The organism is Paraburkholderia bengalensis (assembly GCF_037126505.1).
GTDB lineage: Bacteria > Pseudomonadota > Gammaproteobacteria > Burkholderiales > Burkholderiaceae > Paraburkholderia > Paraburkholderia bengalensis.
Genome location: NZ_JACFYJ010000008.1, coordinates 1 through 56,127, shown reverse-complemented (window position 1 = coordinate 56,127; position 56,127 = coordinate 1). Strand labels below are relative to the sequence as shown.

Here is a 56,127-nt window from a genome sequence, read left to right as displayed (position 1 = left end):
CGTGTAGATGGCTATCTGCGTCGCGCGTTCGAGCGGCGTACCGCTTGCCGTCAGCGCGATCGAAACGATGATGAGGCACGCGCTCAGCAGCGCGACGGGGTGCCGGGTCAAGAGTTTCACATTCATTCGAAGCGCTCCCAGCGTTCGCCGAACAGCCCGCGCGGACGCACGAGCAACACGATCGCCATCAGGACATACATCGCCACCGACGACCCCTCAGGAAAGAACTGTACGGCGAGCGACGTCACCACGCCGACCAGCAGGCCCGCGACGACGGCACCCGCAAACGATCCCAGACCGCCGATCGTCACAATCACGAAGGCGGGCATCACGGCGGCCGTCGCCATGCTGGGCGTAACGGTCAGAAGCGGTGCGGCGAGCACGCCCGCTGCACCCGCGAGCAGTGCGCCGAGGCCGAATGCACCCGTCAGCACGCGTGGCAGATCGATGCCGAGCAGACCCACCATCTCGGGATCGCGACTGCCGGCGCGCAAGATGCGTCCGTAAGGCGTGAACTTCATGAACCACCACAACGCGAGCAGAATCGCGACCGTCGCGGCAAGAACGAACAGCCGGTACTTCGTGATCAACAGCGGCCCATAGACGAGGAAACCACTGAGGGCAGCGGGTGGGCTGAACGGCAAACCGCCCGCGCCCCACACGAGGCGAATCAGCGCGGTGAGCAGTAGCGACAACGCGAACGTCACGATCAACCCGAGCAAGGGTTCCTTGCCGTACAGCCTCCGGATGAAAATCACTTCGATCAGCATGCCCGCAAGCGCCACGAGAATCGGCGCGACGATCACGGCAGCCCAGCCGAACTGCATCGACAGCGCAATGGCGAAGTACGCGCCAAGCGCGAACAACGCACCGTGCGCGAAGTTGACGATGCCAAGCAGTCCGCAGATGATCGACAGACCGATCGCGAGCAACACGTAGAGGAACCCCAGCACCAACCCGTTGGCGATCTGGGACAACACCATTTCTGCCATGCCTGTACTCCAGGTGAATGCAGATAAACGCAGGACACGTCGGGAGCGAATGGTCGTTGCGTGCAGTTCACAAACCCGACCATTCGATCCGCGTTATCGCGCGGCCATTGTGCAGCCGATCTCCTGCTTCGAGCCATACAGCGCGTCGAGTTCGGCGGGGTTTTGCGGAACAGCCGATACCTGGTTCAGCCAGTCCCATTTGTCGGTGATGTGGTCTTTCACCTTGAAGACCGTCCAGCGGCGCAGCATCTGGTGATCCCACGGGCGGAAATACGCGGGTCCGCTGCTGTCGCCGAATTGCACCGTCTCCAGGCTCTGCACGATGTCCGGTCCCGATGTGCTCTTCGCCTGGTTGACGCCGGCGAGCAGTGCGCGCGTCGTGAACCAGCCGATCCACGCCTTGTCGGCGGGCGGCTTGCCGTACTTCGCCGTGTATTTTTTGATGAACGCGAGTTCTTCCGGCGAGTGGCCCGGCGAGCTGTAGTGCCACGGCTTGCCGTAGTAGCCGGTGGCTGCATCGACGTTGATCGACCACAAATCCGAGTCGCCGATGATGGGGCACGCCACTGGAATCTTGTCCTTCATTCCCATTTCGGCGTACTGCTTCAGGAAGGTCGACAGATCGCCGCCCGGCAGGCCGAGCATCACCACATCGGGCTTCGACTGGCGGATCTTCAGGATGAACGAGCTGAAGTCGGTGGTGTTGAGCGGCGTGACATCGGCGCCCGTGATCGTGCCGCCCGATTGCTTCAGCAGGTCGGACATCGAGCGCTGGATGTCCTGCCCATACGCGTAGTTCGCCACGAGGAAGTGCCACTTCTTGCCGATCGCGAGCAGCGACGGCGCCAGCGCGCGGCACGTGACGGGCGTGGGGCTCAGCACGCGGAACGTGTAGGGGTTGCAACTGCTACCCGTCAGTTCACGCGCTGCGGCGTTCGGCGCGATATACGGCGTCTTCGTGCGATTCGCGACGGACGACATTGCCAGCGACGTGCCGCTATTCGTGCCGCCAATCACGGCAATGACCTTGTCCTGCTCGATCAGCTTCTGCATGTTCTGCTGTGCAGACTGCGGATTCGGCTCGTCGTACCAGACGAGATCCACGCGGCGGCCGCGCGCCTGATTGTTCGCATCGTCGAGCGCCATCTTCACGCCGTTCGCGATCACTTCGCCCTGTTCGGTCCACACGCCTTGCTTGGCCATCAAAAGGCCCAGCTTCAGCGGCTGTTCGCCTTGCGCGCGCACGATCGCGGGTGCGGCCAGCACGGCCGCGCCGCTCGCGAGCGTCTTGCCCGCCGTGGCGAGCCACGTGCGCCGCGTCATGCCCATGCCTTGCGCTTGCTGAGTGATGGATTGTTTGTGTTCGTCCTTCATGTCTCTCTCCGCTCCTTGTCCGTATCCGTTCGCAAACTGTCGACGACAAAAACTTTTTGGTGAACTGTAGTTCGAACTGGAATAGTATTCAATAATCAAAGTGTATTTCATAAAATCCGGGTATTCACCTGGAAGACTTCAAACGCGGTCAACCCGAGGAGATAAAGGACATGGCACGGAGACGTTTGGCGGTGATCGGCGCGGGCGCGATCGGGCGCATGCATGTGGAGCGGGCGCGGCTGCACCCGCACGCGGAGGTGGTCGCGATTGCGGACCCGTCGCCGGCCGCGCGCGAATTCGCGCAACAGGAAGGGCTTCGCTGGTTTTCCGACTACACGCCGATGCTCGATGAAGCGCGCCCCGAAGGCGCGATCGTCGCGACACCGAATGCGACGCACGTCGAGGTGGGACTTGCGTGTATCGCGCGCGGGATTCCCGCGCTGATCGAAAAGCCCGTTGCCGACGATGTGGATGCTGCGCAGCAGCTGAGCCGCGCAGCCGATGAGGCGAGGGTGCCGCTACTGGTTGGGCACCATCGTCGGCACAATCCGATCCTGCGGCGCGCCAGGGAAATCATCGCGTCCGGGCGGCTGGGCAAGCCTGTCACTGCGAATGCGCTCGCGACTTTCTACAAACCGGACGCCTACTTCCATGTGGAGTGGCGGCGCCGCGCGGGCGGCGGGCCCGTGCTGATCAACCTGATCCACGACATCGACATCATGCGGTTCCTGCTTGGCGAGATCGTCGAGGTACAGGCGTTGACGTCTAATGCGGTGCGCGGCTTCGAAGTGGAGGATACGGCTGCCGTGTTGCTGCGCTTCGAGAGCGGTGCGCTTGGCACGCTCGCCGTGTCGGACTGCGCATCTGCGCCCTGGAACTGGGATCTGGCCGCGGGTGAAGCGGCGCACTATCCGCGCCAGCAAGTGAACACGCATTTTCTGATCGGCACCAATGCGTCGCTCGCGCTGCCGCAACTCGATGTGTGGGAGTACCGGTCGCGCAAAGGCTGGCACGAGCCGTTGACCGTCGAGCGCAGCACGCCGCACAGCGCCGATCCGTATCACGAGCAGTTGCGCCACTTCGCTGGCGTCATCGCAGGTGAAGAAGCGCCGTTGTGTTCGGCTGACGACGCCGCGCGCACGCTCGCCGCGACGCTTGCTGTGCATCGGGCTGTGGCGTCGTGTGCGGCGGTTGCACCGGCGCGCTGAGGTCGCGATCTCGTCAGTGGTGCGTCGCGAATGCGTGACGGTAGAACGCTACAGTCTGCCGCAAGCCTGCTTCGAGTGAGGTCTGCGGCAGGTTCGGCAACAGACGCTCCAAAGCGGGATCGCGCGGAAATGCAGTCGCGATGGGCAGCGCCGCGCCCGCTGCAACGATGCGCGCGTCCGGCACGATCGTGCCGATCGTGTCGATCACCGTCCGCACGGAAGCGATTTCGCCTGCGAGCGTGAACGCGTGTGCACCTTCCACGTCGCGTAACAACGCGGCTTCGTATGCGGCCGCGACATCGTCGGCGTAGATGAAACCTGTCGAACCTGTGAATGGCATCGTGTAGTGCTCGCCAAGCGCGGCGGCGCGGCACGCGAGGCTCGGGCCGGCGCTCGATCCTGTCTCGCGTCCCGCGCCATAGACGACCAGCGGCCGGAAGCCGACGCTCGCAATGCCGTGGTCGTTCCAGTACGCGCGCGCCGAGCCTTCGCACGCAAGTTTGAACGCGCCGTAGTGCGTTTCCGGATGCGGCGTTGCGCCATCGTCGGGACCGAACACGCCGGCGCTGCTGGCGTACAGCACGCGTTGCAAACCCGCGGCGCGCGCTGCGTCGAAGACATTCAGCGTGCCGATCAGGTTGATCTGCGCGCCGCGCACCGGGTTGGCGGCGCAATCGGGCGTCAGGATGCCCGCCAGATGAATGACGGCGTCGCAACCGTCCAGTGCGTATGCGACATCGGCGGCTTGCGCGATATCGCCTGTACGCCATTGGACCCTATCCGCCTGATCAGGCGCGAGCGCGTGCAGCAATTGCGGTCTCGCCTGCAGATCGAACGCAACGCATTCGATGCCATGTGCAAGCAGCCGCCGCATGATCCACGCCCCCAAAAAACCGCTGCCGCCTGTCACCAGTACTCGCATGTCGCTCCTCCTTGTCGTCACAAAAAACTTTGCAAGATCGCATTTACTGGAATAGTATTCCACAAAGAAAGCTAGTTCCATATTGTTCGGCAGGCAGAAGCGAAAATGAAACGTGAACCGATACTCGAATGCGATGTGCTGGTGCTGGGTTCCGGCGCCGGCGGTCTGTCGGCGGCCGTGACGGGGGCGGCGAAGGGCTTGCGCGTGATGGTCGCGGAAAAGGAAGGCGTGTTTGGCGGCACGACCGCGTGGTCGGGCGGCTGGATGTGGATTCCGCGCAATCCGCTGGCAACGCGCGCGGGCATCCGCGAAGACATCGAGGTGCCGCGCACGTATCTGAAGAGCGAACTCGGCGCGCAGTTCGATGCGGACAAGGCGAATGCCTTGCTGGAGCGCGGGCCCGAAATGATCGAATTCTTCGAGCGAAACACGGCGATGCGTTTCATCGACGGCAATCGCATTCCCGATTTTCACACCACGCCAGGCGCGGCGACGGGCGGTCGTTCGGTATGTGCGATGCCGTTCGACGGCAAGGAACTCGGTCCGCTGATCCACAAGCTGCGCGAGCCGCTGTCGGTGATGACGATCAAGGGCATGGCGCTGGCCTCGGGTCAGGATCTCGCGCACTTCTATCGCGCGACGCGCTCCGTGACGTCCGCGCTTTACGTGACGCGGCGGCTCGCTGCATTCGCGTGGCAAAAGCTGCGCCATGGGCGCTCGATGCATCTCATCAATGGCAATGCGCTGGTTGCGCGGCTGTTGAAATCCGCAGCGGATCGCAACGTCGACTTGCGTACGCGGGCGAAGGCAATCTGCCTGCTGCGCGACGATGCGCGCGTGACGGGTGCCCGTGTCGAGATCGAGGGCGTGGTGCACGAAGTGCGTGCGTCGCGTGGCGTGGTGCTGGCATGCGGCGGCTTTCCGCACGATGTCGCGCGGCGCGCCAGCACGTTTGCCTACACGCCTTCGGGGAAGGAACATTGGTCGGCTGCGCCACCCTCGAATACGGGCGACGGCATTCGGCTCGGAGAATCGATCGGCGGGCATTTCAATAACTCACTCGATGCCCCCGCCGCGTGGGCGCCCGTGTCGCTCGTGCCGGGACGCGGCGGCGACGTGGCGTTTGCGCATCTGATCGAGCGCGCGAAGCCCGGTGTGATCGCCGTCACGCGCGCCGGACAGCGCTTCGTCAATGAGGCGTCGTCGTATCACGACTTCATTTCCGCCTTGCTCGGCACGACGCCGCGCGGCCAAGAGGTGTGCGCGTGGCTGATCTGCGATCATCGTTTTCAGCGCCGCTATGGGCTCGGCTTTTCGAAGCCTTTTCCGTTTCCTGTTTCGAGCTATGTGAATTCAGGTTATCTGAAACGTGGCGCAACGCTCGCCGAACTCGCCAGCGTGTGCGGCATCGACGCACAGGGACTCGAGAATACGATCAGCGCGTACAACACCTATGCGAAAGACGGCTTCGATCCGCAGTTCCACAAAGGCTCGACGCCATACAACCGCGTGCAGGGCGACGAAACGCACGGGCCAAATCCCTGTCTCGCGCCAATCGAAAGCGGACCGTTCTACGCGGTCAAGCTGTTGCCGGGCAGCCTGGGCACCTTCGCGGGCCTTGCCACCGATGCCAACGCCCGCGTGCTCGACCGCAACGATCACGCGATTCCCGGCCTCTACGCAGTCGGCAACGACAGCGCGAGCATGATGGGCGGCTGCTATCCGAGCGGCGGCATCACGCTCGGCCCGGCGATGACCTTCGGCTATCTCGCGGGACTTTCTCTCGCCCGTACGGCGCATCTTCCGATGCGCACCGGTTCTTCCAGTTCACATCAAGGATCCATGCAATGACCCTGTATGACACAGTCACACTCACGGTGAAAATCGGCACAAACGCGCAGGTTTTCGAAAGCATCAAGGCGACTGCGAACCAGCCGGGCTCGACGCTGCTCGGCTGCTGGTATTCGGATATCGGCGCGCTCGGCAAGGTAATGGTGCTGCGCGGCTTCGAATCGGAGGCGGCGCTCGTGAATGAGCGCAAGCGTCTGCTGCTCGAAGGCAATCCGTTTGGTTGCGGCGAGTTCGTCGTGGACGTGAAGGTGGAGAGCTACGCGCTCTTCCCGTTTCTGCCGCCTATCGAGCCGGCTGTGCACGGTGGCATCTACGAGATGCGTGTCTATGGCACGAAGCTCGCAAGTTTGCAACACACCATCGACGCCTGGGAAAATGCCGTGCCCGAGCGCACGCAGCGCTCGCCGCTGATCGGCGCGATGTATTCGCTCGATGGCACAGTGCCGCGTTTTCTGAACATCTGGCCGTATGCCAGCGTCGATGAGCGCTCGCGTATTCGGGCAGAAGCGGTGAAAGACGGCATCTGGCCGCCGAAGGGCGGACCCGCGCACCTGACGACGATGGAATCGACGATCTACGTGCCCGCGCCGTTTTCGCCGTTGCGCTGAACGGCGCGAGTAAGACAGGTTACGAACTGGATAAAGGAGACATGATGACTCAGGCTCATGCGCGCGCGCTGTCGCTGTCGGCGCTGACCGTGCTGGAACTGACGCCGCCGCGGATGGTGCAATGCGCGGCCGATGCAGGCTATGACTTCGTCGGCTTGCGCCTGCTGCCCGCGACCGATCACGAAGTGCGGCATGAAATCGTCGGCGATACGGCGCTCAAGCGCGAGACGCTCGCGGTGTTGAAGGGCACGGGCTTGCGCGTGCTCGATGTCGAGATCATGCGGCTCAAGCCGGATACCGACGTGACGTCGTACAAGCCGATGCTCGAAACAGCCGCAGAACTCGGCGCGCGCTTTGCGCTCGTAGCAGGCAACGATCCGGACGAAGCGCGCACGGCGGATCGTCTTGCGCAGTTGTGCGATATCGCCGCGCCGCTCGGCATCACGCCTTCGCTCGAGCCGATGCCGTGGACAGAGGTAAAGAACATCGCGCAGGGCGCGCGTATTGTCGCAGCGAGTGGCAAGCGCGACACGGGTCTCATCATCGATCCGATTCACTTCGATCGTGCAGCTGATTCGCTCGATGCATTGCGCGCGTTGCCGCGCGATTACTTCGGCTATGTGCAGTTCTGCGACGCACCCACCGAACGTCCGACCGATCTCGATACGCTGCTGTATCAGGCGCGTTGCGAACGGATGATTCCGGGCGAGGGCGGTCTCGATCTGGCTGGCCTTCTGCGCGCGTTGCCGGACCACTTGCCCGTGAGCGTCGAAGTGCCGACGCAGCGTTGGGCTGAGACCACGCGTGCCGTCGATCGCGCGAGACGTTTGCTCGACGCAACGCGCGCCGTGCTCGAACAGGCCTACGCGACAGCGACCTGATCGGCAGCACGCCAATGTGACGTCTGGCCTTTTACCGTCGCCGTGCAAAGAGCGGCGGCGCGCGGCCGGCATCTTTCTGAACAAACACATAACAAGAACAAATCATCTGGAGACACTCGATGACCATCTCGCAGGCGGCCAAACGGTCCGCTCAAGGAACGGCGGCGCGCGGCGAAGGCGTGCTCGACGTTCAACAATTCCTCGACGATCAGCCAATCGGACGCTTCCAGGTTCTCGTGCTGCTGATGTGCATGCTGATCGTGATGCTCGACGGGCTCGATACGGTGATGATCGGCTTCATCGCGCCGTCGCTTTCCACTGCATGGGCGATACCGCGCGATGCACTCGGTCCCGTGATGAGCGGCGGCCTGCTCGGCCTCGCGTTCGGCGCGCTCGGCGCCGGGCCGATGTCGGATCGCTTCGGCCGCAAGACCGTGATGACGACCGCCGTGCTTTTCTTTGGGGTATGGAGTCTCGCATCGGCGTTCGCGACGGATGTCGCGTCGTTGACGGTGCTGCGTTTTCTGACGGGTATCGGCCTAGGCGCATCAATGCCGAATGCCGCGACGCTGATGGCCGAATATGCGCCGCCGCATCGCCGTTCGTTGATGGTGACGATCGTGTTTTGCGGCTTCACGTTCGGCGCGGCGGGCGGCGGCTTTGTCAGCGCATGGCTGATAACCGCGTACGGCTGGCATTCGGTGCTGCTGCTCGGCGGCGTGCTTCCCGTTCTGTATGTGCCCGTGCTGATCAAATGGCTGCCGGAATCGGCGCGCTATCTGGCATTGAAAGAGAATCGCCGCATGCGTCTAGTCGGCGTGCTCAATCGTCTGGAGCCCGGTGCCGCCGACGGCGCCACGCGCTTCATCTCGCACGAACCGGAGCGCGCGGAACGCAGCCCCGTGCGCGCGATTCTTTCGCGCGACCATGCGTTCGGCACAGTGATGCTGTGGATCTGCTATTTCGCCGGTTTGCTCACCGTGTATCTGCTCGGCAACTGGTTGCCGACGCTGATTCGCGGAATCGGCTTCACGCTCGCCGAGGCGGCCGTGGTCGGCGCGCTGTTCCAGGCGGGCGGCACGGTCGGCTCGGTGCTGATCGGCTGGCAGATGGACCGCTTCAATCCGCATCGGGCGCTGGGGTTGACCGTGTTCGCCGGTGGCGTGCTGGCCTGGTACATGGGGTCGTCCGCGCACACGTTCAGCTCGATCTGCGTGCTCGCGTTCGGCATGGGTTATTGCATGAACGGTTCGAATACGGGTTTTTGCGCGCTCGCGGCGGGCTCGTATCCGACGTCCATGCGCGCGACGGGCACGAGCTGGATGCTGGGCGTCGGCCGATTTGGCGGGATTGCGGGCGCGATGCTCGGCGCGTCGATGCTGCACGCGAACTGGCGTTTCGGCGAAGTGTTCATGGCGTTGGCGGTGCCTGCCGCGGTCGGCGCAGCAGGCGTATTGCTGAAGGGCGCGCGACACAAAGGGCCAATTGCGCAGGTCAGTGTGAGCGCGGGGCACTGACGAGGAGCGGTCCCACGGCCGGGGAGATACGAAACTGCTTGAATTCCACTATGGAATCGTGTTCTCATTGCCCAGTGCAATGTGGATGAGAGTGAAATATGGCAGGCAATCTGGAGCGGGCGCTGGCGGTGCTCGAACTGTTGGCGAAGAACGGCGGCCGCATGACGCTTGCGACCATCGCCGACACGCTGAACATTCCGCGCAGCGGCACGCACCGTCTGCTGTCGATGCTGATCGACGAAGGTTTCGTGCGCCAGGACCAGGATCACGGCGAATACACGCTTGCGCTGAAGCTGGTGTCGCTGGGGTTGATCTATCTGTCCACGAGCGGCGTGGCCGATATCTCGCAGCCGGTGCTCGACCGGCTTGCGGAAAGCTCGGGTGAGCTGGCACGCCTTGGCGTGGTCGAGGAGGATCACATCACGTTTGTCGGCAAGGCGCAGGGCGCAAAGTCGGGCTTGCGATACGACCCGGACATGGGCAGCCAGCCACCGCTGCATTGCACGGCGAGCGGACAGGCGTGGCTGTCGACGCTCTCAGACGAACGCGCTATCGAACTGGTGTCGAAGCAGGGCGGACTCGGTCCGAAATCGGCCAACGCGCCGCGTGCGCCGAAGACCATCCAGCAGTTCCTGAAGGACCTGAACGTTGCACGGCAACGCGGCTACGGGGTGGCGATCGAAACGTACGAGGCGGGGATGACGTCGATTGCCGCGCCTGTGCGCAATCCGGTGACCAATGAGGTCGTAGGTGTAGTGAGTCTAGCGGGGCCGACGAGCCGGCTGCCGGAGTCGCGTCTGAAAGAACTCGCGCCGTCGCTGTTGAGTGCTGCGGCCGATATGGGCGCAGCGACGCTCAGTTCACCGCTTTTCAAGCCAGCAGGAACGGTTGGCGGGACGCCGGAGGCGAAGAGGCCGAGGCGGGCGAAGGCTAACGCTTAAGTCGCGCGCAGATAGTCACAGCTTGATAGCGAATACGTCGTTTCAGTATCCGCTGGGGACCAACGGCACGGTCCACGACTGGTCAGTGACGCCGACACGCTATGGAACGCGTTAGAGACGGCGCATCATAAGGCCAGTCTGCCAGGCCAGCTTGTAATCCCGATGGAATCCTTCGCACGCGCGGTCGAGACCGTGCTGAAGAACAGCGACCTGAGAGACGCGCGAGGCTATTGTCCGGATCAGGTGCTGTGGGAACATGCGGTGAGGCATTGCGGTTGCGGTTACGTCCAGTCACGTCATGCAACCGGACGCGTCCTCGTCGCCGCTGGGTAACTGCGGTCGCCGGCGCAACCAGCGTTCCCCATTCTCACCCTTGACGAGAGCCGGCTGACACCGGCGCTGGGCTACGTCTTCAGGCGCAGCTGGCTATACCCGCACGAATCACTGATGTCCATCCTGTGGAAGTTCGAGATGGGCAACGCCTCGACGGGCGTCGTCGCCGCCCGGACCATGGGGCTTGACGTCGATCCCTATGACGGCATCGCGCCGCGGCAAGGACTTGTGGATGTGGTCCGCCTACGGGCGAGCCTTGGGTTGCCTGCCGAATTGCTGCGAGCCGCCCTGATAGATCCGGTCGGACGGCGTCGCTATAGCGAAACGTTCCGCTACTGTCGACGCTGCCTCGCCCGTCGCTACCATAGTGTTGTGCATCAGCTTGAGAAGCTGGACCTGTGGTGGCTCTCACTTCACCTGATCGCGCCAGTAGTACTTTTGCTTCCAGCCGAGCAGGCGCTTGAGCTTCTCGTTGCTCAGCAGTGTCTCGAACTCGCCGAGCTGCTTCTTCACCGGCACTTCTGGATAGAACCGCTTCAGCAGTTCCGCGGTCGGCAGATCGGAAGATACGTCGTCGGCGGCGATATTCATCACCTCGAAGCCGAGGCCGTCTTTCTCTATACCCAGACGCGCCGCTTCGGCGAGATCGCGGCCATCGATGTAACTCCAGGCAATGCGCTTGCGCAGCGACGGGTCCTTGTTCCACTGCGTAAACTTCGCATAGTCTTCCGGGTCCAGCACGTTGCCGATCCGGAAGCAGTACAGGTCCGCGCCGGTGCGCGCGTGAAACGCCTTCGCGGTCACTTCGTTGATGACCTTCGACGTCGCATAACTATCCATCGGGTCGACGGGATACTGCTCGTCGAGCGGGAAGTACTGCGGATTGCGGTGCCGGTGCGCAAACACTACGCCATAGGTGGTTTCGCTCGATGCAACGATCACCTTGCGGATGCCAAGCTTCGACGCGGCGTCCAGAATGTTGTAGGTCCCCATCACGTTGATGCGGAACACCTCGTTGTCGGTGGTGACCATGATGCGCGGGATCGCCGCGAAATGGACGATCGCGTCGATCGGCTTCGGCTCGAGGTCGGGCACGAATTCGGTTGGCGCGGTGCTCGACGCGAGCGCGTTGAACACCTGGCCTGCATCGGTGATATCGGTGATCAGCGTGCGCGCGGTGCGCTTGGGCATCGGCACGCGGTCGAGGTTCAGCACTTCGTAGCCGTGCTCGACAAGGTTTTCGACTACCCATTTACCGGCGAGTCCGCTGCCGCCGGTCACAATCACTCGCTTTGTCATACGGTTTGCTCCTGGAAGAATGTCAAAAGGGGCCGGATGCGTGGCGTGTGCCTGGCCGGCGGACCTTGCCAAGAGCTTAATGAATCTGTGCGGCACATTTCTGTGACGGACGTCATAGTCGGCATCTCTGTGCCGGTTCAATGCGTGATTTGCGGGTGCCGTGCCATTGTTGGACAGTTCTTTTCGCCCGTTCTTGTCTGGCGCGGCATGGCACTCACACATCAATCGCACTGCAGCAATCGCTTATTCCGGGACAACCCCAATAGGTTTGTATGACGCGCGTCACAGTTTTGCGGCGCGCTCTCAACCTATGATCGTCCACGATGTCGAGCCCTCGCATCGTAGGGGGCCCGCTGTGCTGTCGACGCGCGACACCAAGGAGACCATCCGTTGAAAGCCCTTTCTTCGAAAACCGACGTGCCCGCTTTGCCGATGCCGCTCGCGCTGCTGCGTTCTTGTGTCAGGGTGCGCGAATTCAACATCTTCGCAGTGTTGATTCTGGTCGGCGTGCTGATCAGTCTGTTCTCGCCATACTTTCTGACCACCAACAATCTGATGGGCGTATTCCGCTCGTTTTCGCTAACGGCGATCATGGCGATCGGCATGATGCTGGTGATCATCACGGGCGGCATCGATCTGTCGGTCGGTTCGGTGATGGGGCTGTCGTCGCTGGTGACGGCGCTGTCGTTTCAGCACGGCTACGGCGCGGTAGCAGCCGTAGCCGCGGGACTCGCGACGGGCGTCGCGGTCGGCGCGCTGAATGGCTTTCTTGTCACACGTGTCCAGTTGCCGCCATTTATCGCGACGCTTGGCACGTTGTCGATCGGCCGCGGCCTGATGTACATCATCACCAAAGGTGTCCCCGTCACGCCGGATGTGCCTGACAGTTTCACTTTCCTCGGCCAGGGTTATCTCGGCTTTATCCCGTTCCCTGTCGTGGTGATGGGACTGCTTGCCGTGTGCTTTTCGATCGTGATGCGGCGCACGCGCTTTGGCCGTCATGTGTATGCGACTGGCGGTAACGAAAACGCTGCGCTGCTGAGCGGCGTACGTACAGCGCGCGTCAAGTTCATCGTCTATGTGCTATCCGGCGCGATCGCGGCGCTGGCCGGTGTCATCGCGTTTTCGCGCTTCGTGTCGGCCGAGCCGGCCGCGGGCTTCGGCGCGGAACTCGACGTGATCGCGGCCGCCGCGATCGGCGGCGCGAGTCTGTCCGGCGGTGTCGGCAGCGTCGAAGGCGCGTCATCGGCGCGGCGCTGGCGGGCATCATCACGAATGGCGTGGTGCTTCTCAACATCGACACCTATGCGCAGCAAACCATCACCGGCTGCGTCATCCTGATTGCAGTGAGCATCGATATCTGGCGGCTGCGCTTCAAAGGGCGCTAAGCCTGCAGGCGAGGTCTGGCGTGTGCGCCAGGCCGTCTTGTGACTTTTCAAATTCCTAAAAACCGACGCTTTCTGGAGACGACATCATGCAACGAACCCTGACTCGCGCGGCCCGTACGCGCCGCCTGAACGCATTGTTCGCGGTGTCGGCCGTAGCGGCGCTCTGTGCGCTCTTGGCCGGTAACGCCCACGCGAAAGACGCGAAGGATATTTCGGTCGCGGTGATTCCGAAAGTCGCGGTGCCGTTCTTCGACGATTGCAATAACGGCGCGAAGGCTGCTGCGGACAAGCTGTCGGTCAATTACCAATGGGTGGTGCCGCAGAACACCCAGGGTTCGACACAGGTGCAGATTATCGAAGACCTGATTTCGAAGCACGTCGACGGCATTGCGATTTCGGTGAACGAGCCGAAGTCGGTCGAAAGCGTGATGAAGCGCGCGGAAAAGAGCGGCATCAAGGTGCTGACCTACGATTCGGATTCGCCCAATAGTGGCCGCTCCATGTATATCGGCACGAGCAACGAATCGGCGGGCGAGACGATGGCCGAGACGATGGGCAAGGCATTGAACGGTCAGGGCGATGTCGCGATCGTCACCGGGCAACTGGGCGCGGTGAATCTGAACGAGCGCATCGCTGGCATCAAGAAGGGCCTCGCCAGGTATCCGGGTATCAAGGTCGTCGAAACGCAGGGCACTGACGACGATCTGGCGCGCGGCGTGTCCGTGGTCGAGACCACGCTGCGCGCACATCCGCAACTCAAGGGCATTTTCGGTGTCAGCCAGGTCGGCGGGCCGGCGGTCGCAAAGGTATTGAATACCAAGGAGTTCGGCGCGATGAAGGGCAAGCTCGAAGTGATCGCGTTCGACGATCTGCCTGACACCGTGAAGGGCGTCCGCGATGGCTCGATCCAGGCAATCATGGTGCAGCGCCCCGTGACCATGGGCAAGCTGGCTGTCGAACATCTGGTTTCGCAGATCCAGGGCAGCGAGAAGCAGGCGAGCGATATCGACACGGGCGTGACCGTGGTGACGAAGAACAATCTCGGCAGCTATACCAAGTAACGGCAGGAGGGAACTGCGCCACGAAGCCGCGTGGGCCGCCCGCGCGGCAAGCACCATCCGCCAAGCCACCAGTCAGGACCGCCGATGACCCCTTTTCTCGAAGTGCGCGAGATCTCGAAGACGTTTCCCGGCGTGCGCGCGTTGAACCGCGTCACGCTGGAGATCGCACGTGGCGAAGTGCTGGCGCTGGCGGGTGAAAACGGCGCGGGCAAGAGCACGTTGATGAAGATTCTCACCGGCGTGCTCGAACCGGACGCCGGCGGCGAAATCCGCATTGAAGGCGAGCCGGTGACCTTGCGCGACGGCAATCATGCGCGTGCGCTGGGCATCGGCATCATTTATCAGGAACTGTCGGTCGTCGAAAACCTGAGCGTCGCCGAGAACATCTTTCTCGCGCGCGAGCCGCTCACGCGGCTCGGCATGATCGACAGTGCGCGGATGAACGACGCGGCGCGCACCCTGCTCGAGACGATCGGCATGCGTGTCGATCCGCGCGAACAGGTCAGCCGCCTGAGCGTCGGGCAGAAACAGATGGTTGAAATCGCCAAGGCGATCTCATGCGATTCGAAGATCATCATCATGGACGAGCCGACTGCGTCGCTGAGCCACCACGAAACGCGCATTTTGCTTGACCTGATCAAGCGGCTGCGGTTGCAGAACATCGGCATTGTCTATATTTCGCATAGGCTCGAAGAGCTGTTTGAACTGGCGGACCGCGTGACCGTGCTGCGCGACGGCGCAACCGTCGGCAGTGCGCCGATGGCGGAGATTACCCGCGAGTGGCTGGTGCGCAAGATGGTCGATCGCGATCTGAACGAACTGTATGCGGTGTCGGCGTCGCATGCGACACGCGAGGTCGTACTCGAAGTGCGCAATCTGGCGTTGCGCGCACGCAATCACGCGCCGGGCCGCATTCGCGACATCAGCTTCGCTGTGCATCGCGGCGAGATTCTAGGTATTGCGGGGCTGGTCGGCTCGGGGCGCACTGAGATCATGGAAATGATCTTCGGGATGCGGCCGAAAAGCGGCGACCTGCTGATTGCCGGCAAATGCGTGACCATCGAAAGTCCACACGATGCGATCGCCAACGGCATCGGCTTCGTCACGGAAGACCGCAAGGGGCAGGGCCTGATAGCCGGCATGAGCGTGCGCGAGAATTTCAGCCTGACGCACCTCGAAACCTACTCGCCGTTTCAGTTCGTGCGGCGCGCGGCCGAAGACGAACATTGCCGCGAATACGTGCGCAAGCTCGGCGTCAAAACGCCGACCATCGAGCAGAAAGTGATCAACCTGAGCGGTGGCAATCAGCAGAAAGTCGTGCTCGCGAAGTGGGTTGCACGCCATCCGCGCGTGCTGATCGTCGACGAGCCGACCCGCGGTATCGATATCGGCGCGAAAGCGGAAGTGCATGCTCTGCTTGGCCGGCTTGCCGCGCAAGGCATTGCGATCATCGCGATCTCGTCGGACCTGCAGGAAGTGCTGGCGATCAGCGACCGTATTCTGGTGGTGCGCGAAGGGCGGCTGAACGGTACCTTTGAGCGCGCAGACGCAACCCAGGAGCGAGTAATGGCGGCGGCAACCGCATAACGTCCTGCCGCAAGTCGGTTTTTTCAACACGGAGCTTCAATCGAGATGGCCACGATAGTCGTAGTGCACACCGGTCCGGTGACGGTTCAGCCGTTGAAGGATCAATTCGCCGCGCAACTACCCGATGTGCGGATGATCAATATCGTCGACGACAGCCTGCTTAACGACGTACGCAGCGCCGGGCACCTGACGCCCGAAGTAACGGGCCGGTTGTACTCGTATATGTCGAACGCGCAGGCGATGGGCGCGGACTTTATTCTGAACGCGTGCTCGTCGGTCGGCGAAGCGGTCGATACGTTGCGCGGCATGATCCGTACGCCGATCATCAAGATCGACGAAACCATGGCGCAGGAAGCGAGCCGACTCGGCACGCGGATCGGTGTGGTGGCTACCGTGAAAACCACACTCGAGCCGACCGTGCGGCTGATCCGCAAAAAAGCCGCCGAAGCGGGCCGCGAGATCAGTGTGGTCGAGCGCGTCGCCGAAGAAGCGTTCGCCGCCCTCCTGGCCGGCGACGCGGAGCGTCACGACGAAGTGCTCAGGCACACCATCGTCGCGCTTGCCGACGAAGTGGACGTGGTGGTGCTCGCGCAAGTGTCGATGGCGCGGCTCGTACCGTCGCTCGGCCAGACGCGCGTGCCGGTGCTGTCCAGCCCGCAAAGCGGCGTGGCGACCGTCAAGGCCGCGCTGTCAGGTGCGCATTAAGCGTACGAACGGCGCCTAGTAGGCATGATGGGCCGGCTGCGCGCGGTTGGTTACGGGCTGCGCGGTGCCCTCGGCGGCGGGCGCCGCTGTCATGCCCGGCAAGAAATGCGCGACGAACGCCTTTGTCAGTACGACCTTGCGTTCGTGAATGTCGACCAGGCCTTCGGCTTTCAGATCGCTGAAGTGGCGGTTCACCGATTCGCGCGATGTGCCGATAAATTCCCCCAACTTGTCCTGCGCGATCGACAGATCGATCAATACGGCGCCGCTCGCGCCCTCATGCACGAACGGTGCGCCGATCTGGTTGGCGAACATCGCGAGAATATTGATGAGCCGCTTGCGCACGTCGTGCAGCGACAGATTCTCGATCAGCTTTTGCGCTTCCTGCCAGCGCTGGTGATGGCTGCGCAACACGAACTGGTTGATCACGTGGTAGCGCCTGAGCAGGTCTTTGAAGTCCGCCTTACGAATATAGCAAATACGGCTTGCGGCGAGTGTCTCTGCATAGTGCGAGTAGCTCGCTTCGTTGAGCACGTCGCCGTCGCCGAAGATCATGCCGGCCTTGATAAACGACAGCGTGATTTCCTGGCCTTCCTCGGTGAGCCGATAGAGCCGCACGTGGCCGACCTTCAGCAGGTACACGTATTCGCTTTGCTCCTCAGGACGATAGATCAGTGCGTTCTTGCGCAGGCTGCGGTGATCGCTGAAGGCCGGCATCACCTCTTCGAGGCAGTTGCGTTCGATCAGCGCGAGAAGCTCGCTTTTTCCGACAAACCACATCGCTTGTCTCCTTGTGTCATGCCGGCATTGCTGCAAAGGCAGAGATGAAGCCGCGACGCGCCGGCGCCTGATTGCCAGATATTCTAACCAGCATATTGTCGCGCCGCTGAGCTTTGCGCGCGGACGCGTGCGGCGTAAGCGATATGTCAGGCATGCCGTGGCCCGATCTGGCGGCGCTCGAGAGTGAAACGCACCCATTGGCTTGATGCGACGCGACGCCAGTCCCAACGACGACCATAGGAGCACGCTTCACTTTCGACCTCCAGCAACTTCCGCTTCGGGTCGAGCGCCGATCTCCGTCGGCGTGCGTTCGGCCAGGAAGGGACATTTGCTGGAATCAGAGCATCCATACGGCGGCTTGATGTCAGAATGCCGCCATTTGTGGTATCACAGTGCACATGCGAGCCATCAACGCTCAATGCTTTTCAGTTGACCCGGCTGCAGCACATGCTCGACCGCGATGCATCCGTTGCAGTTGCGAACATACTGGCATACGCGTGAACAATCTGGATTGTGGGATCGGGCCAGGCCTTTCCGATAGCGGTGTACCTGGCGTGCATGCTGCAACGCACAGAGAAGCGTGTCGGGCTCTTCACTGGCATAGGCGGACCGCACCAGGCCAAGGTCCGGTCTGTACCGCGTGAGGACGGTCTGATTGCTGCGTCGTTCGCGCCGTGTGACGAGGCATCGCATGATGTTGTGAAGCAGGCTGCGGATCGCGGTGCAAAAGTGATTGCTAACTCCGAGAGCCGTATCGATCCGCTTGCGCGTATTGCACCGTTGTCGCTTGTCCTGCGGGCAAACGTCTCTCCAGGTTTGCCCACGATTGTCGCGCCGTCCGTCGCACGGGTCGAAGGCCGCTTCGTTGAGATGACTCGTCGGTTTGAGACCCTCCACGGGTTGTTGACGAGACGTCAGGTCTTGTTCAAGTTTTGCATGTTGCCTTAGCTGATTGACATGCGTCAGGGTATGCGACCACGCCTTTCAATGCGCGGGCAGTTCGCCATAGGAGGCTCATATGAACAAGCAGGAAGTCATCGACGCCGTGTCGGCCAGTACAGGCTGCTGCGCATCAAGGCCAATACGCTGGTCATGTCCGGACGCTACGACCGGCTCAACACTGTGCAGGATGGTCAGGAGTGCGCTAGCCTCATTTCCGACGTTCAAGTCGTCGAGATGAAGCGTTCAGGTCATTTTCCCAACGTCGAAAAGCCGACGATCTACGTCACGTTGCTGCATGAATTTCTCGCATGCTGGTGATGAGGCGTCTACCGAAACGAGAGATGTTGAAGTTCAAAAGAGGTCCACGTGCAAGATCGGGCGTGGGTTTTCAATTCTGGGGATGCTCGACACGCGTGCGAAGACACTCGCGGTGATTCGCGAAGCCGCGAGTCGTATCGAGCCGGGAGTGACGGAAGACGACGCCGTTAAACTGACGAAGAGCCTGCTCGCGGATGTCGGGATGGCGCGCACGTGGCATTCCCTCATCGTGCGCTTTGGCGCGACTTTGGCGCGAACACGGCGAGGCCGTTGACGGAGCAGCCAGCGTCGCGCGTCGTGCTCGCGGAGAACGACCTTTTTCTTCATCGACATCGGTCCGCGTTACGGTGCATGGGAAGGCGATGCGGGCGACACCTTGCGGAGCATGCGCGTTGCGCGCGCGACGTCAAAGCGTTGCTCCATGACGTCCGTGCATTGTGGATCAACGAGGGGCGCACGGGCGCCGAACTGTGCCGGCACGCGGCCGAGGCCGCGTCGCAGGCGGGTTGGCTCCTCGATCCCGTCGTTGCGGGCCACCGACTTTCGGATTATCCGCATGCCGCGATTCATGCGGCTGCAGGGCGCGGAAGACTCTCGGAGGGGAGCATGGTGTTGCATCCGGAACATCAATCGCGACGATTTCGGATTGGGGACGTGATTCGTTGAATCCGCTGACTCCGGCGTTTGCCGCCAACGGTATTGCGTCGCAAAGGAATTGACCTTTCAATAATTCGGACAACAAAGTATGTTGGAAGACGTAGGCAAACCGGGCAGGTGTAATGACGCGAAAGCACTCTGCTGCTATCCGGCGTGCAATCCGAACGAACGAATCAGTTCCGCAACCAGTCGTTCGGCTTCGTCGCGATCGCGGACGTTCGTGAATCCCATCAACAGGCCGCGCCGTCCAGCGGTGCCGTTGCGCCATGTCGTGAGTGCATGCACAGCGAAGCCTGCGGCGCGGGCGCGGCTGGCCAGCACGACATCGTCAAGATCGTCACGTACGTCGACAAGAAGATGCATGCCGCCGTCCTGCAAATGGACGACGAAACCTTCGGCAGCGTAAGGCACAAGCGCTTCCGCCAGCAGCGCTCGCCGCCGTGCGTAGAGGGTTCGCATTCGCTTGATATGCCGGGAGAAATGGCCTTCGCTGATGAACTCGGCGACAGCCGCTTGCAGCAATTCTGGGCAACCGCCATGCGCGGTACGCCTGCACGCCAGTTCGAACTGCGGAACGAGGCTTTGCGCGACGACCACATACGAAAGCCGCAACCCCGGATACAGCACCTTGCTGAGCGTGCCGCAATAGATCACCCGTCCGCCGGAATCCATGCTCTTCAGCGCGGGCAATGGATGACCGCGATACCGGTACTCGCCGTCGTAGTCATCTTCGACGATCCACGCGTCGCGCTCGCCCGCCCAATCGAGAAGTTCGACGCGACGCTGTAACGGCAACGCGACGCCTGTCGGACTCTGATGCGACGGCGTGACGACGGCTAGCCGCGCGGTCGGAAAATGCGCACGTCCGAACGCGACGTCGATGCCGTGTTGATCCACGGGCACATCGCAAACCGGCAGGCCGAGCCGTTTCAGCGTTTGCGCAGCGGGCGGATAGCCAGGAAGCTCGACCCAGGCGCTGTCACGCGCAAGGCCGAGTGCATCGACCGTCAACGCAAGGCTCGCGGTATAGGCCGGCAGGATGAAGACCTGGCCCGCATCCGCGTCGATTCCGCGCGAGCGATGCAGATAGGCCGCGAGCGCCTCGCGCAACGGCATGTAACCGGCGGGCTTGGGTTTGATGAGCGATCCCGCCTTGCGAACCTGCCGCGCCATCAGTCCTGCCCAGAGCTTCCTCGGGAATTCGTCGAGCGCGGGCAGCCCCAATTGAAACGGTGCCGGACTGTCGCCATCCACTTCGATGATGTGCTCGAGCGCACCCGGCGCCGCCAGTGGGGATGCGCCGACTGCCGCTTGCTTCGCGCGAGCGGGTTGCGCGGGGGCCGCGTCCTCCGAAACGAATGTCCCCGCTGGACCACGGGCAACAAGGTAGCCCTCTCCGAGCAGGCGGTCGTAGGCGACCTGAACGGTGCCGCGAGCCACGCCCAGTTCGGTCGCCAACGCTCGCAGGGAGGACACCTTCTGGCCCGGATTGAGTTGCCCCTGCTCGATCATCGCGCGAAACCGCGCGTAGATCTGTTCATGGATGGGTGGAGCGCCGGGTGTCGCCCGGCCCGTTGGTTGTGTCATGGCCTGGTCTGAAGCAGGAAAAATGGCCCTGTTGGCTGGGCCATCGAACGACGACACTGAAGCCTACACCAACGCCTCCCGATCGGCATCATGACTGACACCCTGACCCTCCGACATGCCGAAACAGATGCCGATGTGATGGCCTGTTTCGATGTCATGCATCAACTGCGTCCCCAATTGCATTCGCCCGAGGACCTCCTCGCTCGCGTCGCGCTGCAAGGCGCCCAGGGCTATCGGCTGCTGGGCCTTTGGGAAAACGGCAAGGCCGTTGCGCTGGCCGGCTACCGTCGCATCGACAACCTGATTCACGGCCGCTTCATCTATGTCGACGACCTCATCACAGACGAGGCGGGACGCGGCCTTGGCCACGGCGAACGCCTGCTCGCCGAACTCTGCACGCTGGGTCGCGCGGACGACTGCCAGCGTCTCGTGCTCGATACCGCACTCGCCAACGCGCTCGCGCAACGCTTCTATTTCCGCTGCGGCCTGCTTGCTCGCGGCCTTCACTTCAGTATGGAGCTGGCATGAACAGCCTCAAGGTCTTGCTGCTCGAGTGCAGCCCCCGGCGCGACCACTCGACGAGCCGGCACTTCACCCGTCAATTGCTGCCTGCCATGGCCGGGCGTCTGGGGCGGGGCATTCAGATCACGCGGCGCGATCTTGGCACGCAGCCGCTGCCGCCCATCACGGAAGCGCACGCGGAATCGCTCGTGCTGCCTGGTAACGTCGCGAAAGAGCGGTTCGGCGAGGCGCTTGCCGTATCGGACGAACTGATTCGTGAACTGGATCAGGCGGACATGCTCTGGATCTCGACGCCCGTGCACAACTTTACGGTGCCTGCCGTGCTCAAGAACTGGATCGATCACGTGGTGCGTATCGACGTGACGTTCGCGGCGGGCGCGAACGGCAAGGTCGGCTTGCTGCGCGATCGCCCCACCTTTGTTGCCGTGACCGCCGGCGGCGCGATGTTCCGCGAACCAGCCTATCAGCCGGACTTCTTTCGACCTTACCTGTCCGCGGTGCTCGGCGTGATCGGACTCAAAGATGTCACGTTCATGCATGCGGCTGGCCTCGTATCGACGGACGAACCGCTCGCGCTCGTCGAGGCAAAGGCTGCGCAGTGGTTGCGCGACAACCCGCAGCGCCACCCGTCATCCGAATCCAGCACTTCTTTCATCGCTTAACCATTACTTTCTTGAGATCGCCATGAATGCACCTCGTCTCGCGTGGAGCACGCTCGCTCCCGTCCCGTTCAAGTCGCTGTATGCCGTCAGCCAGTCGCTGGCCGAATCGACACTTGGCAGCAAGTTGATCGAACTCGTGCAGACGCGCGTGTCGCAAATCAACGGCTGCGCCTACTGTCTCGACATGCATGCGCGCGAACTGCGCAAGGGCGGTGAATCGTGGCAGCGTCTGAACGTGCTGTCGGCGTGGCGTGAGACCCACTTCTTCACCGCGAAAGAGCAGGCCGCGCTGGCGTGGGCCGAATCCTTGACATGCCTTCCTGAGGGTCATGTGGATCGTGAAGTCGAATATCAGGCATTGCGCGAGCACTTTAACGACGGCGAAATCGTCGAGTTGACGTGGACAGTCGCCGTCATCAACGCGTGGAACCGTATGGCGATTGGCATGCATCAGCCTGTCGACGCAGACCCCATCGACTGACAGCGCTAAAGCGAGGCATGGCGGTGCGAAGCGGCGAGCGCGACATGTATTCAAACGCCGTACGCCGCCTTACAAACGAATCTTCCATTTCGCCGAAGAAGGGCCATGTTTTTATCTTGCGTTTTCGTTGCGAGCGCGGGGCTTACCGGCCCTCTGACGATTCTCAGGTGCCTCTGCCGCCTCGAACGCCACCCGCGGTGTGTGCCGCCTCCCATTTAATTGCGTCGGTTTTCATGTAGCCAACGTAGCTGCAGGTTCCAAAACCTGTCCTATTGAAGGAGTCAAATCTTGAAGACACGAATCATCCTTTCGGCAGCGTGCGCAGTTGCGCTTTTTCTGGCGGGGTTGGCGCGCGCTGAAGGCACGTCGGCTCAAGAGAATGCGGGACCCGCCGCAACCACGTCCACGTCCCGCACCACCGAGTACGGCGGCAGCGTATCCGGAACGACCACGGCGATGGGCAAGGCACTGCCCGCCAGCTGCGGACATCTGACCCGGTGCAACCCAAATTCGGGCCACTGAACGACCGGTTGCGGGTGAACGCGTGAAAGTTCTGCAACGATCGACGATGCAGAACGACTCATGAAGATCGTTGCCATTGGCGGCACCGGCCTGATCGGCTGCAAGACGGTCGCTATCCCGCGTCAGACTGATCACGATGTTGTCGCTGCTTCGCCCAGGAGCGGCGTCAACACCATCACTGGCGAAGGGTTTAAAGCGTGCCTGACGGACGCGCAGGTGATCGTCGACCTGTCCAATTCGCCCGCGTTCGGTGCCGGAGTTCTTCAAAACCCCGGCCCGCGGCCTTCGCACAGCCGAGGCGGAGACGGGCGTCCGGCACGATGCCGCGCCATCCATAGTCGGTACTGATCGCACGGCGCAGAACGGCTACTTTCGCGCGAAGGTCGCGCAGGAGACGCTGATGGATCTTTCGGCGGTCGAAGCGCCGTCCGCCCTTGCCGCCGATTCCGGCGCGACGTTCAATACGCCATTCAATGGTCCTTTTGAAGACTGGACAGTCCGGATCGAATCCGGGTTTTCATGCTGTAGCACTACAGGTCGCTCGAGTTCACCCACACCTTTTGATGTCGCCGCAGTGGGCTGATCTGGCGCAGTATGTCGCCACCTATGGGAACAGTGAGAGCGTCGGTAGCGAGTCGAGAGTGTCAACAGCCCACGGGCAGGTCATGGGCCGATGCCACCGTACGTTTGTGGATGGAAGAAGCCGTCGCCTTGCGTGGATTCAAACCCCCAAGGATGAGCGTCCACTTAGCTATTCCAGCCGCGTCGATAAGAATGCAGGAGGGCATCGCCTCCGTTCTCCGCATAGCCAACCAATGATCCGTGTTTGCCCAACTCCACCGTGAAAATGGCCGAAGAGCCCGTCCACCTCGTTCCGTGGCCGTCGTGGGGCGATCGCCGTCGGCAAAGACCAACAACGTGCCATCCTCGACGCCGCGCGAATGGCCGTTCTCGTTTTGTGACCAGCCATAGCCTCCCATCGGGTCCGAGTGGCTGTTCCGGGTCGGGAGTACGCACTGCCGACGGGCTGCTTTCCGGGCGCTGAATTCCAGTGACCGCTTTAGAGCGATGACTTCGATAAATCGCATCCACTTCGCGCGCGCGTTGAGCCGTAGAGACCGGCGAGAGTGACATTAACCGGAACAACCAGCTAAATAAGCGGTAATCACCTATTCCAGCCGTGACATTCTTTTAGCGCGCAGACGACCGTACACTGGAGCCAGGAATCGGCGTCGAAGGAACGCCAGCGCCCCTATGATTCAATTCCGAACGTTTTTCTATGTGCCGACATCCTTCCAAAACGCGCAGGTGATGGTTGACTCGTCACCTTGTACCCGTCGCCAGCTGGACACTACGCCAACGGAGTGACAGCAATCTTTATCGAGCGCAATGAATACAACTCTCATCTACCGTAGCCCTAACGGTGATCATTGGATGCTGTGCTCGGAAGAGGAACAGGCGCGGTTCGTCCGACACGTGGCGAACGCCGCATCGGGCGGGGCTGTATCTGACGTGTCCGTAGAAGCGTTTCTCGGCACGGCAGGCGACAGGCATCAAGGACCGCAGCACGACGCACTACGCGAACTGCTCTCTGCCAGAACCCGGGTGTCCAGCGCGCCATATCCTGATCAACACCTGGAGTCGAACGTCCAGGCAGACTCTTTGTTGCTTAGCGTCGTTCAGGTCCGAACCTTTGCGCAAACGCGCCGACTTACCGGCGCAAGTGGATTTCTTTTCGCTCGGGAAGAACACCTCTTCCTGGTAACGAGCCGCCACGTGATGGCTGACGCGTCGAGTCAGCACTATCCCGATCGCCTTGAGATCGAGATGCACGTTGACCCCAGCAACCTGGGCGCGTCAGTGTGGATTTCATTACCTTTATACGTCGAGGGGATGAGCCTGTGGCGTCAGGCAGCTGATAGGGGCGGCGAGATCGACGTCGCTCTTCTGGAAATTCCGCGCGCACAACTACCGCGCGGCGCCGTCTTCCGTGCTTTCCGTCCCGGGCACATCGTGACGTCTGGGGATTCCGTCCGGATCGGCGCATCAGTACTGATCGTCGGATTTCCTCTAAGTTTCCACGACTCTTTGCATCACTTACCGGTGGTAAGGCACGGCGTCGTCGCGTCCACCTTCGGCCTGCGTTTCCAGGGCAAAGGATGTTTCATCACCGATGCACGGACACATCGAGGGACAAGTGGTGCGCCCGTGGTCATCCACCCGTCGTCGATGAGCACGAGCGTGCAGCCGGACGAGCTTTCCTGGGGGCTTCTTGGCGTTCATTCGACCGCGTTTGACATGGGCACGCGTGATTTGCAGGTCGACGAAAGCCTCGGCTTGAACTGTGCATGGTACGCCGACGTCCTGACGAGCCTTAGCGAGGATTGTGGAAAGCCCTGATCGTTTCGGTCGACTTTGAGAAGCCGACCCTCCCTCGTGTCTCCGAACGCCGCTTCCTTAGGCGCACGCCACCGGCGCCAGGAAGCAAGTGATTGCGACGTCAGACGTTGCGACATGAGTGCGAGAAGCCGTCAAACCTGCATTGCCACCGTGTCATCGGCCGGATCGTTGGAGTGCCTGTCGATAAATCGATGTGCTTGCCGCTCTGCATAGAGAAACGCGGCCTCTGTCGAGAGGAAGGTGACGTTTTCAGGAAGGCTCGCCACTGCGGTCGACAAAGGCGCCGAGCCAAGGACTATCTACGAAACAGAATACCGGCCGCGTAAGCCAGCCGGTGTCAGCGACCGTTTGACTCTGACGTCAATCGTGAATCCGCGATACGGCAAGCAGGATTGACTTTCCATGATGGCTCCTGATCCATGTCGATTGAAGGACGAGATATATGTACAGCGTATTACGCATGCCCATTGTTGAAGCAAACACAAACGGGCTGCAGAAAGTTGCGTGGCAGGTTGCGAGCGATTCATCAGAAACCCACCAAGGAAGTCGGAGGGGTGGAGAACACAGGTGCTACTGCTCAGTCACCTTGCGGCCCCGTCAGGACATCGACTGCAGCCTGCCCGGCAATTTCCGCGACCAGATAAGCCCAACGTTCCGTGAAAGGACCATGGCGAACCTTGATGAGCGCACCGTCCAGATTGTCGGCGCCGATGTTGTGCCCCGTTATCTGGAAAGTGACGCTGTAAAGGTCGCGCTCAACTGGCGTCAACGTTACGTGGATGTCGAAGCCGCGATATGGGATCACTCGAAACATGAGCGCCTCCGCGCGCAATGCGCCGGGGAAGAGGATGGGGTTCAATACTGCCGCCTATTCGCCGGGGCCGGCGTGAAGCAGTCGTCGATGAATTTACTTGCTGTATGCTGGGCATACGTCAATGCAGCATCACGCGTCAGGAATCTGGATGGCTCCGTCACGCTTTCGACCGGTCTCGCCAAACCTTCTGGTGGAACGATCACCCACGAAGCTGCATACCGCAGACGACCCTCCTTCCAATCTGATTCGCTGGGTCTGATCAAGACGTCGATCGTGTACCCACGATATGACGTAGAAATCTGCTTTTCCATGATCGCTCCCTTTCACGCCGGGAGTGGCATGTGAAACCACTATACGCGCAATAGCCGGTACGATGCGTCTTTTACAAACGCCCGCGCGAGAGTCGTTCTTCGAGTGCACGCTCGTCATCGTTTGTTCGGTGCCGCCCGATCGAAGCTCATCACTCTTCGCGCCATTCCGGATACGATGGAAGTGCTTCGTGCCGCGATAACTGCCCCGTTATCACGGTAATGACGTTCGGGAGGATGGGTAGTCTGACCCGTAGTCGACCCTGTCCTGCCCTCGGAGAATGCGACGTTCACGGCCACTCCAGGGTGATTCGAGACAGATGCGCCTGCGGAACGTCTACGAAGCCGCGAACGTCCAGTCGGCGGCTGGCAAACTGCGCGCGAAACCTACATCATTGCCAACGGGTGTCATTGGATGCCGCAAGCGCAATGTTTGCGGCGGTTATCTCGAACGAGGAGACTACCGTGACCCTTCTGGCTGAGGAAGAATCCGCACTGGCGCTCGCGAATCGCCATATGCAGGAAGCACTGCAGCGAATTGCGCTGCAGGAAAAACGCGTGGAGGGCCGTCAGGCCAACGGCGAAGACATTGATACAAGAGCAAACTTTTCGAAAATATGTCGCCTGGACAACCAAAGAATGGTTCGTCCGTGACGGACACTCAGCCGCGGGGAGCGAGAGACCGCGGATCGCAAAGAGAAACCGTCAACGCGGCATGGCGCGTCCGTAGAACCGGGGCACTGCCTTCGGTGACGCGGTAACGAACTTCATCGGGCTGCGGGCAGAGTCATAGAGGTTCTTCATGCGACGCAGAGGGGCCGACATATTCATAGTGCGCCGTGTTGACGTGAGAAATGCGAACTTCCACAGGCATCTGATGATACGAATACGCGACACGTCTGATTTCGAGCAAAGGCGTGTTGCGGGGCACGTCAAGCAGATCGCTTTCAACTTCGCTCGCCACCGCCACACGTAGACGTTCTTCGGTGCCAACGACGTTGATATGAAACGCGTCCTGGTAGAAGTTGTATAGCGTGCTGGGCCGCTCGCGCAGTGCCGCTTCTGTCAGGCCCGGAAAACGCGCCTCCGGAACAGCGATATTGTCGATCATCACCGTTGCGCCATGCAGCGCAAGCCGGTTGACGAACATGAAGATGCGCGCATTCGGCTCGATGCCGAGCATCGCGGCAATCTCGCGCGTTGCCTTGCCCTTCTTGAAGGACACGAGGCTCACGGTCGGATAGGTCTTGTCGCCGTCCTGGCGCACCACGCGGAAGAAGCGGAAAAAGTGCCGGTCGCGCTGATGCTGCGCGACGAACGTGCCGAGCCCCTGATGACGCACGAGGATATTTTCAGCGACGAGTTCGTCGATCGCCTTGCGCAACGTGCCGATCGACACGCCGAAACGTTCGGCCAGCCGTTTCTCCGACGGTATGACTTCGCCACCTTTCCACTCCTGCGTCGAAAGCGCGGCGAGCATCGCATTCTTTACTTCCTTGTAGCGCGTGCCGCCGATCGTGGGCTTGCCCATGACGCTGTTCGCGTGGTCCGGCCCGATGGTCACCGTGTTCATGGCTGTGTCCTCTTCTTTCCTGTTGCTGTGCGTCGTTATGGTACGCATTCTACCTCATCCCTGTCATCTTACACATATAGATGATATGGTTGACATATAGATGAGTGCGTCCTAAGATGCACTCCATGCTGACCACCTGACACCCCTGTCAACGCAACTGGAGACACCCACAATGAGCCACGCAGCTGGAGCATCGCAACAGACAGAAAACGCGCAGTCGCGCAGGACGATTCATATCGTGCTGCACGAGGCCAAGGACACCGTCGGTGTCGCGGTAGTGGAGGGCATCAAGGCAGGCACCAAGCTCAACGCCTGGATCATGGACGACGACGAGGTCATCACAGTCGCGGCGAAGCAGGACATTCCGATTGGCCACAAGGTCGCGCTCAAGGACATGGCCGTCGGCGACACGGTCTACAAGTACGGCGTCGATATCGGCAAGGTGGTGGCGACGATCACGGCGGGCGAGCACGCTCACGTGCACAACATCAAGACCAAGCGCTGGTAAGCCGACGCAGGACTGTGCGGATCGCCGCCCTGTCAGCGGAGCGGACGGACGCGTCTTGCAGACGACCATTCCTTGAACACACCAGACTGAAGAGACCCGAACATGAGCGTGATTGACCAGAACACCACATTCCGCGGCTACCGCCGCACGAACGGACGCGTTGGCGTGCGTAACCATGTGATCATCCTGCCCGTCGACGACCTGTCGAATGCCGCCGCACAGGCCGTCGAGAACAACATCAAAGGCACGATGGCGCTGCCTCATCCATATGGCCGCCTGCAGTTCGGCGCCGACCTCGATCTGCATTTCCGCACGCTGATCGGCGCGGGCTGTAACCCGAACGTCGCGGGCGTCGTGGTGATCGGCATCGAAGAGGGCTGGACCAAGCGCGTCGTCGACGGCATTGCGAAGTCGGGCAAGCCGGTGATGGGCTTCGGCATCGAGCTGCACGGCGACCATGACACGATCATGCGCGCATCGAAGGCCGCGAAGGAAATGGTGCAGTGGGCAAGCACGCTCGATCGCGAAGAGTGCGCGATCTCGGATCTGTGGGTATCGACCAAGTGCGGCGAGTCGGATACCACCTCGGGTTGCGGCGCGAATCCGACGGTCGGCAATGCGTTCGACAAGCTGTATGGGCTGGGCACGACGCTCGTGTTCGGTGAGACGTCGGAACTCACGGGCGGCGAGCAGCTCGTCGCGGCACGCTGCGCGAACGACCAGGTGCGCGAGCGCTTCCAGTTCATGTTCGACCGCTATCAGGACATGATCAACCGCTGGAAGACCGACGACCTGTCCGAATCGCAGCCGACCAAGGGCAACATCGCAGGCGGCCTCACGACGATCGAAGAGAAGGCGCTGGGCAATATCCAGAAGATCGGCAAGAAGTGCCGAGTCGACGGCGTGCTGGACAAGGCCGAGCCGCCGACGCATCCGGGTCTGTGGTTCATGGATTCATCTTCGGCGGCCGCCGAGATGGTGACGCTGTGCGCGGCGTCCGGCTTCGCGGTGCATTTCTTCCCGACGGGTCAGGGCAACGTGATCGGCAATCCGATCGTGCCCGTCATCAAGATCTGCGCGAACCCGCGCACGGTGCGCACGATGGGCGAGCACATCGACGTGGACGTGTCGGGCCTGCTGCAGCGCGAGCAGAACCTCGACCAGGCGGGAGACAAGCTGCTCGAGACGATGCTTGCGACGGCCAACGGCCGCTGGACGTCGGCCGAAGCACTCGGTCACCGCGAGTTCGTACTTACGCGCCTGTTCGAAAGCGCCTGATTTCGCGTGGCGTCGTCCCCATGAAGCCCGTCGGCCCGAGTTGAGTGCGTCGGGCTTCGCGAACGCAGTTTCGCTGCAGCAAGCGCGTCATTGCAAAAGCGGGCCACAGAAGCCCGGTACAAGGCGCGCGAGGCTGCCCATTTCAAGCAGCAGCGAGTGGAGGAGACACCATCTTGCGCGTGCTCAAACATCTTTATGTGCAGGTTCTGATCGGACTCGCGGCCGGCATCCTCGTCGGCTATCTCTCGCCGGATTGGGGCGTGCAGATGAAGCCCTTCGGCGACACCTTCATCCGCCTCATCAAGATGCTCATCACACTGGTGATTTTCTGCACCGTGTCGGTTGGCATCGCGCGGATGGAAAATCTCAAGCATGTTGGGCGTGTCGGCCTGAAGACGATCTTCTACTTCGAAGCTGTGACGACGGTTGCGCTCCTCATCGGTCTCGTCGTCGCGAACGTGCTGCATCCGGGCGAAGGGCTGAACATCGATCCGAAGACGCTCGATACGCAAGCCGTCAGTCATTATGTGGCTGAAGTGCACACGGCGGCATCGCAGAGCTTTCTCGATGAGATCGTGCCGAACTCCGTCATCGGCGCGTTCGCGCGGGGCAATCTGTTGCAGGTGCTGTTGTTCTCCGTGCTGTTCGGCATTGCGCTGTCCATCATGTCGCGCCGAAGCCGCTTCCTGTCGCGCGTGATCGAACAGAGCGGCGAAGCACTGATGAAGATCGTCGAGATGATCATGCGGCTCGCGCCGCTCGGCGCATTCGGCGCAATGGCGTTTACGGTCGGCAAATACGGCATCGGCACATTGCAGCAACTGGGCTTGCTGATCGTCTGCTTCTACCTGACGAGCATCCTGTTCATCGTGCTGGTGCTGGGCTCGATCTGCCGCTGGGCGGGCGTCGGGCTGTGGCCGTTGCTGCGATATCTGCGCGAGGAACTGCTGATCGTGCTCGGCACGTCGACGACGGAATCGGTCCTGCCGCGCCTGATGGAGAAGCTCGAACGCCTCGGCTGTCCACGGCCCGTCGTCGGTCTCGTGCTGCCGACAGGCTATTCGTTCAATCTGGACGGCGCGGCCATCTATCTGACGATGACGTCGCTCTTCATCGCGCAGGCCACCAACACGCATCTGTCGCTGGTGCAGCAGACCGGCCTGCTCGCGATCCTGATGGTGACATCGAAGGGCGGAGCGGGCGTGGCGGGCGCGGCGCTCGTTGCGCTGACGGCGACGCTCTCGACGCACAACATCATCCCGGTTGCAGGCATCACGCTGATCATCGGTATCGACCGCGTGCTCAACGAGGTCCGCGCGATCGTCAACCTGATCGGCAATGCCGTCGCGACCATCGTCGTCGCGCGCTGGGAAGGCGTGTTCGATGCGGAGGTCGCGCGCAGGACGCTGGCCGCGCCGCTCGCGCCACGCAGCAAAGACGACGAAGAACAAACCGCCGGCACGAGCGAGAGAACGCCGCCTGCCTACGCACGGGAGCGCTCGAATTGAGGACCGACCGCATGAAGATAATTATCAGCGAGTTCATCGACGCTAGCGCCGTCGAATCGCTTGCCAGCCATTTCGAAGTACATGCCGATGCCACGCTCGTCGATCGGCCCGACGCGTTGCGCTCGCTGCTGGACGATGCCGATGCGCTGATCGTGCGCAACCGCACACAGGTCACGCCCGCGTTGCTCGATGACGCGCCGCGCCTGATCGCCGTGGGACGTCTGGGTGTCGGGCTCGACAACATCGATCTCGCGGCGTGCGCGCAGCGTGGCGTGCAGGTGTTTCCCGCAACGGGGGCGAATGCGCGCGCGGTTGCTGAATATGTGATCGCGACCGCGTTGATGCTGTTGCGCCGTGCGTATCTGTCGAGCGCGTCGGTCGCGGCAGGCGAATGGCCGCGCGCGGCGCTGTCGTCGGGACGTGAACTCGCGGGCAGCACGATGGCCGTCATCGGCTTTGGCGCGATAGGGCAGCTCGTCGCGCGGCTGGCGCGCGCGCTCGACATGCGGGTGGTGGGCTATGATCCGCAGCAGCCCGCGAGCGCCGCGTGCTGGAGCGAGACGGGCGCGCAATGCGTCACATTCGAGCACGCGCTGCGGACAGCGGATGTGGTTTCGGTTCATGTTCCATTGATCGACGCGACGCGCAACCTGCTCGACGCCGATCGTTTATCGATGCTCAAGCCGCATGCCGCCGTGATCAACACGTCGCGGGGCGGCGTGATCGACGAAACCGCACTCGCCGAAGCGCTGCGGCAAGGGCGCCTTGGCGGCGCCGCGCTCGACGTGTTCGCCGACGAACCACTGAAGGCCGCGTCACCGCTTGCGGGTGCGCCGAACCTGATTCTGACGCCGCATATCGCAGGGCTCACCGTGCAATCGAACGAGCGTGTCAGCACGCTCGTCGCGGCGCGCGTGAAGCAGGCGCTGCTCGACCACAGACGTCACTCACAACAATCGGAAAAGATATCGACATGACACGTATTGCATCCGGCGACCTGTTCGCACTGGCCAGGCGCGCCATGCTGAACGCGGGCGCCACTACGGAAACGGCATCGGCGACGGCGCGCGCGCTCGTGTACGCGGACGAGCGCGGTCTGTCATCGCATGGCGTGTCGCGGCTGCCGATGTATATCGCGCAGTTGCGCAACGGCCGCGTGAACCCGCAGGCGAAACCAGCGATCGTCACCGCTCGCAACGCGGCTGTGCTGATCGACGCAGCGGATGGCATGGCCTTTCCCGCCTGCGAGCTTGCAATCGAAACGCTGATCGGTCACGCGCGCGAGCATGGCAGCGCCGTCGCAAGCGTCAGGCGCAGCCATCATCTGGGCGCGAGCGCGTATCACCTGGAGGCGGTCGGAAAGGCGGGCCTCGTCGGGCTCGCATTCAGCAACACGCCCGCTGCGATGCCGGCATGGGGCGGCCGTCGTCCTCTGTTCGGCACCAACCCGATGGCGGCCGTGTTCCCGCGCCGCGACGGCGAGCCGTTGATAATCGATCTGTCGCTGTCGAATGTGGCGCGCGGCAAGATCATGATCGCCGCACGCGAGGGCAAGGCGATTCCCGAGGGTTGGGCGACGACGCGTGACGGCTTGCCGACCACCGACGCCAAAGCCGCACTCGACGGCATGATGCTGCCGTTCGGCGGCGCGAAGGGCGCAATGCTCGCGCTCACGGTTGAACTCTTGGCTGCCGCGCTGGCCGGCGCGAACTTCGGTTACGAGGCCGGTTCGTTCCTGACGGAAGATGGCGAGAAGTCGCGGATCGGGCATCTGTTCTGGGCGATCGATCCTGATGCGCTGGCAGGCAATGCGGCTTATCTGTCGCGCGTCGAATGCCTTGTCGAGGTCATGCTTCACGACCCGGACGTGCGCCTGCCGGGGCAGCGACGCCTGAGTCTTGCGCAGGCAGCCGCCCGTGACGGCATCGAGATTCCCGACGCGCTGTTTGGTCAGTTGCAGGCGCTCGCTGCGTGATTGCGCAAAGCACGCGGCCGATACTTATGCCGATGCCTATGCTCCGGCGAAGTAGTTTTTGATTGCTTCCGTAAAGGCCATCCGCCCGTGCTTGACGCGTTCGAGGAGACCCACATGGCGACGAACGTCGACGCCGTCCAGCGTCATCACCGTGAGTGCCTTGTCGTTGGCAAAGTCGACGTTCGCAAGTTCCGGGACGATCGAAATGCCGAAGCCCTGACGCACGAGCGCCACGATGGCTTCGACGGAATTGAGTTCCATGGCTTCGTTGACCTGTACTTCGCATCGATCCAGCACGTCCTGCACGAGATGCCCGGTCCACGTGCTGCGATCGAAGCGCATGAAGGGCGCCTGGCGCAGAATTTCATTTTGCTCGCGAGGCAGTTCGAAGTGCGGGGCACTCGGCATGATCAGGATCATCGGCTCCGAGTAGAGCGGCGTCCACAGAAGGCTGGACGGCAGTTGCCGCGGCGACTGCGTGACGACGGCGGCATCCAGTTCGCCGACCTCGACTTTGCGCGCGAAATCGCTGGACATGCCCGCGAGCAGATGCACATCCAGGCGAGGATGATGTTGACGTATCGACCACAACGCGTCCGCAAACGCACCCATCAACGCGGACACGAGCGCGCCGACGACCACCGTTCCCGACATCTCGCCACCGCCTGCGGACGCTTCGAGCAATTCATAGCGGCGCACGATCTCTTCGATCTCGGGGATCAATGCGCGGCCGACAGGGTTGAGTACCGCCGCCCGCGCATTACGGTCGAACAGCTGGACGTCGAGGTCGCTTTCGAGCGCGCGAATCTGGAGTCCGATCGCGGCTGGCGTAAGGCCAACCTGGTTTCCCGCGGCTGCAAACGTTCCGCACCGCGCGACCGACAGGAAGATTTTCAGGGTACGGATGGATGGCATTGCTCTGGGTGCGCTGCTGAGTGCTGATCCGATCATCACATGATACGGACATAAAGTTTTATTTGGTCTCAGGAAAACCATTACTGCGTTTTTCTTTATTGAAGCCGAAAGCATAATACTTGGGGCAGTACGTGCCGCATGACGTGGCCTGAGGTCGGCATCGCGTCACAACTCAATTCCCTGCAATACGGACTGGTACGGACGAGGCCCTTTCCCGATGATTGCCTGGCTGCATGCGCAAATGGAACTCGCCAATACAGGAATCGATATCACCTCGATGTTCGCAGCGGGTGGAATCGTCACGTTGGCCTATCTGGTGTACGGCATGACGGGTTTCGGTTCTTCGATCGTCGCCATTCCGATGTTGACCCAGCTGGTTCCTCTGCGCACTGCCACGCCCGTGATGCTGGTACTCGACCTGGTTGCGGGGATGCTCGTCGGCCTGCGCAATCTGAATGCTGTCCAGGCTCGGGAGCTTGGCCGGCTTGGACCCTGGCTGTGCATCGGGCTGGTACTCGGCGTGACGGTTCTCGTGTCCGTGCCGGAAAAGCCGCTTGAACTCATTCTTGGCGTGTGCCTGTTGTGTTATTCGCTTTGGCGGGTGATGTCACGCGGGGAATTTCGAAGGATCGGCGGCGGGTGGGCGCTTCCGCTGGGTTTTTTGGGTGGTTGCCTGACGGCGGTATTCGGTACGGGCGGGCCGGTGTACACGATTTATCTGGCAGGCCGCCTGAGCGATGCCGATCAACGGCGCGCGACGATTAGTACGCTCATTACCCTGACGGCCATTGCTCGATTGCTGCTTTTCAGCATGTCGGGTCTGTATCGCAACCCGGCGGTATTGCACCTCGCAGGATGGCTGCTGCCGTGCGGCGCGGTGGGGCTCGTGATCGGCGCAAGATTGCGCAATGCGATTTCGACGGGCAGTGTGCTGATGCTGTTGTGGATTGTATTGATCATCGCAGCGCTCAGTCTGATCGTGCGATCCGCGTCCGGAATCTATTCGATTTTTTCATGAATGTGCTTTTTGCCAATTCATACTGACTTAAGAAATCTGCGGGGAGTATGTCGATGTTGTTCTAGTCATTTTGAACGAGGAATACAAATGAGTGACGCGGTATTGCACGAATGTAGTGAGACTGCTGGTGTCGCCTTAGGGAAGGACTTCAAAGCGGGCGCGAAGCGGGACGCCCACTGCAGGGACATCGTCGCGGCTTCGGCAAAGGAGCGCGCGTTCACGCTCACGCGCCGGTTCGAAAGCGCCTGACGTTATCGCGGTTATCGCGCCCTCGCACAAGCCCCATTTTCAGCATCAACGCACGAGCCGGCCCAAGGCAATTCGCCCGCAAGAGACGAGCCTTGGGACGGCGCCACAACTGGTTGGAATGCCAGCTCACGCCAGACTGGCATGTCGCTCATCGACGCCTTGCTATAGCGGGATCGATGAGACCAAGGAGACACCATGTTGCGTCGACTCACCAAGCACATCTATTTCCAGGTCCTGATCGCCATCGTGATCGGTGTCGCAATAGGACATTTCTTCCCCGCCTTTGGCCAGTCCCTGAAGCCCTTATCCGATGCGTTCATCAGGCTTGTGAAGATGATCACGCCGCCGCTGATCTTCACCACCATCGTATGCGGCGCTTCGCAGATCGGCGATATGAAGACATTGGGGCGCATCGGCGGAAAGACCTTCATCTATTTCGAAGTGGTTACGACGCTTGCACTGCTGGTCGGCATGTTGATGGTGAATCTGATCGGGCCCGGCGTCGGCATGAATCTCGAACCAGGCGCAGCGGACGTTCATGCGTTGGCGCAGTTCCAGACCGTGATGCATCACGAAGAAGGACTCGTCGGCTTTCTTCTCAACATTATCCCGTCCAGCTTTCTGAGTCCGTTCTCGTCGGGTGACATGCTGCAGATCGTCGTCATTGCGTGTCTATTTGCCGTGGGTCTGTCGTACCTCGGGGAGAAGGGCAAGCCGCTGCTGATGTTTTTCGACGGCATATCCGAAGTACTCTTCAAGATCGTCGGCTTCATCATGAAGCTCGCTCCGCTGGGCGCGTTGGGCGCGATGGGCTTTGCAGTCGGAAAGTACGGCCTGTCGGCACTGCATTCACTCGGCATGCTGCTCATTACCGTGTATGTGGCGACATTCTTCTTTCTCGTCGTCGTGCTTGGAACGATTTGCAGAATGAGCGGGTTCAGGTTGCTCAGACTGCTGAATCATCTGAAGGGCGAAATCCTGCTGGTTCTGGCTACTACCTCGTCTGAATCGGTGTTTCCGCAATTGATCCGAAAGCTGGAGGCGATGGGTTGTCCCAAGCAGGTCGTCGGGATCGTCATGCCGATGGGCTACTCGTTCAACCTCGACGGCACATGCGTGGCGCAGGTCATCTGCGCGATGTTCATCGCACAGGCTTACAACGTACCGATGTCGTGGGGCGAGCAGATCGCCCTCATGGTTCTTTCCATGATCAGCTCGAAAGGCGCGGCGGGTGTCTCCGGTGCAGGGTTCGTCACGCTTCTGGCCACGCTTACCGCGTTCAAACACATTCCGATCGAGGGTGCTGCGCTGATCCTCGGCGTCGACCGCTTCATTTCGGAGATCCGGGCCGTCACCAACATGATCGGCAATGCCGTCGCGACACTGGTTATTTCCGGCCTCGAAAAGGAACGTGACAATGCCCGTCTCGCGCACACGCTGAAACTGCGCCGTGTTCCGAGCGAGGTGTAGAAATCCTTTAGCTCAAGCCGATAATTATTCGGTTTTTCCTGGCGATGGCTTACTCAATAATGGATGCACGCAACCTTTTGGATTGCGCCACCTATATTCAAGAGACACGCCATGAATACGGACAAGCTTCACGTCAAGGTATCGAGAAGCGGAACCAGCGGAGGGTTGGTCGGCTACCAAGTGCCACGTTACGAGAGTCAAACGGTACTGGACGTCGTGACATTCATCCAGCGCCAGATGCAGCCCGATCTGGCCTACCGTTTTGCCTGTCGGGTAGGCATGTGCGGCTCCTGCGCGATGAATGTCAACGGGAAGGCGCGCTGGACATGCCGCACCCACGTCTCGAAAGTGGCTATCAATAACGAGCTCGAAATCGCACCGCTGTCGAATCTGCCAGTGATCAAAGATCTCGTTACCGACATGAGCACTTTCTTCGACAAGTGGAGCCGTGCCAAAGGGCGCTTCGCCGGCGACCACACGCGTCACGAAGACTTTGCGCCTGTGCGCCCGGATAGCGCGCAGAGAAAGGAAGCGGACGCGGGCATCGAATGTATCGGTTGCGGCGTGTGCTACTCGTCCTGCGACGTGGTCACGTGGCGCCCCGAGTATCTGGGCCCGGCTGCCCTCAATCGTGCATGGACGCTTGTCAACGACGAACGCGACGTACAAAAGATCGAACGCTTGCGCGCCGTAGCCGGCGACGCCGGCTGTCACTCGTGCCACACGCAAGGCACCTGTACTGAACGCTGCCCCAAACATCTGTCGCCGACAGCAGGCATCGCGGGCCTGAAGCGCATGACGATGAAGGCGGCGCGCGAGGGGGATCTGTGATGCATGCGATGACGCTGAGAACCCAGGCACGCCTCTGGTACTGGCAACGTCTGAGCGCAACCGTGCTTGCCTGCTGCGTATTCGTTCATCTCGCCGTGATTATCTATGCGGTGCATAGCGGATTGACTGCGTCCGCGCTGCTCGGCCGCACGCATGGGAGTATTTTCTTCGGACTCTTTTATACCGCGTTCGTGATCTCGTGCGCGATACATGTCCCTATCGGTTTGCTTCGGATCGCGGAAGAGTGGCTGAACTGGAGAGGCCGTTCCGCTTGGGCTGCGAGTGTCGCAATCTCCGCTGGCCTGGCGGTAATGGGGCTACGCGCAGTTTATGGAGTCGTCTTGTGATGCGAAAGAATGACTATCGGGCGCGTACTCACCCCGCTTACTGGGCTTTTCTTGTGCATCGGCTCTCGGGCCTGGGGCTCGCGCTCTTTCTGCCCGTTCACTTCTGGGCGCTCGGGCACGCGATCAACGGAGAAGCGTCGCTCGACGGCTTTCTCAGGTACACGGACCAGCCTGTCTTCAAGTTTGGCGAATGGGGGCTCGTCGTGCTGTTGTCGCTGCACCTCATGGGGGGAATCCGCCTGTTGCTGATCGAGTTCCTGCCGTGGACGGGTCTGAGGAAGAACTGGCTCGCGCTAGGGCTCGGGGCGAGTACCTGTACGGGTCTTGCGTTCCTGCTGGCGCTCGTGCATTAGCGCCTGCGCAATCCCCACAATCAATCGAACTGGATGTGACGATATGAAACTGGACCTGGGTGCAGTCGAGGAAGCCTCCAAAGAACTCTATATTCGCGCGCTCAAACTGCTTCCGCCCGACGTGAAAGCGGGTATCGAGAAGCTGTCGGCGGCGGAAACATCGACTGTCGCGCGGCGAGTGCTAGACACGATGCGCACGAACATCGCGGTGGCGGAAGATAACGAAAACCTGTTGTGCCAGGACACGGGCATTCCGATCTACAACGTTGCAATCGGGCGCAACGTCGAGTTCGATGGATACGCGCTGAAGGCCGCGATTCGCAAGGGCTGTGAACGCGCGACGAAGGAGCATCCGCTGCGCTCGTCGGTGGTGCATCCGCTCACACGCAAGAATAACCACACGTCGTGCGGCATCGAGGTCCCCGTCATTCATATCGACTTCACGGGCGGTGATGAGACAGTCGTCGTCGAAATGGTGCCGAAGGGCAGCGGTTCGGAAAACAACTCATTTCTGAAGATGGCCGTGCCCGCCGAAGGAATCGATGCAATCAAGACGTTCGTGGTCGACTGCGTCATTTCGGCGGGGGGAAAAACCTGTCCGCCAACGATTGTCGGCGTGGGTCTCGGCGGCACGTCCGACCTTTCCATTGCGCTGGCCAAACGCGCGGCGACACGGGCTTTGGGCACTTCCTGCGACGATCCAGAGGGCGCGGCGCTCGAGAGGGAATTGTCCGCCGCGGTGAACAGACTGGGTATCGGACCGCAAGGCTTGGGAGGCGATGGCACCGCCTTTGCCGTGCACATCGAACTCGCGTCCACGCACATCACGATGAATCCCATTGCGGTCAACATGCAGTGTCATTCGGCGCGGCGCGCAAAAGCCAGGTTCTCTTCCGATGGACTCACTTACGGATTCTGAAAATGGCCCACTACGACCTCTACACGCCCGTCGACGAGGCGCAAATCCGCAAGCTGCAAGTTGACGACACCGTGACGCTGCATCAAACGCTTTACGGCATCCGGGACGCAACGCAGATTCATCTTTTCGACAAGGGGCGCACGACCCGCTTCGATCTTCGCGGACACGCCGTCATTCACACGGCGCCCAACGTCCGAAAGGTGCCTGTGAGCGACGCGTTTCCTGCGGGTTATGAGCCGGTCTGCATCGGCACGACGACGTCCGACCGCATGGAGCGCTTTACGCGTCCACTGATGCAGCAGTACGGCGTGCGCATGATCGTCGGTAAGGGCGGCTTGCGTGAAAGTTCGCAAGCGGCCTTCCGTGACTTGGGCGGTGTCTATCTGGCCATCATCGGCGGCACGGCGGCGCTGGAGACCACGTGGATCGAGCGGATCGAAGCCGTGGATCTCGACGACCTCAATCCCGAGTCGCTCTGGCGATTCCGCATCAACAACTTCGGCCCGTTGCTCGTGGCAATGGATAGCCACGGCAACAGCCTGTACGACGAAGTGAAGGCGGACACCGCGCGTCGTCGTGCGGAAGTGCTCGCGCGCCTTGGAGTGCAGACAACATGAACATCGATCGCGTCAAGACTGACATCCTGATTCTCGGGTCCGGCGGCGCGGGCCTGTTTGCCGCGCTGCATGCACATCAAAATGCGCCCGAGCTTTCGATCACTGTCGCGGTGAAGGGACTGCTCGGCAAGTGCGGATGTACGCGCATGGTGCAAGGTGGTTATAACGTCGCACTCGCGCCTGGCGATTCAGTCGAACGTCACTTCATGGACACCATCGAGGGCAGCAAATGGCTGTGCAATCAGGACCTTGCGTGGACACTGGTCAGCACGGCCGTCGAACGTGTGCGCGAACTTGAAAATGAGCTAGGGTGCTTTTTTGACCGCAACCCGGATGGCTCGATACACCAGAAAGCGTTCGCGGGGCAGACCTTCGACCGGACTGTCCATAAGGGCGATCTGACGGGGATCGAGATCATCAACCGGCTCGCCGAACAGGTCTGGAGCCGGGGTATCGGCAGGCTCGAAGAACATCGCGCGATCGAGCTGATCAAGACGCCCGATGGCAAGAACATTGCCGGCGTGCTGATGATCGACATGCGCACGGGGAAATTCGTCTTCGTGCAGGCGCGAGCCGTTCTGCTGGCGACGGGCGGTGGTCCTACGATGTACAAATTCCATACGCCATCGGGCGACAAGAGTTGCGATGGCCTCGCGATGGCGTTGCGGGCCGGCCTCGCGCTGCGGGACATGGAGATGGTGCAATTCCACCCGACGGGACTGCTGGCAGGCAGCCACACACGCATGACGGGGACGGTGCTCGAAGAAGGCTTGCGCGGCGCGGGCGGATATCTGCTCAACGGCGCAAAAGAGCGCTTCATGCATCAGTACGACAGCCGTGGAGAGCGCGCCACCCGCGACATCGTTTCGCGCGGCATCTATTCGGAGATGCGCGCCGGGCATACGTCGCCAAACGGCGGCGTGTATATCCAGATGAATCACCTCGGTCCGGACAAGGTTCGCAAGCAGTTCAAGGGCATGGTCGAGCGTTGCGCGGATTGCGGTTTCGACCTTGCGGGCGGACTCGTGGAAGTCGTGCCGACGGCGCACTACATGATGGGCGGCGTGACCTTCGAGCCTGACTGCCGTACTGAACTGAACGGCTTGTTCGCCGCTGGCGAGGATACGGGCGGCGTACATGGCGCAAATCGTCTGGGTGGGAATGGCGTCGCGAATTCGACCGTGTTCGGCGGAATTGCCGGCGACAGCATGGCGAAGTGGGTGAAGGCGCAAGCCCAGTACAGGGAGCCTGACCGGTCAGCTATCGACGCCGCGATCAAAGATGCAGAACAGCCATTCTCGCGTAACGGAAACGGGCTGGAGAAGATCCGCGAGTCGCTCTATGAATGCATGTGGAAGGATGTCGGCATCATTCGCGATCGTGCAGGCCTGATGAGAGCGAGCGAGACGTTGCGCGAACTGTACAGTGAACTGATGCTCACGGGCGTCGTGGATGGCGACCGTGCATTCAATGCGCAGTGGCACGATTGGCTCAATCTGAAGAACCTGATTTCCGTCAGCCAGATCATCACAGAGTCGGCAATTTCCCGCGAGAACTCTCGCGGCGCGCATTTTCGCGAGGATTTCCCCGACGCCGGCGACCTGGACATGTCCGCATATACGACGATCCGCCGCTCGAACGGCGAGATTCAGATCAGGCAGGAACAGGTAACGTTCGCTCGCGTGCGTCCCGGAGAGACCATTCTTTGCGAGAGTGAAACTGGTTGAGAAATTAACCGCGGCAAAGCAACGAAGCGTGACGAAGTTCACGGCGCCGCTGTCCGGTCGCGCGATGGCGGCATACACAACTTACATCGAAGGAGACAATGCAATGCCGAAAAATCCCGTTCGCGGAATAGGGCGGCGCCTGCTGCTCGTTGCGTCGCTATCGTTTGCTTTTCAGATACCCTCAATAGCTCACGCGGAAGACGCGTACCCCGGTCAGCCCGTCCGGATCATCGTGCCGTTTTCAGCAGGAGGATCGACCGATGTGCTGGCTCGCACGATCGGGCAGCGGCTCGGAACGCTGTGGAAGCAATCCGTGGTGGTCGACAACCGGCCGGGTGCGGGCGGCATGATCGCCGCTCAGGTCGAAGCGAAGTCGTCTCCCGACGGCTACACGCTGATGCTTGCATCGGGCAGCATGTTCACCGTGAACCAGTACATCTACAAGCAGCTTCCGTATTCGATCAAGGACTTCAGTTGCATCACGACTGTCGCGAGCAATCCGATGGTCGTCGCCGTTGCGCCGACCATGCCCGTTTCGAATCTCAAGGAATTGATCACGTTCGGTAAGACGCATCATCCCAAGCTGAATTTCGGCTCGGCGGGCATCGGCAGCCAGGTGCATATGGCCGATGAGGCGTTCGCGGATGCGACAGGCATTCCGATGGTTCACGTGCCGTACAAGGGCGAGGTCCTTGCACTGAACGACCTGATGGCCGATCGCGTGCAGGTGGTGCTGCCCAACATCGCTGCGGCGATGCCCTTTATCAAGGGCAAGACGGTGAAGGTGCTCGCGGTGACGGGCGACCATCGCTCGAGTGCGTGGCCCGATGTGCCGACTGTCAGCGAGGCAGGGGTGCCGGGATTCAACGTGACAGGCTGGTTTGCACTCGTGGCGCCGGCCGGTACGCCGCCCGATGTCGTAAGCAAGATCCAGAAAGACACCGTTAAGGTTCTCGCAGACCCTGATGTGCGCCAGCGACTGGCGGTGCTCGGCATGGACCCCGTCGGGGATACACCGCAACAGCTTCAAAGCCGGATCGCCACCGAATCGGCGAAATGGCAAAAAATAATCAGTTCGCGCAACATTGCCGCGAACTAAGGTCTCACCTGTTTTATCGCTTTGTTGGACGACGAAATCCGGCGGTGCGGCTTATCGAGTTGATGGCCGCTTCGTCGGATTTTTCGCTTCTGCGCCTCGTAGTCGAACGCCCAGTCGAACGTAGCGCCAATGCCTGAGCGGCACCATTTCGCACGCCGCGCAAACCCCAAGCAAGTACGATTACACGGCGCCCGGCAAATGCCGCGGACATAAAAACGCCGCGAGGAAAACCCTCGCGGCGGCAACCGCGGCGAAATCAGCCGCGGGCGTGGTCAGAATTCATTCGCCCCCGGCGCTATTCGTTCCGAGTTCCAGCGCCTCTCCGCGTCTTGCCTCACGCACCCGATTTCTTTGCGTGGAGTAGATCACGAGCAGAACAAGCAGCGCGGACGTAATCAGAAAACCACAACTGATCGGCCGTTCGATAAAGATGGAAAGCTTGCCGTGCGATATCAGGAGCGCACGCCGGAAGTTCTCCTCGATCATGGGGCCGAGGACGAAACCGAGAAGAATCGGCGCTACGGAGAAGCCGAAGTAACCGAAGACGGTTCCCAGCACCCCAAAGGCGAGTACTTCCCACACCTGAAAAAGACTGTTCTGGGTGCTGAAGACGCCAACCGCGATAAAGAACATCGCCGAAGGGAACAGATACCGGTAAGGCAGCCGCAACAGCTTGATCCAGATGCCGATCATCGGTACGTTGAGCAGCACGAGCAGAATGTTCCCGATCCAGAAACTCGCTATCAATCCCCAGAAGATGTCCGGGTGCTCGGAAATCAGTTGCGGTCCCGGCGTAATGCCCTGAATGATCAGCGCACCGAGGATCAGGGCCATCACGGGGTCGCCGGGTATGCCGAGACTCATGGTCGGGATGAAATCGACCTGCGTCTTCGAATGGGACGATGCTTCGGGCGCTGCGACCCCGGCAATCATGCCCGTTCCGAACTTCTGCGGATTCCTCGACAGCTTTCGTTCGAGCGCATAGGCAACAAAAGTGGTGATCGTCGGCCCCGTTCCCGGCATGGCTCCGAACAGGGCGCCGACTGCCGTTCCGCGCGTCATGGGCCAGAACGTCGCCTTCAGTTCATCGCGACTCGGCCGCATATCGCGAAAGCGCACCTTCATCGCATTGGACGAGACGCCCATCCGGTTGACGTTGCACAGAAAGTCCGCGATGCCGAACAGGCCCATCGCTATTGCGACGAGTTCGAGTCCGTCGTTCAGGTCGGTCAATCCGAACGTGAAGCGGAACGAACCGGTATTCACGTCCGTTCCGACCATGCCGCACAGCAAGCCAAAAAGCGTCATGGCGACGCCCTTGAGCGCGGAGCCACGGGACATCGTCGAACCGGCAAGCAGGCCGAGCAGCATGACCGAGAAGATCTCGGCGGGGCCGAACTTGAAGGCGATCGTCGTGAGCAGAGGGGACGCGAAGATCATCAACAGGATACCCGCCGATGCCGCGAAGAAGGAACTCAACATCGTGATGCCGAGGGCTGTCCCGCCTTTGCCCGCTTTCGCCATTGGATAGCCGTCGAGACAGGTTATCGCGTGCGGCGGGTGGGACGGCAGGTTGAGCAGAATGGCGCCAATCGCCCCGCCGTATTGTGATCCATAGAATATGCCGGCGAGCATGAGGATGGCCGGCACAGGATGCATGACGTACGTGAGGGGAAGCAGAATGGAAATTGCAGACAGCGCGCCCATGCCGGGCAGCACGCCGACCATGTTGCCTACCAGCACGCCGAAGAACGACCACATCAGATTGCTTCCCTGCAAGGCAACCGAGAAGCCATAAAGCAGATCGTGTAGCGATTGTCCGATCATTTTTCACTATCCCCAGGCGAGTGGTGGCAATTGCAGCTTCAGAGCCCACGAGAAAACAACGAGGGCGATCACACACATCGTGACCGACAGCGAGACAGCTCGAAGCAACGTGTTGGAGCGGTCGCCAAGAGCGGAGATGAATACGATGGCGAACGTGGCGGGCAGCAAGCCGCCGTGTTTTCCGAGCACGACAAAGGCAACCGTGCCGCCGATGATGCAGACGCTGCCGCGCAGATCGGGCAGTCTCGAATGATTGCCCGGATGCGGGTCAGGAGCCGGCAAGTCTTTCGCCTGGATGGCGATCAGGACCCCGACGAGCGCCAGCAGCGCGCCGATTGCTACGGGGAAAAAGCCCGCGCCCATGCTCGTCAGCGTGCCGACCTGGTAAGTCGTGCCGGCATACACGGCGCTTAGTCCGATGACGATCATCAGCGCGCCGCCGTAGTAGTCCTTGCTGAAGGCTGGTTTCGCTCCCAATTGGACACCTCCGCATCCCGAGGGATGATTTGTTGACCAGACGAAGAAACGGGACACGCGCGAGCCACCGGACAGCGGCGGACAACTGCGGGCGTATGAACGTGTGCGGCTAACGGCATGCAAGTGACCGTGTAGTGCGATCACTCATTCACGTCATATAGATGAGTTAGAAATGTAATTCGTCACTGCCTGAAATGCCATCAGGGAAAACATGGGGCCGTTGCGAGGGGAGAGCCTTGGGAGGGCAACGCCTTGGGCTCGCACGATGCGTGCGCAAGCGATCCTTTAGCTGACGGCAAGAATGTTTTTCTTTTTATTGCGCTGCGAGACCTTGATACTGGAACGCCAACAAACCATGTTCACTCTGGAGATAGGGGAATGAAGACTGCATGCCGCGGGGCTGATTCGTTGGTGAGAGTGTTGGCGAAAGCAGGTGTGAGGCACATCTTCACGCTGTCAGGCAATCACATCATGCCCATCTTCGATGCGTGCCTCGACGCGGATATCGAACTGTTTCACACGCGGCACGAAGCTGCCGCTGTGCATATGGCCGATGCATATTCCCGCCTCACCGGCAGGCTGGGCGTGGCGCTGGTGACGGGAGGGCCGGGCCACGCAAATGCGGTGTCCGCGCTGTACACGGCTCAAATGGCGGAGTCGTCTGTGCTTCTCCTCTCGGGTCACGCGCCAAACAGTCAACTGGGCATGGGGGCATTTCAGGAAATACGTCAGGCCGACATGACGGCCCCATTGGTCAAGTTGGCGGCGACTGCCCAGCACCCCGACGCGCTCGCAGACGATCTGGCGCAAGCGATCAGGGTCGCCCGAAGTGGGCGGCCGGGGCCCGTCCACCTGAGCCTGCCGACCGACGTGCTGGAGAGCGCCGCTCGTCTGCCCGCTGATATCGATGACGCGTCCTTCAATGCAATCGCACAGCCGCTCGATGTTTCGCGGGGAAGGACGTTGTTGGCGAGCCTTCTGGATGCGCGTCGTCCGTTGATTCTGGCCGGCCCGTCCTGTTCGACCAAGGCAGGGCGCGAGCGCACGGCGAAAGTCGCAGCGGTTCTGGGCGTGCCCGTGATCGGCATGGAAAGCCCACGTGGCATCAATGATCCGAGCCTTGGCGCCTTTGCGGAAATCCTCGCTCGCGCAGACCGGGTGATGCTGCTTGGCAAGCGGCTCGATTTCACGCTGAACTTCGGCAAGACGCCCGCGTTCGACGAACACTGCACCTTCCTGCAAATCGACGCGGAGCCCGAAGAACTCGCGCGCACGCGGCGCGCGGTAGGAGAACGCCTGATCGGTACGGCCGTCGCGGATGCGTTTTCTGCGCTCGATGCGTTCGCCTCGTCGGGAATCGCGCGTAGTGTTGCCGACAGCGGATGGACGCAGGATGTCGAGAGCGCCGTCTCATACCGGCCCGAGAGCTGGGCATCAGCGTCATCGTCGATCGAAGGACGCATGCATCCCGTTCAGGCGCTTGCGCCTTTTCAGTCGCTACTGGACAGCCATCCGAATTCAGTTCTTATTTCCGACGGTGGAGAGATAGGGCAATGGGCGCAAGCCTGTTTGCGCGCGCCCAATCGAGTGATCAATGGCGTGGCGGGTGCAATCGGCGCGGCACTGCCGTTTGCCCTGGCAGCACGCGTTGCTTACCCGGACGTTCCCGTCGTTGCAGTAATGGGCGACGGCACCTTCGGCTTTTACGCGGCCGAGATGGACACCGCCGTCCGCTACCGGCTACCGTTCGTCGCCGTTGTCGGCAACGACGCACGCTGGAACGCCGAGTATCAGATCCAGTTGCGCAATTACGGCCGCGAAAGATTGATCGGTTGCGAACTCTTGCCCACCCGATACGACAACGTCACCGTGGCTTTCGGCGGCTTTGGCAAACTCGTTACTCGCGCCGATGAAGTACCGACGGCTGCCAATGAAGCACATGATTCGAGCTTGCCCGCTTGCGTGAATATCATGATCGAAGGCGTTGCTGCGCCCACCGTGAAGCGAACAAAGCCTTAGCAGCTGGTCGAAATGCTGCCTGCGGGTCATTCGGATACCGCAGGGCAACCTGTCAGGCCGCATCGGGTAATCATCTGGCAAGAGACTGTTTGTACACGGCCCCGCACGCCTTCAAGACGCTTGATCGACCAAAGCATCGACGATGCGCGAACATCGTTTGACTATCGGCTGACGTGATGATTCGAATACAAATTGCCGATTTTTCTTTTGTTGAATGACCTCTTAGCATGGAGAAGCTGGGAATTCCGCAAGCGGCACTTCGCCAGATGTCGCTTGAGCCTGCCTTTGCAGCATCGCCGTCACGCGATTCGAGAGAGAAAAATGGAGCATAAAGTCCGCACGCAAAACGAGAAGCTGGAAGTCAAGACGACGACCTGTTACATGTGCGCCTGTCGGTGCGGTATTCGCGTACATCTGCGCGATGGCGAAGTGCGCTATATCGACGGCAACCCGGAGCATCCGCTCAACCAGGGCGTGATTTGCGCGAAAGGCTCGTCGGGCATCATGAAGCAGTACTCGCCCGCGCGCCTTACGCAACCCTTGATGCGCAAGCCCGATGCATTGCGCGGCACCGCGCAGTTCGAGCCCGTCTCATGGGACGTCGCATTCGACGTACTCGAAAAACGTCTCGCGCATCTGCGCGCCACCGACCCGAAAAAGTTCGCACTCTTCACGGGGCGCGACCAGATGCAGGCGTTGACGGGTCTGTTCGCGAAGCAGTTCGGCACGCCCAACTACGCGGCGCACGGCGGCTTCTGCTCGGTGAACATGGCCGCGGGCATGATCTATACGATGGGCGGCTCGTTCTGGGAATTCGGCGGACCCGATCTCGACCGCGCGAAACTCTTCTTCATGATCGGCACCGCCGAGGACCACCATTCGAATCCGCTGAAGATCGCGATTTCGAAGTTCAAGCGCGCGGGTGGGCGCTTCATCGCGATCAATCCGGTGCGCACGGGTTATGCGGCGATTGCCGACGAATGGGTCCCCATTCGACCCGGCACGGACGGCGCGCTTTTCATGGCGCTGATGCGGGAACTGATTGAAGGCAATGCGTATGACCGCGAGTTCGTCGAGCGCTTCACGAATGCGGGCGAACTGCTCGATATGCGCGAAGACTGCGACACGTTCGGTATGTTCGTCTGCGACGGAGATGCGCAGGCGTGCAACGCGCTGTTTCCGCAGAACCATATGTGGTGGGACCCTGTCAGTCAGAGGGAAGTGCTGCATCACACGCCGGACGTGCGGCCTGCGCTGGAAGGCCGCTATACGCTGAAAGACGGCACGCCTGTCGCTCCGTCGTTTGCGCTGCTGCGCGAACAGGTGGCGAACTGCACGCCGGAATGGGCAGCGGAGATCACCGGCATTCCTGCCGATACGATTCGCCGGCTCGCGACCGAAATGGCAGATGTAGCTCGTGACCAGAAGATCACGCTGCCGATTCAATGGACGGACGCGTGGGGCAAGACGTACGACACCGTGACAGGCGCGCCGATCGCCTTCCATGCGATGCGCGGCCTTGCCGGCCATTCGAACGGCTTTCAGACGATCCGTGCGCTCGCGGTGCTGATGTCGCTGCTCGGCACCATCGACAGGCCGGGCGGCTTCCGGCACAAGTCGCCGTATCCACGCGCCGTGCCGCCGTCGGCGAAACCGCCGAACAGTCCCGACGATGTGAGGCCGAACACGCCGCTTGCGAACGGCCCGCTCGGTTGGCCCGCTGGTCCCGAAGACCTGTTCATTCACGACAACGGCGAACCCGTACGCATCGACAAGGCGTTCTCGTGGGAGTACCCGCTCGCGGTACATGGCCTGATGCACAGCGTCATCACGAACGCGTGGCGCGGCGATCCCTATCCGATCGACACGCTGCTGATCTTCATGGCCAACATGGCATGGAATTCGTCGATGAACACTGTCGAAGTCCGCAAGATGCTGGCGGACCGTCATGAGAACGGCGACTACAAGATACCGTTCATCGTGGTGTGCGACGCGTTCCAGTCGGAGATGACCGCCTTCGCGGATCTGATTCTGCCCGACACGACGTACCTCGAACGCCACGACGCGATGTCGATGCTCGATCGCCCCATCTCCGAGTTCGACGGCCCCGTCGATTCTGTGCGCGTGCCCGTCGTGCCGCGGACGGGCGAATGCAAACCGTTTCAGGAAGTGCTCGTCGAACTGGCGAGCCGGCTGAAGTTTCCTGCCTTTACGACGCCCGAAGGCACGCCCAGGTATCGCGACTATCCGGACTTCATCGTCAATCATCAGACAGCGCCGGGTTCGGGTGTCGGCTTCCTGATCGGCTGGCGCGGCAAGGACGGCGAGGACGCGCTCGTCGGCGAGCCGAATCCGAAGCAGTGGGAAGAGTACGCGAAGCACAACTGCGTCTATCACTACACACTGCCCGAGCATCTGCAGTACATGCGCAATTGCAACGGACCGTATCTCGACTTTGCGGTCGAGAAAGGCTTTCGCAAGTTCAATACGCCGATCGTGATCGCGCTCTATTCGGACGTGATGCAAAAATTCAGGCTTGCCGCGCAAGGCAAGACGAAAGGGCGGCAACCGCCCGACCATCTGCGCGCGCGCATCGAGCAGTATTTCGATCCGCTGCCGCACTGGCATGCGCCGCTCGAGCACGACACGACCGATCATGCGCGCTTTCCGCTTGCGGCCGTCACGCAGCGGCCGATGGCGATGTATCACTCGTGGGATTCGCAGAACGCATGGCTGCGCCAGATTCACGGCGAGAACTATCTGTATATGAATCCGCGCATGGCGGCTGCGCAAGGTATCGAGGACGGCGGCTGGATTTACGTCGAATCGCAATGGGGCAAGGTCCGGTGTCTTGCGCGCTATAGCGAGGCTGTCGAGCCGGGGACGGTGTGGACGTGGAACGCGATCGGCAAGTCGGCGGGCGCATGGAACCTCGGCCCGGACGCAAACGAATCGCAGCGCGGCTTCCTGCTGAATCACGTGATTACGGATGAAATTCCCGTCAACGATCCGGGTTACGCGCGCACGTCGAACTCCGATCCCGTGACCGGCCAGGCCGCATGGTATGACGTGCGCGTGCGCATCTATCCGGCGGAAAGCGACGCGGATCACACGCTGCCGCAATTCGCACCGATGCCAGCCGTGATGCCGGGCGTGGTCGGGGCGCGTATGAGCGGCACGATTGATCGCATCGTGCAGACGTATTTTGCGGGGCGCGGCGAGTTCGCTGCACGGCTGCGTAAAACGGTACAACGTTGATTAAAGCGAGGAGCACCGTATGACACAGATGGCGCTCGTGATCGACCTGAACGTCTGCGTGGGCTGCCACGCGTGCGTGACGAGTTGCAAGGAATGGAACACATCCGGCGAGGCGGGGAGCCTCGCGGATTTTCATCCCTATGACGCCGATCCGTCCGGCACGTTTTTCAACCGCGTGCAGACCTACGAAGCAGGCGAGTTTCCACTCACCGACACGATTCATTTTCCGAAGTCGTGTCTGCACTGCGAAGATCCGCCGTGCGTGCCCGTCTGTCCGACGGGGGCCAGCTACAAGCGCAAGGAAGACGGCCTCGTGCTGGTCGATTACGACCGCTGTATCGGCTGCAAGTACTGCGCGTGGGCGTGTCCCTATGGCGCGCGCGAGATCGACGAAAAGCGCAAGGAGATGACCAAGTGCACGCTATGTTCGGACCGCATCCATAACGAAGCGCTGCCGGAGCGGGATCGCAAGCCCGCATGCGTGCTTGCGTGTCCGACGTCGGCGCGGCTCTTCGGCGACATCCATGATCCTGACTCGGTTGTATCGAAGGCGATCCGGGAACGCGGCGGCTATCAACTGATGCCGGAGTGGGGCACGCGGCCTTCGAATCATTATCTGCCGCGTCAGAAGGTGACGTCGTGTGGGAGCGGTTCGTGTTCGTGCGGCAAGGACGAAGAAGGCGAGACTTCGGAACCTCAGGCGCAACACGGCGAGCTTCATCTCGCTTCATTTGCGACGCGGGTTTGAGTCCGCAAACATTCAAAACCCGTGACGGGAGACGTGCATGAATCCGGCTTTTTCAGTGGTGTTTCTCACGACGCTGAGCGGCGCAGGGCAGGGCCTGCTGATTGCGCTCGTCGGCGTCGAGGCAGCCACGCGGCTCGGCTTTGTCGATGCCGCCGCAGTGCCGCCGATGTTCTATGTGATCGGCGCGGCGTTGTCGTGTCTGCTCGGCGCGTTGGGCTTGCTCGCGTCGTTCTTCCACCTCGGCCATCCCGAGCGCGCATGGCGTGCGATTGCGATGTGGCGCACGTCGTGGCTCTCGCGCGAATGCCTGGCGCTGCCGGCGTTCCTGGCTTGCACGTTCGCTTATGGCGTCGCGCATGCGTTCGGGTCGGCGCATACGTTCGAGGTCGGCGTTATCGCAGCGGTCGCCAGTGCAGCGTTGTTCGTCTGCACGGGAATGATCTACGCGTGTCTGCGGTTCTTGCAGGAGTGGGCGACGCCGCTGACGCTCGTTAATTTCGTATTGCTAGGCTGCGCGTCAGGCTTCACGCTCGCATCCGCGTGCGCGGCAGTGCTCGCAACGACGCTCATGCCGGCGCTTGCTGTCGCAGCGTGCGTGCTGACTCTGGCGGGCCTCGTGTCGCGAAGTGCTTCGCTGGCTCGCAATGCGCGGCTCAGACCCAAATCGACGTTGCAAAGTGCAACCGGCATTCGCGGCGCGCGCGTCGAGCAGAAGTCGCGTGGCTTCACGGCAGGCGCGTTCAATCTGCGCGAGTTCTTTCACGGCAAGACGCATGAAACGCTCATGCGTATCAAGTGGACTTTCATCGTTGCCGCGTTTGTCGTGCCGTTCTGTCTTGTTGCGTTCGGTGGCAGCGTCCGTTCGATCGGCGTGTCGTTCGCTCTGCTGTGCGCTGCGTCTGCGATTCAGTACGCAGGACTCGTCGCGGAGCGGTGGTTCTTTTTTGCAGAGGCTCGGCATCCGCAGAACATTTATTATCGCCAGGCTTGAATGCGGCAGTGAGCGGCACTGGCGCAGTGGTCCACCAACAGGCACGCGTCCCCATTAACGCGCTCGCTCGCGGCATCAACATCGGTTAGGTCGGCACTATCTTCGACGGATAACGGCCCCATGCGGCCGGCCAGCCAATCCACAGACGCAAACGCCAGAAGCCCGACCTACGCGACGTGCGTCGCGCGATGGTTGGCCCGGACCCCGGGCGTCGCCCGCACTACGGGGTCATCGTACTAGTCGTGCAAATTGGGGCAATCGTAGCTGACGTAGACGGTGGTGTGACCAGCGGCCGTAATGCGCCACAGAGCCGCCAACCAAAGCACCGTCCGGGCGAATGGCAGCGGTGACGGTTTCGGAAAGGCAGGGAACGTTAGAAGCGGGCACATTCGCCAGAAAAGAGTTCAAACGGACGCTCGCTACGTACAATTTCAAAGTCTGTTCGGCACAGAAGTTCAAACCGCCGGCCTGTTCCAGGGCTGACGATACTCATCCCCGCGAATCAGGTTTGGCGTTTGCCGCGGCCACTACCGGGATTCCCAGACGAGTGATGTGAGCCTGCGGCTGGCTTGCTGGCGGGTTTGCTGCGAGGCTTTTGCACGCTGAATGGGCTACCGCTCGACAAGCTTGTGTCATTACCCGCGACCACAGCACGCTGCGCCCCAGGCTTGCGATTGTTTTCGACACTTTGCTGGCGTGTTTTTTTTCCCGGCAACTGCTTGGCGCCCGTCGCAGCTTGCGGCACTTTGGGCTTCTTGGGCTTCTTGGGCTTCTTGGGCTTCTTGAGTTTCTTGACGATCTGCCCCGTCACACTGGTTTGCGGCACGCGGTGTTCGGCTTCAAAACCCGGCTCTTCTTCACGGGGCAGCGTTTGCCCGATCAGCGCTTCAATCGCGGCCAGTTGCGGCGCTTCATCGGCACACACAAGGGATACAGCCACGCCGCTGGCGCCCGCGCGGCCGGTACGGCCAATCCGGTGCACATAGTCTTGCGCCACGATCGGCAGATCGACGTTGATCACCAGCGGCAGGTCGTCGATATCGAGGCCGCGTGCTGCGACATCGGTGGCTACCAGCATATTGACTTCGCCCGTCTTGAAGCGCTCGAGCGCACGCAGGCGCGCGGGCTGCGGTTTGTCGCCGTGGATGGTGTCGACTGCATAGCCCGCATCATCGAGCATGGCCGCCAGGTAATCCACACCACTGCGGGTTTTGACGAACACCAGCGCGTGCTCCCAGTTGTTCTCGGCCACGAGCTGCATGAAGAGCTCAGGCTTGTTCCTTTTATCGACCGGCACCACCCACTGCTTGATCTTGCTGGCCGCTGCATTGGGCGGGCTGACGCTGATATCGACCGGGCCGCGCAGAATGCCCGCTGCCATGGCGCGGATATCATCGGTAAACGTGGCAGAGAACAGCAGGGTCTGGCGCCGGGCGGGCAACGCCGCGAAGACGGCGTTGAGTTCGCGCGCAAAGCCCAGATCCAGCATGCGGTCGGCTTCATCCAGCACCAGCGTCTGTACCTGATCAAACTGCACTGCGTTCTGGCGATTGAGATCCAGCAAACGGCCTGGCGTGGCAACAAGCACATCCATGCCTTTGCGCAACTTCATCATCTGCGGGTTGATACTGACACCGCCGTAGGCGGCCAGAAATCGTAAGTCGAGGCCTTTGCCGTAAGCGATAAAGCTTTGCAGCACCTGTTCAGCCAGTTCACGCGTGGGCACCAACACCAGAACACGCGCGCGGTTGCTGGACACCGCTGGGCCGTGTTGCACCAGCCGTTGCAACAGCGGCAGCGCAAAGCCCGCCGTTTTACCAGTGCCGGTCTGTGCCGCAGCCATGACGTCCTTGCCACTGAGCACGGCAGGAATCGCCTTGGCCTGCACCGGAGTAGGGGTCTGGTAATTGAGGTCCTGCACATTACGCAACAAGGCATCGATCAGGCCAAGCGAGGCAAAAGACATGGACGTATTCCGGGCTAAAACCGCAATTCTAGCGGTTACCGTGCTGATTGCGCCGCGCGGACGAATCGTCAAAAAGATCTTTGTTGATTGCCGCTGAAAAACATAACGGTGACGGGTGCCGCGCCAGCAGGCTGTACTACGAGACACTGATGAGCAGCAATGCCGGCGGCACCAGCCCCAATTGCAGCAATAGCAAACGCGCCAGTGGCCATGCAATCAACCGCGCACCACAGAGACGGGAGAAGTGCTGCCCGGTTCAAAAGCGAATAGGTCATATCGGCCATGAGCGGTCAGTCGACAGCGCGACCTGAATCGTCGACAATGCAAGCCCAAACCACGGCTACGCCCCGTCAAATAGACTGATGGCGGCGGCCTTCCAAGCCTGACAATGGTGTTGCGACGATGAGCATCAGCAAGTGGATAGCGCACGTTCGGAAGGATTCTAAAAACGGCGAAGCGTTCAACATGGTCACCTTGGAGGCAGCGCATCGCGTGATGTCTCCCGTGGTCGATGCGGCTTTGAACGCGCGGGGGTTCGAGACAGTAGCGCCTCTGAAGTGGGTGCGACACGACGGGTCACCCATCCGCCAGATATTTGCATTTCCCGCATGGAAAGGCGGCGTCATCGCTCCTCGATGGGGCCTGTCCTTTGACTTTGTCCCGCATGTGTCGGGCAGTTCTGTTCGCTGGCACCGGACCAACAGAACGGCGATCTTTGACCTCGTTGTCGATGCACGCGACAAGGACTTAGACGTGAGCCTTATTTGTGGAGAACGGGTCGTCGCTCAGAAATCGGCGCCGATTGTGGAAGCTGCGATCGCACGGGCAGACGAATTTTGGCGACGGGTCAATTCGGTCGAGGACGTCGTCGGGGCATTCGAATGGCTGCGAAGCTATCTGTCGAGCGGAGGCTTGGGTTTTTACAACTATGTCCAGCATCCGATCGCGCTCGCGTTTGTGCTCGCGAGGACAGGCAACGCTGATGGCGCGCGTCGAGAGTTGGATCGCTTTCTCGAAGGGCGTCCAGCGGAAGACCCAGTCTCCATACGGCTCGGCGAGATGCTGACTAAAGCTACCGGCATGGCATGATCGCGAACAAAGAATCCTTCGTGTGGATGGCGGGCGACTGCGCCAATGAACATGCGCCGAGTGTCCGCTTGCAGAAGATCTGACTGTCTCTTCGGGTCGCAAGTACTCGTTCGCTCGCAGCGAAATCTGACTGTCGAACCAACGATGGCGCGAACGGCGGCCGTGCGCGTGAGAGCTGCCCTGCAGCGGCCGACACGTCAACGGCGGCAATGGCCGAACATCCGCCGTAATCTGTCGAATAAAGGAAACGGACGACCAAGTTGATACTGCCTTGGCGTGCATACAGAGTTGTTGAACAGGGGGTCAGCGAGACGGTATTTCCGGAAGGCGTGCCGGAGCCGCATTATTTAACGCACACTCAGTATGTAAACCTGACTACGGCTTTATGACATGCTTTTGATTTAAGCACCCACCGATTCACCGACAGGATGGGACGCCTGAACGCAGGGGCACGTGCTATCTCCCTTGTTTTCGTGCAGTTACGTAGGAGCGCTGCGTGGTCGTTTCGTCGCTATTTGCTTCGAGTCAAGAGAAGGCGATCGCTCTGTGAGCGATGGTGAAGCATCGTTCTTCTTCCCCGAAAACTGCCGCCTATAGTCGACGGGGGTCATCTGTTTCGTCACCTTGAACTGCCGGTTGAAGTTGGCCAGGTTCGGAAACCCTGAACGACCGGCGATCACCGATATTGGCATAGCGGTATCTGCC

General features: G+C 61.2%; 54 protein-coding genes and 2 pseudogenes (1 of these 56 only partly in view). 39 read left to right on the top strand and 17 right to left on the bottom strand.

Translation table 11 applies throughout. The features are described from left to right. From H3V53_RS07560 to H3V53_RS07550, 3 genes are all read right to left on the bottom strand, one after another. Positions 1-126: the start of a branched-chain amino acid ABC transporter ATP-binding protein/permease gene (locus H3V53_RS07560; RefSeq protein WP_336597425.1), read on the bottom strand. The gene continues 2,427 nt to the left of window position 1, outside the view; the window shows 126 of its 2,553 coding nt (coding positions 1-126); the start codon lies at positions 124-126; its stop codon lies beyond the left edge, outside the window. Further along, positions 123-992 carry an ABC transporter permease subunit gene (locus H3V53_RS07555; protein WP_054921762.1) on the bottom strand — a complete coding sequence of 290 codons (870 nt, stop codon included), beginning with the start codon at positions 990-992 and terminating at the stop codon, positions 123-125. Before H3V53_RS07555 ends, H3V53_RS07560 begins: the two co-directional genes overlap by 4 nt. Before the next feature lie 93 nt (positions 993-1,085). Beyond that, positions 1,086-2,366 (bottom strand): ABC transporter substrate-binding protein, encoded by a 1,281-nt coding sequence (locus H3V53_RS07550; protein ID WP_336597424.1) that lies wholly within the window; start codon positions 2,364-2,366, stop codon positions 1,086-1,088. A gap of 170 nt (positions 2,367-2,536) precedes the next feature. Between H3V53_RS07550 and H3V53_RS07545 the strand changes: the two genes are divergently transcribed. Continuing rightward, positions 2,537-3,574: a Gfo/Idh/MocA family protein gene (locus tag H3V53_RS07545; protein WP_336597423.1), complete on the top strand. Its 1,038-nt coding sequence runs from the start codon at positions 2,537-2,539 to the stop codon at positions 3,572-3,574. A 13-nt stretch (positions 3,575-3,587) separates the two neighbouring features. Here the strand turns inward: H3V53_RS07545 and H3V53_RS07540 are convergent, their stop codons facing one another. Then, positions 3,588-4,496 carry an NAD-dependent epimerase/dehydratase family protein gene (locus H3V53_RS07540; RefSeq protein WP_336597422.1) on the bottom strand — a complete coding sequence of 303 codons (909 nt, stop codon included), beginning with the start codon at positions 4,494-4,496 and terminating at the stop codon, positions 3,588-3,590. 105 nt (positions 4,497-4,601) lie between these two features. Between H3V53_RS07540 and H3V53_RS07535 the strand changes: the two genes are divergently transcribed. The 5 genes from H3V53_RS07535 (at position 4,602) to H3V53_RS07515 (ending at position 10,294) form a co-directional block, all read left to right on the top strand. After that, on the top strand, positions 4,602-6,347 hold the full coding sequence (locus H3V53_RS07535) for an FAD-dependent oxidoreductase (protein WP_336597421.1): 1,746 nt from the start codon (positions 4,602-4,604) through the stop codon (positions 6,345-6,347). Further along, entirely contained in the window at positions 6,344-6,955 is a 612-nt protein-coding gene (locus H3V53_RS07530) for an NIPSNAP family protein (RefSeq protein ID WP_336597420.1), read from the top strand. Before H3V53_RS07535 ends, H3V53_RS07530 begins: the two co-directional genes overlap by 4 nt. 44 nt (positions 6,956-6,999) lie before the next feature. After that, complete coding sequence (locus H3V53_RS07525) at positions 7,000-7,836, top strand: sugar phosphate isomerase/epimerase family protein (protein WP_336597510.1); 837 nt, start codon at positions 7,000-7,002, stop codon at positions 7,834-7,836. Between the two features lie 119 nt (positions 7,837-7,955). Further along, on the top strand, positions 7,956-9,353 hold the full coding sequence (locus H3V53_RS07520; protein WP_336597419.1) for an MFS transporter: 1,398 nt from the start codon (positions 7,956-7,958) through the stop codon (positions 9,351-9,353). A 98-nt stretch (positions 9,354-9,451) separates the two neighbouring features. After that, entirely contained in the window at positions 9,452-10,294 is an 843-nt protein-coding gene (locus tag H3V53_RS07515) for an IclR family transcriptional regulator (protein ID WP_336597418.1), read from the top strand. Positions 10,295-11,035: 741 nt separating this feature from the next. Here the strand turns inward: H3V53_RS07515 and H3V53_RS07510 are convergent. Beyond that, a complete protein-coding gene (locus H3V53_RS07510; RefSeq protein WP_336597417.1) occupies positions 11,036-11,926 on the bottom strand; it encodes an NAD-dependent epimerase/dehydratase family protein in 891 nt (296 codons plus the stop codon). Positions 11,927-12,358: 432 nt separating this feature from the next. On the opposite strand from H3V53_RS07510, the pseudogene H3V53_RS07505 reads away from it, so the two are divergent. The 4 genes and pseudogenes from H3V53_RS07505 (at position 12,359) to H3V53_RS07490 (ending at position 16,667) form a co-directional block, all read left to right on the top strand. Beyond that, positions 12,359-13,314 (top strand): annotated as a pseudogene (locus tag H3V53_RS07505) (ABC transporter permease). A gap of 86 nt (positions 13,315-13,400) precedes the next feature. Beyond that, positions 13,401-14,375, top strand: coding sequence for a sugar-binding protein (locus tag H3V53_RS07500; protein WP_336597416.1), 975 nt, complete (start codon positions 13,401-13,403; stop codon positions 14,373-14,375). Between the two features lie 84 nt (positions 14,376-14,459). Then, positions 14,460-15,962 (top strand): sugar ABC transporter ATP-binding protein, encoded by a 1,503-nt coding sequence (locus H3V53_RS07495; RefSeq protein ID WP_336597415.1) that lies wholly within the window; start codon positions 14,460-14,462, stop codon positions 15,960-15,962. 45 nt (positions 15,963-16,007) lie between these two features. After that, positions 16,008-16,667, top strand: a complete 660-nt coding sequence (locus tag H3V53_RS07490; protein ID WP_336597414.1) for an aspartate/glutamate racemase family protein — start codon at positions 16,008-16,010, stop codon at positions 16,665-16,667. A 15-nt stretch (positions 16,668-16,682) separates the two neighbouring features. Here H3V53_RS07490 and H3V53_RS07485 read toward each other — a convergent pair whose 3' ends face one another. Beyond that, positions 16,683-17,447: a Crp/Fnr family transcriptional regulator gene (locus H3V53_RS07485; protein ID WP_336597413.1), complete on the bottom strand. Its 765-nt coding sequence runs from the start codon at positions 17,445-17,447 to the stop codon at positions 16,683-16,685. Positions 17,448-17,960: 513 nt separating this feature from the next. Here H3V53_RS07485 and H3V53_RS07480 point away from each other — a divergent pair. From H3V53_RS07480 to H3V53_RS07470, 3 genes are read left to right on the top strand one after another with little or no spacing between them, the layout of a single operon-like run. Beyond that, a complete protein-coding gene (locus H3V53_RS07480; RefSeq protein WP_336597412.1) occupies positions 17,961-18,395 on the top strand; it encodes a MurR/RpiR family transcriptional regulator in 435 nt (144 codons plus the stop codon). A gap of 9 nt (positions 18,396-18,404) precedes the next feature. Beyond that, positions 18,405-18,707 (top strand): alpha/beta fold hydrolase, encoded by a 303-nt coding sequence (locus H3V53_RS07475; RefSeq protein ID WP_336597411.1) that lies wholly within the window; start codon positions 18,405-18,407, stop codon positions 18,705-18,707. Further along, positions 18,685-18,981 (top strand): hypothetical protein, encoded by a 297-nt coding sequence (locus tag H3V53_RS07470; RefSeq protein WP_336597410.1) that lies wholly within the window; start codon positions 18,685-18,687, stop codon positions 18,979-18,981. The genes H3V53_RS07475 and H3V53_RS07470 overlap by 23 nt, the downstream gene beginning before the upstream one ends. A 527-nt stretch (positions 18,982-19,508) precedes the next feature. On the opposite strand, the gene pdxR is transcribed toward H3V53_RS07470, so the two are convergent. Beyond that, a complete protein-coding gene (gene pdxR, locus H3V53_RS07465; protein ID WP_336597409.1) occupies positions 19,509-20,951 on the bottom strand; it encodes a MocR-like pyridoxine biosynthesis transcription factor PdxR in 1,443 nt (480 codons plus the stop codon). A 90-nt stretch (positions 20,952-21,041) separates the two neighbouring features. Between pdxR and H3V53_RS07460 the strand changes: the two genes are divergently transcribed. From H3V53_RS07460 to H3V53_RS07450, 3 genes are read left to right on the top strand one after another with little or no spacing between them, the layout of a single operon-like run. Beyond that, positions 21,042-21,479 (top strand): GNAT family N-acetyltransferase, encoded by a 438-nt coding sequence (locus tag H3V53_RS07460; protein ID WP_336597408.1) that lies wholly within the window; start codon positions 21,042-21,044, stop codon positions 21,477-21,479. After that, positions 21,476-22,135, top strand: a complete 660-nt coding sequence (locus H3V53_RS07455) for an FMN-dependent NADH-azoreductase (protein WP_336597407.1) — start codon at positions 21,476-21,478, stop codon at positions 22,133-22,135. The genes H3V53_RS07460 and H3V53_RS07455 overlap by 4 nt, the downstream gene beginning before the upstream one ends. 22 nt (positions 22,136-22,157) lie before the next feature. Beyond that, the gene (locus H3V53_RS07450) at positions 22,158-22,616 is read left to right on the top strand and encodes a carboxymuconolactone decarboxylase family protein (protein WP_336597406.1); all 459 of its coding nucleotides are present in this window, start codon (positions 22,158-22,160) and stop codon (positions 22,614-22,616) included. Between the two features lie 371 nt (positions 22,617-22,987). On the opposite strand, the gene H3V53_RS07445 is transcribed toward H3V53_RS07450, so the two are convergent. Then, positions 22,988-23,215: a hypothetical protein gene (locus H3V53_RS07445; protein ID WP_336597405.1), complete on the bottom strand. Its 228-nt coding sequence runs from the start codon at positions 23,213-23,215 to the stop codon at positions 22,988-22,990. On the opposite strand from H3V53_RS07445, the pseudogene H3V53_RS07440 reads away from it, so the two are divergent. From H3V53_RS07440 to H3V53_RS07430, 3 genes and pseudogenes are all read left to right on the top strand, one after another. After that, positions 23,199-23,556, top strand: a pseudogene (locus H3V53_RS07440) (NmrA family transcriptional regulator); the annotation flags it as partial. The gene H3V53_RS07445 and the pseudogene H3V53_RS07440 overlap by 17 nt on opposite strands. Beyond that, positions 23,539-23,721: a hypothetical protein gene (locus tag H3V53_RS07435; RefSeq protein WP_336597520.1), complete on the top strand. Its 183-nt coding sequence runs from the start codon at positions 23,539-23,541 to the stop codon at positions 23,719-23,721. The pseudogene H3V53_RS07440 and the gene H3V53_RS07435, both read left to right, overlap by 18 nt. Positions 23,722-24,527: 806 nt before the next feature. Beyond that, positions 24,528-25,538, top strand: a complete 1,011-nt coding sequence (locus H3V53_RS07430; RefSeq protein WP_336597404.1) for a S1 family peptidase — start codon at positions 24,528-24,530, stop codon at positions 25,536-25,538. A gap of 577 nt (positions 25,539-26,115) precedes the next feature. Here the strand turns inward: H3V53_RS07430 and H3V53_RS07425 are convergent. Then, positions 26,116-26,397, bottom strand: a complete 282-nt coding sequence (locus H3V53_RS07425; protein ID WP_336597403.1) for a hypothetical protein — start codon at positions 26,395-26,397, stop codon at positions 26,116-26,118. Then, entirely contained in the window at positions 26,394-26,663 is a 270-nt protein-coding gene (locus H3V53_RS07420) for a hypothetical protein (protein WP_336597402.1), read from the bottom strand. Before H3V53_RS07420 ends, H3V53_RS07425 begins: the two co-directional genes overlap by 4 nt. Before the next feature lie 462 nt (positions 26,664-27,125). Here H3V53_RS07420 and H3V53_RS07415 point away from each other — a divergent pair, with 462 nt between their 5' ends. Then, positions 27,126-27,314, top strand: coding sequence for a hypothetical protein (locus tag H3V53_RS07415; RefSeq protein WP_336597401.1), 189 nt, complete (start codon positions 27,126-27,128; stop codon positions 27,312-27,314). A gap of 133 nt (positions 27,315-27,447) precedes the next feature. Here H3V53_RS07415 and H3V53_RS07410 read toward each other — a convergent pair whose 3' ends face one another. After that, the gene (locus H3V53_RS07410; RefSeq protein WP_082426952.1) at positions 27,448-28,233 is read right to left on the bottom strand and encodes a UTRA domain-containing protein; all 786 of its coding nucleotides are present in this window, start codon (positions 28,231-28,233) and stop codon (positions 27,448-27,450) included. A 172-nt stretch (positions 28,234-28,405) separates the two neighbouring features. Between H3V53_RS07410 and H3V53_RS07405 the strand changes: the two genes are divergently transcribed. The 5 genes from H3V53_RS07405 to H3V53_RS07385 all read left to right on the top strand — a co-directional run bounded on the left by H3V53_RS07405 (position 28,406) and on the right by H3V53_RS07385 (position 33,502). Further along, positions 28,406-28,741 carry a UxaA family hydrolase gene (locus H3V53_RS07405; RefSeq protein WP_336597400.1) on the top strand — a complete coding sequence of 112 codons (336 nt, stop codon included), beginning with the start codon at positions 28,406-28,408 and terminating at the stop codon, positions 28,739-28,741. A gap of 102 nt (positions 28,742-28,843) precedes the next feature. Next, entirely contained in the window at positions 28,844-30,019 is a 1,176-nt protein-coding gene (locus H3V53_RS07400; RefSeq protein ID WP_054923382.1) for a UxaA family hydrolase, read from the top strand. 173 nt (positions 30,020-30,192) lie between these two features. Then, entirely contained in the window at positions 30,193-31,527 is a 1,335-nt protein-coding gene (dctA, locus tag H3V53_RS07395; protein ID WP_419539451.1) for a C4-dicarboxylate transporter DctA, read from the top strand. Between the two features lie 11 nt (positions 31,528-31,538). Next, the gene (locus tag H3V53_RS07390; protein ID WP_336597398.1) at positions 31,539-32,504 is read left to right on the top strand and encodes a hydroxyacid dehydrogenase; all 966 of its coding nucleotides are present in this window, start codon (positions 31,539-31,541) and stop codon (positions 32,502-32,504) included. After that, on the top strand, positions 32,501-33,502 hold the full coding sequence (locus H3V53_RS07385; RefSeq protein WP_336597397.1) for an Ldh family oxidoreductase: 1,002 nt from the start codon (positions 32,501-32,503) through the stop codon (positions 33,500-33,502). Before H3V53_RS07390 ends, H3V53_RS07385 begins: the two co-directional genes overlap by 4 nt. A gap of 36 nt (positions 33,503-33,538) precedes the next feature. On the opposite strand, the gene H3V53_RS07380 is transcribed toward H3V53_RS07385, so the two are convergent. Continuing rightward, on the bottom strand, positions 33,539-34,417 hold the full coding sequence (locus H3V53_RS07380) for a LysR substrate-binding domain-containing protein (RefSeq protein WP_054923373.1): 879 nt from the start codon (positions 34,415-34,417) through the stop codon (positions 33,539-33,541). A gap of 217 nt (positions 34,418-34,634) precedes the next feature. Here H3V53_RS07380 and H3V53_RS07375 point away from each other — a divergent pair, with 217 nt between their 5' ends. From H3V53_RS07375 to H3V53_RS07335, 9 genes are all read left to right on the top strand, one after another. Beyond that, positions 34,635-35,435, top strand: coding sequence for a sulfite exporter TauE/SafE family protein (locus H3V53_RS07375; protein WP_336597396.1), 801 nt, complete (start codon positions 34,635-34,637; stop codon positions 35,433-35,435). An 87-nt stretch (positions 35,436-35,522) separates the two neighbouring features. Then, complete coding sequence (locus H3V53_RS07370; protein ID WP_336597395.1) at positions 35,523-35,684, top strand: hypothetical protein; 162 nt, start codon at positions 35,523-35,525, stop codon at positions 35,682-35,684. 195 nt (positions 35,685-35,879) lie between these two features. After that, complete coding sequence (gene dctA, locus H3V53_RS07365) at positions 35,880-37,154, top strand: C4-dicarboxylate transporter DctA (protein ID WP_336597394.1); 1,275 nt, start codon at positions 35,880-35,882, stop codon at positions 37,152-37,154. A 111-nt stretch (positions 37,155-37,265) separates the two neighbouring features. Continuing rightward, positions 37,266-37,985, top strand: coding sequence for a succinate dehydrogenase/fumarate reductase iron-sulfur subunit (locus H3V53_RS07360; RefSeq protein ID WP_336597393.1), 720 nt, complete (start codon positions 37,266-37,268; stop codon positions 37,983-37,985). A 346-nt stretch (positions 37,986-38,331) separates the two neighbouring features. Further along, the gene (gene sdhC, locus H3V53_RS07355) at positions 38,332-38,685 is read left to right on the top strand and encodes a succinate dehydrogenase, cytochrome b556 subunit (protein WP_336597509.1); all 354 of its coding nucleotides are present in this window, start codon (positions 38,332-38,334) and stop codon (positions 38,683-38,685) included. A 43-nt stretch (positions 38,686-38,728) separates the two neighbouring features. Continuing rightward, positions 38,729-39,604, top strand: coding sequence for a fumarate hydratase (locus tag H3V53_RS07350; RefSeq protein ID WP_336597392.1), 876 nt, complete (start codon positions 38,729-38,731; stop codon positions 39,602-39,604). A 2-nt stretch (positions 39,605-39,606) separates the two neighbouring features. Continuing rightward, positions 39,607-40,221 carry a fumarate hydratase C-terminal domain-containing protein gene (locus H3V53_RS07345; RefSeq protein ID WP_336597391.1) on the top strand — a complete coding sequence of 205 codons (615 nt, stop codon included), beginning with the start codon at positions 39,607-39,609 and terminating at the stop codon, positions 40,219-40,221. Beyond that, positions 40,218-41,948: an L-aspartate oxidase gene (locus H3V53_RS07340; RefSeq protein ID WP_336597390.1), complete on the top strand. Its 1,731-nt coding sequence runs from the start codon at positions 40,218-40,220 to the stop codon at positions 41,946-41,948. The genes H3V53_RS07345 and H3V53_RS07340 overlap by 4 nt, the downstream gene beginning before the upstream one ends. 103 nt (positions 41,949-42,051) lie before the next feature. Further along, positions 42,052-43,047 carry a tripartite tricarboxylate transporter substrate-binding protein gene (locus tag H3V53_RS07335; protein WP_054923378.1) on the top strand — a complete coding sequence of 332 codons (996 nt, stop codon included), beginning with the start codon at positions 42,052-42,054 and terminating at the stop codon, positions 43,045-43,047. A gap of 279 nt (positions 43,048-43,326) precedes the next feature. Here the strand turns inward: H3V53_RS07335 and H3V53_RS07330 are convergent, their stop codons facing one another. After that, positions 43,327-44,874, bottom strand: a complete 1,548-nt coding sequence (locus H3V53_RS07330; protein WP_336597389.1) for a tripartite tricarboxylate transporter permease — start codon at positions 44,872-44,874, stop codon at positions 43,327-43,329. Positions 44,875-44,880: 6 nt separating this feature from the next. Then, complete coding sequence (locus tag H3V53_RS07325) at positions 44,881-45,303, bottom strand: tripartite tricarboxylate transporter TctB family protein (protein WP_336597508.1); 423 nt, start codon at positions 45,301-45,303, stop codon at positions 44,881-44,883. Positions 45,304-45,729: 426 nt separating this feature from the next. On the opposite strand from H3V53_RS07325, the gene H3V53_RS07320 reads away from it, so the two are divergent. From H3V53_RS07320 to H3V53_RS07305, 4 genes are all read left to right on the top strand, one after another. Beyond that, the gene (locus H3V53_RS07320) at positions 45,730-47,370 is read left to right on the top strand and encodes a thiamine pyrophosphate-binding protein (protein ID WP_336597388.1); all 1,641 of its coding nucleotides are present in this window, start codon (positions 45,730-45,732) and stop codon (positions 47,368-47,370) included. Between the two features lie 321 nt (positions 47,371-47,691). Further along, positions 47,692-50,628: a molybdopterin oxidoreductase family protein gene (locus H3V53_RS07315; protein ID WP_336597387.1), complete on the top strand. Its 2,937-nt coding sequence runs from the start codon at positions 47,692-47,694 to the stop codon at positions 50,626-50,628. A gap of 19 nt (positions 50,629-50,647) precedes the next feature. Further along, positions 50,648-51,376: a 4Fe-4S dicluster domain-containing protein gene (locus H3V53_RS07310; RefSeq protein WP_336597386.1), complete on the top strand. Its 729-nt coding sequence runs from the start codon at positions 50,648-50,650 to the stop codon at positions 51,374-51,376. A gap of 37 nt (positions 51,377-51,413) precedes the next feature. Next, positions 51,414-52,367: a dimethyl sulfoxide reductase anchor subunit family protein gene (locus tag H3V53_RS07305; RefSeq protein WP_336597385.1), complete on the top strand. Its 954-nt coding sequence runs from the start codon at positions 51,414-51,416 to the stop codon at positions 52,365-52,367. A gap of 502 nt (positions 52,368-52,869) precedes the next feature. On the opposite strand, the gene H3V53_RS07300 is transcribed toward H3V53_RS07305, so the two are convergent. Beyond that, entirely contained in the window at positions 52,870-54,333 is a 1,464-nt protein-coding gene (locus tag H3V53_RS07300) for a DEAD/DEAH box helicase (RefSeq protein ID WP_336597384.1), read from the bottom strand. Between the two features lie 68 nt (positions 54,334-54,401). Beyond that, positions 54,402-54,617, bottom strand: coding sequence for a hypothetical protein (locus H3V53_RS07295; RefSeq protein WP_336597383.1), 216 nt, complete (start codon positions 54,615-54,617; stop codon positions 54,402-54,404). Positions 54,618-54,735: 118 nt separating this feature from the next. Between H3V53_RS07295 and H3V53_RS07290 the strand changes: the two genes are divergently transcribed. Next, the gene (locus H3V53_RS07290; RefSeq protein WP_336597382.1) at positions 54,736-55,422 is read left to right on the top strand and encodes a hypothetical protein; all 687 of its coding nucleotides are present in this window, start codon (positions 54,736-54,738) and stop codon (positions 55,420-55,422) included. A 479-nt stretch (positions 55,423-55,901) separates the two neighbouring features. On the opposite strand, the gene H3V53_RS07285 is transcribed toward H3V53_RS07290, so the two are convergent. Continuing rightward, positions 55,902-56,127 (bottom strand): helix-turn-helix domain-containing protein (locus tag H3V53_RS07285; protein WP_336597381.1); only part of this gene is annotated, 226 nt, incomplete at its 5' end.

Excerpts from the sequence above, each read along its gene's own strand:
- H3V53_RS07555 (WP_054921762.1), bottom strand. The coding sequence starts at position 992 with ATGGCAGAAATGGTGTTGTCCCAGATCGCCAACGGGTTGGTGCTGGGG.
- H3V53_RS07550 (WP_336597424.1), bottom strand. The coding sequence starts at position 2,366 with ATGAAGGACGAACACAAACAATCCATCACTCAGCAAGCGCAAGGCATG.
- H3V53_RS07545 (WP_336597423.1), top strand. The coding sequence starts at position 2,537 with ATGGCACGGAGACGTTTGGCGGTGATCGGCGCGGGCGCGATCGGGCGC.
- H3V53_RS07540 (WP_336597422.1), bottom strand. The coding sequence starts at position 4,496 with ATGCGAGTACTGGTGACAGGCGGCAGCGGTTTTTTGGGGGCGTGGATC.
- H3V53_RS07535 (WP_336597421.1), top strand. The coding sequence starts at position 4,602 with ATGAAACGTGAACCGATACTCGAATGCGATGTGCTGGTGCTGGGTTCC.
- H3V53_RS07530 (WP_336597420.1), top strand. The coding sequence starts at position 6,344 with ATGACCCTGTATGACACAGTCACACTCACGGTGAAAATCGGCACAAAC.
- H3V53_RS07525 (WP_336597510.1), top strand. The coding sequence starts at position 7,000 with ATGACTCAGGCTCATGCGCGCGCGCTGTCGCTGTCGGCGCTGACCGTG.
- H3V53_RS07520 (WP_336597419.1), top strand. The coding sequence starts at position 7,956 with ATGACCATCTCGCAGGCGGCCAAACGGTCCGCTCAAGGAACGGCGGCG.
- H3V53_RS07515 (WP_336597418.1), top strand. The coding sequence starts at position 9,452 with ATGGCAGGCAATCTGGAGCGGGCGCTGGCGGTGCTCGAACTGTTGGCG.
- H3V53_RS07510 (WP_336597417.1), bottom strand. The coding sequence starts at position 11,926 with ATGACAAAGCGAGTGATTGTGACCGGCGGCAGCGGACTCGCCGGTAAA.
- H3V53_RS07500 (WP_336597416.1), top strand. The coding sequence starts at position 13,401 with ATGCAACGAACCCTGACTCGCGCGGCCCGTACGCGCCGCCTGAACGCA.
- H3V53_RS07495 (WP_336597415.1), top strand. The coding sequence starts at position 14,460 with ATGACCCCTTTTCTCGAAGTGCGCGAGATCTCGAAGACGTTTCCCGGC.
- H3V53_RS07490 (WP_336597414.1), top strand. The coding sequence starts at position 16,008 with ATGGCCACGATAGTCGTAGTGCACACCGGTCCGGTGACGGTTCAGCCG.
- H3V53_RS07485 (WP_336597413.1), bottom strand. The coding sequence starts at position 17,447 with ATGTGGTTTGTCGGAAAAAGCGAGCTTCTCGCGCTGATCGAACGCAAC.
- H3V53_RS07475 (WP_336597411.1), top strand. The coding sequence starts at position 18,405 with ATGCGTCAGGGTATGCGACCACGCCTTTCAATGCGCGGGCAGTTCGCC.
- H3V53_RS07470 (WP_336597410.1), top strand. The coding sequence starts at position 18,685 with ATGAATTTCTCGCATGCTGGTGATGAGGCGTCTACCGAAACGAGAGAT.
- pdxR (WP_336597409.1), bottom strand. The coding sequence starts at position 20,951 with ATGACACAACCAACGGGCCGGGCGACACCCGGCGCTCCACCCATCCAT.
- H3V53_RS07460 (WP_336597408.1), top strand. The coding sequence starts at position 21,042 with ATGACTGACACCCTGACCCTCCGACATGCCGAAACAGATGCCGATGTG.
- H3V53_RS07455 (WP_336597407.1), top strand. The coding sequence starts at position 21,476 with ATGAACAGCCTCAAGGTCTTGCTGCTCGAGTGCAGCCCCCGGCGCGAC.
- H3V53_RS07450 (WP_336597406.1), top strand. The coding sequence starts at position 22,158 with ATGAATGCACCTCGTCTCGCGTGGAGCACGCTCGCTCCCGTCCCGTTC.
- H3V53_RS07445 (WP_336597405.1), bottom strand. The coding sequence starts at position 23,215 with ATGGCAACGATCTTCATGAGTCGTTCTGCATCGTCGATCGTTGCAGAA.
- H3V53_RS07435 (WP_336597520.1), top strand. The coding sequence starts at position 23,539 with ATGGATCTTTCGGCGGTCGAAGCGCCGTCCGCCCTTGCCGCCGATTCC.
- H3V53_RS07430 (WP_336597404.1), top strand. The coding sequence starts at position 24,528 with ATGAATACAACTCTCATCTACCGTAGCCCTAACGGTGATCATTGGATG.
- H3V53_RS07420 (WP_336597402.1), bottom strand. The coding sequence starts at position 26,663 with ATGGAAAAGCAGATTTCTACGTCATATCGTGGGTACACGATCGACGTC.
- H3V53_RS07410 (WP_082426952.1), bottom strand. The coding sequence starts at position 28,233 with ATGAACACGGTGACCATCGGGCCGGACCACGCGAACAGCGTCATGGGC.
- H3V53_RS07405 (WP_336597400.1), top strand. The coding sequence starts at position 28,406 with ATGAGCCACGCAGCTGGAGCATCGCAACAGACAGAAAACGCGCAGTCG.
- H3V53_RS07400 (WP_054923382.1), top strand. The coding sequence starts at position 28,844 with ATGAGCGTGATTGACCAGAACACCACATTCCGCGGCTACCGCCGCACG.
- H3V53_RS07390 (WP_336597398.1), top strand. The coding sequence starts at position 31,539 with ATGAAGATAATTATCAGCGAGTTCATCGACGCTAGCGCCGTCGAATCG.
- H3V53_RS07385 (WP_336597397.1), top strand. The coding sequence starts at position 32,501 with ATGACACGTATTGCATCCGGCGACCTGTTCGCACTGGCCAGGCGCGCC.
- H3V53_RS07380 (WP_054923373.1), bottom strand. The coding sequence starts at position 34,417 with ATGCCATCCATCCGTACCCTGAAAATCTTCCTGTCGGTCGCGCGGTGC.
- H3V53_RS07375 (WP_336597396.1), top strand. The coding sequence starts at position 34,635 with ATGATTGCCTGGCTGCATGCGCAAATGGAACTCGCCAATACAGGAATC.
- H3V53_RS07370 (WP_336597395.1), top strand. The coding sequence starts at position 35,523 with ATGAGTGACGCGGTATTGCACGAATGTAGTGAGACTGCTGGTGTCGCC.
- dctA (WP_336597394.1), top strand. The coding sequence starts at position 35,880 with ATGTTGCGTCGACTCACCAAGCACATCTATTTCCAGGTCCTGATCGCC.
- H3V53_RS07360 (WP_336597393.1), top strand. The coding sequence starts at position 37,266 with ATGAATACGGACAAGCTTCACGTCAAGGTATCGAGAAGCGGAACCAGC.
- sdhC (WP_336597509.1), top strand. The coding sequence starts at position 38,332 with ATGCGAAAGAATGACTATCGGGCGCGTACTCACCCCGCTTACTGGGCT.
- H3V53_RS07350 (WP_336597392.1), top strand. The coding sequence starts at position 38,729 with ATGAAACTGGACCTGGGTGCAGTCGAGGAAGCCTCCAAAGAACTCTAT.
- H3V53_RS07345 (WP_336597391.1), top strand. The coding sequence starts at position 39,607 with ATGGCCCACTACGACCTCTACACGCCCGTCGACGAGGCGCAAATCCGC.
- H3V53_RS07340 (WP_336597390.1), top strand. The coding sequence starts at position 40,218 with ATGAACATCGATCGCGTCAAGACTGACATCCTGATTCTCGGGTCCGGC.
- H3V53_RS07335 (WP_054923378.1), top strand. The coding sequence starts at position 42,052 with ATGCCGAAAAATCCCGTTCGCGGAATAGGGCGGCGCCTGCTGCTCGTT.
- H3V53_RS07330 (WP_336597389.1), bottom strand. The coding sequence starts at position 44,874 with ATGATCGGACAATCGCTACACGATCTGCTTTATGGCTTCTCGGTTGCC.
- H3V53_RS07325 (WP_336597508.1), bottom strand. The coding sequence starts at position 45,303 with ATGATCGTCATCGGACTAAGCGCCGTGTATGCCGGCACGACTTACCAG.
- H3V53_RS07320 (WP_336597388.1), top strand. The coding sequence starts at position 45,730 with ATGAAGACTGCATGCCGCGGGGCTGATTCGTTGGTGAGAGTGTTGGCG.
- H3V53_RS07315 (WP_336597387.1), top strand. The coding sequence starts at position 47,692 with ATGGAGCATAAAGTCCGCACGCAAAACGAGAAGCTGGAAGTCAAGACG.
- H3V53_RS07310 (WP_336597386.1), top strand. The coding sequence starts at position 50,648 with ATGACACAGATGGCGCTCGTGATCGACCTGAACGTCTGCGTGGGCTGC.
- H3V53_RS07305 (WP_336597385.1), top strand. The coding sequence starts at position 51,414 with ATGAATCCGGCTTTTTCAGTGGTGTTTCTCACGACGCTGAGCGGCGCA.
- H3V53_RS07300 (WP_336597384.1), bottom strand. The coding sequence starts at position 54,333 with ATGTCTTTTGCCTCGCTTGGCCTGATCGATGCCTTGTTGCGTAATGTG.
- H3V53_RS07295 (WP_336597383.1), bottom strand. The coding sequence starts at position 54,617 with ATGGCCGATATGACCTATTCGCTTTTGAACCGGGCAGCACTTCTCCCG.
- H3V53_RS07290 (WP_336597382.1), top strand. The coding sequence starts at position 54,736 with ATGAGCATCAGCAAGTGGATAGCGCACGTTCGGAAGGATTCTAAAAAC.